We start from the raw sequence: 57,671 nt of genomic DNA, 5'->3' as shown, positions 1-57,671 counted from the left end.
TTCGAGTCCCCGGTTTACAACGGCGACGTGCTGTTCTTCAGCGCCACGGACAAGGACGAGCTCTACGGGCACCTGTGGCGCCCCTACGTCCGGGGCTCCATCGAAGTGCACGACGTGCACGCCACCCACCACGAGATGAACATGCCGGCGCCGGTGGCCGAGGTCTTCGACGTGATCTGCCGCAAGCTGGCGGGGGAGTGACCATGGATCAGGACCGTGCCGTGCTGCTGTGCGTCCCGTTCGCGGGCGCCGGCCCGTCGTTCTTCCACCCGTGGCGGGCGCTGGCCGGCGACCGGTGGCGGGTGACGGCGGTCGAGCTCCCCGGCCGCGAGAAGCGGTTGCTGGAGGAGCCGTATCGGAACGTCGTGCAGGCCGCCGAGGACTCGGTCGACGCCGTCGCCGAGGACGTCGGCGGGGCACCGCGGGTCGTGCTGTTCGGGCACAGCCTCGGCGCGGTGCTCGCCTACGAGCTGGTGCACCTGCTCACCGTGCGCGGCGTTCCCGTCGAGCGGCTGGTCGTGAGCGGGTCACCGGGGCCGTGGACCCAGCGCGAGCGGCGCGCGTCCGGGCTTCCGGACGAGGAGTTCCTGGAGAGGGTCGAGGAGTTCGCCGGTTTCCGGCACGAGGCCCTCTACCACCCGGAGATGCGGGACCTGATCCTGCCGGTGCTCCAGGCCGACTGCGAGATGCACGAGAACTACGTCCCCAGCACCGACGAGCCGGTGACCGTGCCGATCTGCTCCCTGCGCGGCGCCTCGGACGGCCTGGTGAGCGCCGATCAGGCCCAGGAGTGGGTCAAGGCGACGACCGAGGGGTTCACCTACGTCGAGCTGCCCGGCGACCACATGTACCTGGTCGATTCGGCGCGAGAGGTCCTGGAGGTGATCGAGGCGGCGTCCGTGTCTGGTCCCTGATGACAGTTCTCTCCTGAGTAAAAGGTGGATGGTGGTGCAGGCGTGACAAGTACGGCTATCGCGGCCTCCGGGTTGCGGAAAGCGTTCGGAGACAAGGCCGTGCTCGACGGCATCGATTTCGAGGTGGCCTCCGGATCGGTGTTCTCCATGCTCGGCCCGAACGGGGCGGGCAAGACGACGACGGTGAACATCCTGGCGACGCTGATGAAGGCGGACGCCGGGACGGTCAGCGTCGCCGGGTTCGACGTGGTGACCCAGACTAAGAAGGTGCGCTCGGCCATCGGCGTGACCGGCCAGTTCGCCGCCGTGGACGAGCTGCTGACCGGCCGCGAGAACCTGCGGATGATGGCCGATCTGAAGCGGACCCCCGGCGCGGCCCGGGTCGTGGACGGGCTGCTGGAGCGGTTCGACCTGACCGAGGCCGCGGCCAAGCTGGTCTCGACCTACTCCGGCGGCATGCGCCGCAAGCTGGACCTGGCCATGACCCTGGTCGGCGACCCGGAGATCGTCTTCCTGGACGAGCCCACCACCGGCCTGGATCCGCGCAGCCGCCGCACGATGTGGGAGATCGTCCGCGAGCTGGTGGCCGGCGGCACCACCATCTTCCTCACCACGCAGTACCTGGAGGAGGCCGACCACCTCGCCGACCACGTCGCGGTCCTCGACCAGGGCCGCCTGGTCGCCCAGGGCACCCCGGCGGAGCTCAAGCGCCAGGTCGGCGGCACCCACGTCCGCCTCCGCTTCGCCACCCCCGCCGACCTCGACTCGGCCGCGCGCCTGTGGCCCGGCGCCACCCGCGACGAGGAGGAGCTGGCCCTGCGGGTGCCCAGCGACGGCCGTTCGCGGTCCCTGCGCGAGCTGCTCGACCGGCTCGACGAGGCCGGCCTCGACGCCGAGGAGTTCTCGGTCCACACCCCGGACCTGGACGACGTCTTCTTCGCCCTGACCGGGCACGCCGGCACGGAGGTCCTCGCATCATGAGCGCAGTCGCGAAAACGTTCGGCGATTCGGCGATCATGCTCCGCCGCAACTTCAAACACACGGCCCGCAACCCGGTCACGGTGTTCAACGCGATCCTGTTCCCGGTCGTGATGATGCTGATGTTCGTCTACATATTCGGCGGGGCCTTCAAAGTCTCCGGCGCCTACGTGGACTACGCGGTCCCCGGCCTGACGGTGATGGCCATCCACTACGGCATGGCGCCGACCGCCGCGGCGGTGAACGGCGACATGACGACCGGCGTCATCAACCGCTTCAAGGCCATGGACGTGGCCCGCGGCGCGGTCCTGGCAGGGCACGTGGTCGCCACCACGGTCCGCAGCCTGGTCGCCGACGCGGCCATCATCGGCGTCGGCTTCGCCATCGGCTTCCGCCCCCACGCCGACGCCCTCCAGTGGCTCGCCGCGATCGGCGTCATGACCCTGCTCGCCTTCGCGGTCACCTGGCTCACGGTGGCCGTCGGCCTCGCGGCCAAGACCGCGGAGAGCGCGGGCCTGGCCACCGTGCCGCTCATCATGCTGCCCTTCCTGAGCAGCGCGTTCGTGCCGGCCGCCACGATGAAGACCGGCGTGAAGCAGTTCGCGGAGTACCAGCCGTTCACGCCGATCATCGAGTCGATCCGCGGGTTCCTGACGGGGCATCCGTCGGCGAGCCATACGACGTCGGCGATCGCGTGGTGCGTGGGGTTCGTCGTGGTGGGCTACGTGTGGTCGATCTCGACGTTCAACAAGCGGGCTTGAGGTTCTGGAGCACGGCTGAGCCGCCGCGGTGATGGGATCACCGGGGCGGCTCGGTGTTGTCTCTGGTTCGGGGTGGGTTTTACGGCTTGATACGCCTTCGGCCATCATCCGCAGCTCCACGCTGCCGCCAGCCGCCAACGCACCCGGACACCACGGCCGAAGGTCGTATCAAGCCTTCAAGATCCACAGGTCGGCCGCCTCCACCGCCACCCTTCACCTTCACCGCCGCAACTCCAACGTGCAGCACTTCACACTGCCCCCCGACTTCAACATCTCCGTCAGCTCCACCCCGACCGGCTGGTACCCGCGCTCCCGCAGCTGCGCAGCCAGCCCGGTAGCCGCCTGCGGCAGCACCACGTTCACCCCATCCGACAACGCGTTCAGCCCGAACGCCGCGGCGTCAGCCTCCCCCGCGAGAATCGCGTCCGGAAACCGCTCCGCCAACTCCGCCCGGCTCCGCTGGGAGAACGCCCGCGGGTTGTACATGATCTCGCCGACGTCAAGCACCGCGAGCGCCGTGTCCAAGTGGTAGAACCGCGGGTCGACCAGCTCCAGGCTGACGACCGGATACCCGAAGAACTCCGCGACCTCCTCATGCGCCCGCAGGTCGCTGCGGAAGCCGCTGCCGGCCAGGATCTCGTGGCCGGTGAACAGGAAGTCGCCCTCGCCTTCGTTGATGAACTCGGCCTGCCGCACCGTGGACCATCCGCCGGTCGTGAACCACGCCTGGAAGGCCTCGGACTCGTCGACGCGCTGAGGGTGGCGGAACCTGGCCACCAGCACCTTGTTGTCGATGACGATGGCGCCGTTGGCGGCGAAGACCATGTCCGGCAGTCCCGGTTCGGGCTCGATCAGGTGGACGTCATGGCCGAGGGCGGCGAAGGTCTCGAACAGCAGCTTCCACTGGGACAGCGCCGTCTGGGTCGAGGTGGGCCGGTCGGGGTGCATCCAGGGGTTGATCGAGTAGGTGACGTCGAAGTACGTGGGGCGGCACATCAGGTAGCTGCGGGGTGTCGTGGACATGGTCATCAGCCCTTCTGGTCCTCGGGGAGCCGGGCCATCAGATCGGCGACCGCGCGCCGGCGCGTGCACTCCTGGGCGCCGAAGGAGCGGCGGACCCGGTCGCGGACGTCGGCGGGCTGCTCCTGGCTGAGCTTGAACATGCCCTCGGCGGCGGTGACGGTGACGCGGAACGCGCCGACGCCGGCGACGATCTCGCGGAAATAGCCGACCGACTCCGTCTGGTCCCAGCCGGCGCCGAAGCGGGCCTCGAACATGCGGGCCGTCGCGCGGACCACGGCCAGGGTCTCCTCGCCGGCCTCCAGCGTCTGCACCGTCCCGCGGACGTGGACCGAAGTGAAGTTCCACGTGGGTGCGGCCGGTGTCATCTCGTAGACCGTCGGCGAGACATATGCGTGCGGGCCGGTGAATGCCAGAAGGATGAGATCACCTGTGCGCAGTGATTTCCAGTGGGGATTCGCACGGTTCATGTGTCCGAGCAGGACGGTGCCCGGGGCGAGGTCGCCGAGTGTCTCGCCGGTGGCCGGATCGGGAATCACGGGCAGATGGGTGGCGAACGGCCCGGCCTCGTCGGTGCCGTTGGTCACCGCCAACGCCAGCGGATTGTCGCGGACCAGGTCGGCCATCCATGTGCCGCTTGGTTCGGCGTAATGGCTGGGAACATACACCTGAAATCACACCCCTCGGTGAAAAAGAATCCTGGTGGGATCCAGGAGTGGAGGTTAGCCACAGTCTCAGGGATATAGCCATGCATATCCGCGGCGGGGGAGACTCGTGGCGGCCGAGCGATGGTTTTGTCTCGCCGGCGGGACAGCGGAAAGGACATGAGGTGACTGAGCCGCAAGCCGCTCCTGTTAGCGCGCCGACGTCGCTTGTGCAAGAGGTCGCGGCCCTGTGGTCCGAACACCTTGACGGGTGCGAGGTCGGGGCCGACGACGACTTCTTCGGGCTCGGCGGCAACTCGCTGATCGGGATCAAGGTCATCGAGCGGATCTCCGAGGTCTACGGTGTCGAGCTGTCGGTGCGCTCCTTCTACCTGGCCCAGACGCCGGCCCGGGTCGCGGAGCTGATCGAGCGCGACAGGGCGCAGCGGTGAGGCTGGCCCCGGGCCCGGCGCGCGCCGTCGACCTCGATCGCGTCGACCTGTTCGACCTCGACCTCTACACCTCGGGCGACCCGCACCCGATCTGGGACGTGATGCGGGCCGAGGCGCCGCTGCACCACCAGGTCCTGCCCGACGGCCGCGAGTTCTGGTCGGTGACGCGCTACGACGACGTCTGCCGCGTCCTCGGCGACCACCGGGAGTTCACCTCCGAGCGCGGCACCGTGGTCACCCACCTCGGCGAGGACGACGTCGCCGCGGGCACGCTGATGACCTCCACCGACCCGCCGCGGCACACGCAGGTCCGCCGGGCGATCGGCACCAGACTCACGCCGCGCGCGGTGGCGTCCTGGGAGGAGACGATCCGGCGGTCCATCGTGCGCTTCCTGGAGCCCGCCCTCGACGGCGGTACCTGGGACCTCGCCGAGAAGGCCCTGCGGCTGCCGATGATCGTGGCCGGCCCGCTCATGGGGATCCCCGAACGGGACTGGGACGAACTCGTCCAGCTCACCGCCATGGTCACCGCCCCCTCCGACCCGCACTTCCAGCACGGCAGCCGGGAGGCGACACTGGCCATCTCGCACCACGAACTCGTCACCTACGTCCGCGACTGGGTCAAGGGCCGGCGTGCGGCCGGTGGCGACGGCACCGCAGACGGCAGCCTCCTCGACCACCTGATGTCCGTCCGCGCCGGGGACGCTCCGCTCACCGACGAGGAGATCGCCCTCGACGGCTACAGCCTGCTGCTCGGCGCCAACGTGACGACCCCGCACACCGTCTCCGGCACCGTTCTCACCCTCATCGAGCAGCCCGACCAGTTCGCCAAGGCCCAGGCCGATCCGACCCTGATGCCCTCCCTGGCGGAGGAAGCGCTGCGCTGGACCTCGGCGGCCTGCAACTTCATGCGCTACGCGACCGGCGACATCGAGATCGGCGGCGGCACCATCCCGGCCGGCGGCGCCACCGTGGCCTGGATCGGCTCGGCCAACCGGGACGCGACCCAGTTCCCCGACCCGCACCGGTTCGACGTCACCCGACGCGAGAACCGCCACGTCGCCTTCGGCTTCGGCCCGCACTACTGCATCGGCGCGCCGCTGGCCCGCATGACCCTGCGGATCTTCTTCACCGAGCTGCTCCAGCGCTTCGAGTCGATCGAGCTGGACGGCGAGCCGCAGCACCTGCGGTCCTACTTCATCGCCGGCATGACCCACCTGCCCGTCGTCGCCCGGAGGCGGAAGACACTATGACACCCGGTTCCGCCACGACCGCCCCAGGCACCGCCGCGTCCTCGCCGTGGCTGGTCCGGCCGTTGTCCACGGACCGCCCGGCACGCCTGTTCTGCTTCCCCTTCTCAGGCAGCGGCGCTTCGGCGTTCAGTGCCTGGCCCGCCGCGATCGGCGATGTCGAGGTCTGCCCGGTGCAGTTCCCCGGCCGCGAGAACCGCCTGGCCGAAGCCCACTACGGCACCTACGAGGACCTCGCCGCCGCTCTGGCCGAAGCCCTGGAACCGCACCTGGACCGGCCCTACGCCTTCTTCGGGCACTGCGCCGGCGCCCTGCCCGCCTACGAGGCCGCGGTCCTGCTCGCCGAGCGCGGACTGCCCCGGCCGGACCGCTTCTTCGTGTCCGGCCAGCCGGCCCCGCACGACGACGCCGGCGACCGGATGCTCACCATGTCCGAGCCCGAACTGCGCGGCGAGCTGGAGGCGTTCATCCGCGGCCGCGGGATCGAGCCCCGGCGGGACATGGTCGACGTCGGCCTGCACGTCCTGCTCCAGGACCAGGCCGCCGCTCGCGCCTACCGCCGCGCCGAGCCGGCCCCGCTGGGCTGCCCGATCGTCGTCCTGCACTGGCGCGACGACCCCGAAGTGAGCCTGGACCGGCTGCAGGGCTGGCGCCGCTACGCGGATTCGGTCGACTTCCAGGTCGTCGACGGCGGTCACTACGACTTCATGGCAGCGCCCGCAACGCTGCTGGGGGTGTTGGGGTTCGCATGAGTGGGGCCCTGGATGTCGCCGTCATCGGAATGTCGTGCCGCTTCCCCGGCGTCGCCGGCGTGGAAGAGTTCTGGCAGCTGCTGCGCGACGGCCGGACGACCGTCGGCCGGTTCCCCGAGCACCGGGAGGCGGGCGGCTGGAACCCCGCGCTCCATCCGGACGCCGCCACCCTGACCACGGGCTCGTTCTTCGAGTCCGTCGACGGGTTCGACGCCCGTTTCTTCGAGATCTCGCCCGCCGAGGCGGCCGCGATGGATCCCGTGCAGCGTCTGGGCCTGGAACTGGCCTGGGAAGCGGTCGAGGACGCCCGCCTGCCGGCCTCGGTGCTCGCCGGCCGTGCCGTCGACGTCCTGGTCGGCGCCGGGTCCTCCGGCTACGACATGCTGCGCAGGCTGTCCGGCAGCGACCGGGACGACCACTATGCGGCCCTCGGCTCGAGCGGGACGCTGATCGCCAACCGGATATCAGGCCTGTTCGATCTGCGCGGCATGAGCTTCTGTGCCGACTCCGGCCAGTCCTCCTCCCTGGTGGCCCTGGCCCTCGGCTGCGACCGGATCCGCGCCGGAGCAGCCGACATGGCGCTGGTCGGCGGCGTGCAGCTCATCGTCGATCCGGGGTCGGGCCTGGGCTTGGCGAACCTGGGCGCGCTCTCGCCCGACGGCCGCTGCTTCACCTTCGACGGGCGGGCCAGCGGATTCGTCCGCGGGGAAGGCGGCGGCTTCGTCCTGTTGAAGCGGCTCGACCACGCCGTCGCCGACGGCGACCACGTCTATACGACGATCCGCGGCTGGGCCGTCGGCAGCGGAGGCGCGTCCTCCCGGATGCCGGACCCCAGCTCCGAGGCGCAGGCGGCGACCCTGCTGTCCGCCCTGGAACGCGCGGGCGTCCCGTTCGAGGGGATCGACTACATCGAGGCCCACGGCACCGGGACCCGGCTCGGTGATCCGGCCGAGATCTCCGGCCTGCGCCGGGTGTTCCGCGAGACCGGCCGCAGCCGCCGCCTGACGGTCGGCTCGGTGAAGACGAACGTCGGGCATCTGGAACCGGCCGCGGGCATCGTCGGCCTGGTGAAGGCGGCCCTGTGTGTGGACCGTGCCGAGCTGGTGCCCAGCGTGAACTTCGAGTCTCCGAACCCTGCCATCCCCGGTTTCGAGACGGACTTCGAGGTCCCCGTGGCCGTGCGGCCGTGGCCGGGCACACCCGAGCGGCCCCGGCGGGCCGGGGTGGCGTCGTTCGGGATGGGCGGCACCAACGCGCACGTGATCCTCGAACAGGCACCGGACAAGCCCGCCGACCCCGGTTCCCCGGACACCATGCTGCCGTGGGTGTTGTCGGCGCGCTCGGAGGCGGCGCTGCGGGACCAGGCCGCGCGACTGCGGGACCTGGTCGCGGGGGACGGGTCGCCGTCCTGCGCCGACATCGCGTACTCGCTGGTGACGACCAGGTCGTCTTTCGAACACCGGGCTGTCGTGCTGAACGGCGACCGTGCCGAGCTGCTGGCCGGCCTGGACGCGGTCGCGGCCGGCGGACAGTCGGCCCTGGCCGTGCGGGGCACCGGCACGGGCCCGGCCGGACCGATCGTCTTCGTGTTCCCCGGCCAGGGATCGCAATGGGTCGGCATGGGACGGCGGCTCTATGCGGAATCAGAGGTCTTCGCGCGCGGGGTCGACGAGTGCGCGGACGCCTTGGCACCGTGGACGGACTGGTCCCTCGTGGACGTGGTGACCGGCGCGCCGACGGCCGCCTCGCTGGACCGGGTGGACGTGGTCCAGCCGGCCCTGTTCGCGGTGATGGTGTCCCTGGCCCGGGTCTGGCAGGCGCTGGGCGTGGTCCCCGACATCGTGGTGGGGCACTCGCAGGGCGAGATCGCCGCCGCGTGCGTGGCGGGCGCCCTCAGCCTCCAAGACGCGGCGCGCGTCGTCGCCGGACGCAGCCGGGCGCTGACCGAGCTGGCCGGCTCGGGCGGGATGAGCTCGGTGTCGGCGGACCCCGCTTGGGTCCGCGACCGCCTGGAGGCGTGGTCCGGGCGGCTGTCCGCGGCCGCGGTCAACGGCCCGGCGTCGGTGGTGGTCTCAGGGGACGACGAGGCCTTGGAGGAGTTCGCCGCGCAGGCGGAGCCGGACGGGGTCCGGGTCCGGCGGATCAAGGTGGACTACGCCTCGCACTCCCACCACGTCGAACGTATTCGTGAGCAGGTGCTCGCCATCGCCTCGGACGTCGTGCCCAGGGAGAGCGCTGTGGAGTTCCACAGCACCGTCACCGGCGCAGCGCTCGACACCCGCACGCTCGACGGCTCCTACTGGTACGACAATCTGCGCTCGACGGTGCGGTTCGGCGAGGTCATGGAACACCTGATGCGCGAGCGCGGCGGTGTGTTCGTGGAGGTGAGCCCACATCCGGTGCTTGCGGTCGCGATGGCGGAAACCGCCGACGCCCTGGCCTCCGAGCCCGTCATCGCGGACACCCTTCACCGGGACGACGGCAGCGCGCACGAGGTGCTGGCGTCCCTGGCCGAACTGCACGTCCGCGGCGTACCCGTGGACTGGGCAGCGGTGCTCCCCTCGGAACGGACCCGCCGGATCGCCCTGCCGACGTATCCGTTCCAACGACAGCGGTATTGGCTGACGGCACCCGACGACAGCGCTGCCGAAACCGGCCTCGCGGGCCCGGTGAAGCCGGCTTCGGAGTCGTCGGCCGTCGAGTTGGTGTGTGCCGAAGCGGCGGAGGTCCTGGCCAGGAAGGACAAGAGCCTGACCGCCGCCGACCTCGTGGCCCGGTCCACCGACACCTTCAAGGACCTGGGCTTCGACTCCTCGATGGCGGTGTTGCTCCGTAACCGCCTCACCAAAACGGTCGGAGTGCGGCTGTCGGCCACCGTCGCGTTCTCCTATCCCACTCCGCACACGCTCGGCCGCCACATCTTCTCCCTCCTCGAACCGGAGGCTCCCGAGCCCGTGCTGGAAGACCGCAGCGACGACGAAATCTATGCACTGATCGACCGCGGATACGTGTAGGAGGCCCTGGTGGAGGATGCCGACAAGCTCCGGTCATATCTGCGGCGCGCGGTCAGCGACGCGCAGGCGCTGCGCGAGCGGGTCCGCGAGCTGGAGGAGTCCACCCGCGAACCCGTCGCGGTCGTGGGCGTCGGCTGCCGTTTTCCCGGAGGCGCGACCTCCCCGGAACGACTGTGGGACCTGGTCTCCGGTGGCGTCGACGCCATCGGCGGGTTCCCGGTGGACCGCGGCTGGGACGTGGAGGGCCTCTACGACCCGGATCCCGATGCGCGCGGCAAGACGAGCACCCGGTCCGGCGGGTTCCTGCCGGATCTCGCCGATTTCGACGCGGCGTTCTTCGGGATCAGCCCGCGCGAGGCGCTCGCGATGGACCCGCAGCAGCGCCTGATGCTGGAGACGTCGTGGGAGGCGCTGGAGCGCGCGGGCATCGACCCGGCCGGGCTGCGCGGCACCCCGACCGGCGTGTTCACCGGCGTCTACGGGGTCGACTACGGCCCCCGGCTGGGCCTCGGCGGCGCGGACGGCCCGGACGTGGAGGGCTTCGGCATCGTCGGGACCTACACCAGCGTGGCCTCGGGGCGGGTGGCCTATGTGCTGGGCCTGGAGGGCCCGGCGGTGTCGGTGGACACCGCGTGTTCGTCGTCGCTGGTCGCCGTGCACCAGGCCGTGCGGTCCCTGCGGTCCGGGGAGTGCACGCTGGCCCTGGCCGGCGGCGTGTCGGCGATTCCGTCGCCGGGGCTGTTCGTGGAGGTCGCCCGCCAGCGGGGCCTGGCCGCCGACGGCCGGTGCAAGGCGTTCGCCGAGGCCGCCGACGGCACCGGCTGGGGCGAAGGCGCCGGGGTCCTGGTCCTGGAACGGCTGGCGGACGCGCGGCGCAACGGCCGGCGGATCTGGGCGGTGATCCGGGGTTCGGCGATCAACCAGGACGGCGCGTCGAACGGGCTGACCGCCCCCAACGGCCGAGCGCAGGAGCGCGTCATCCGGGCCGCGGTGGCCGACGCGGGCCTGGTGCTCGGCGACGTGGACGCGGTGGAGGCGCACGGCACCGGAACGGTGCTCGGCGACCCCATCGAAGCCGACGCGCTGCTGGCGACCTACGGGCAGGGCCGGGATCCGGACAGCCCGCTGTGGCTGGGGTCGCTGAAGTCGAACATCGGCCACACCCAGGCCGCGGCCGGGGTCGGCGGCATCATCAAGATGGTCATGGCCATGCGGCACGGGACGCTGCCCCGGACCCTGCACGCGGACCGGCCGACGAAGCACGTCGACTGGTCCTCGGGCGCGGTCGAGCTGCTGACCGAGGCCCGGCCCTGGCCGGTCGCGCCGGGCCGCCCGCGCCGCGCCGGCGTGTCGTCGTTCGGGGTCAGCGGCACCAACGCGCACCTCATCCTCGAACAGGCCCCTGAGGAGCCGGCGACCGCGGTGGGCGCCGAGACCGGTGCCGCCGCCGAGACCGTGCCGTTGCCGCCAGTGCCGCCAGTGCCGCCGGTGCCGCCAGTGCCGCCGGTGCCCTGGGTGGTGTCCGGCCGGACCCCGGAAGCGGCGCGAGCCCAGGCAGTACGGCTGCGGGACGCCGTGGCCGCCGACCCGGACCTGGCGGTCGCCGACGTGGGCCACGCCCTGATCGCGACCCGCTCGCTGTTCGAACACCGACGCGTCGTGGTCGGCTCGGAGCGGGAGGAACTGCTCGCGGGCCTGGACGCCCTCACCTCAGAGGACGACTTCCTCATCGGCGCGGTTCCCGGTGTCGTCTCCGGGACCGCCGGTCCGGTCGGCAAGACGGTGTTCGTGTTCCCCGGCCAGGGCTGGCAGTGGGTGGGCATGGGCCGGGAGCTGTGGGAGACCTGCCCGGAGTTCGCCGACGAGATGCGCGCGTGTGCGGACGACTTGGCGCCGTGGGTGTCCTGGTCCCTGATCGACACCGTGTGCGGCGGACCGGAGGCGGCCGATCTGGACCGCATCGACGTCGTCCAACCCGTGCTGTTCGCGATGATGGTGTCGCTCGCACAGGTGTGGCGCTCGCTGGGGGTGACCCCTGACGCGGTGGTCGGACACTCCCAGGGCGAGATCGCAGCGGCCTGCGTCGCCGGCGCCCTGACGCGGGCCGACGCGGCCAAGATCGTGGCCCTGCGCTCGCGGCTGCTGGCCACCGCCGCCCCGGACGGCGGCATGGCCGGGATCGTGATGTCCGAACAGCGGGTCCGGGAGCTGATGGAACAGCTGGGCTCCGAGGCCGCGATCGCCGCGGTCAACGGCCCGAGCTCGACGACGGTCTCCGGGTCGGCGGTCGCGGTCAAGGAGCTGGTCACGGCCTGTGAGCTCGAGGGTGTCCGCGCGCGCCTGATCCCCGCGTCCATCCCTGGACACTCGCCGCTCATGGACCAGTTCCGGGAACCGCTGCGGGAGGCGCTGGGGACGATCACTCCTGCGTCCGCTCCCGTCGCGTTCTTCTCGACGGTGACCGGCGGGCTGCTCGACACCGCGCGGCTGGACGCCGATTACTGGTTCCGCAACCTCCGCGAGCCGGTCCGGTTCCAGGACACGCTGCGCAGCCTGCTCGACGCGGGACACGGCGCCTTCGTGGAGGTCAGCCCGCACCCGCTGCTCATGTTCACCGTCCAGGAGATGCTCGACACGACGCCGGGCGCGGCCGGGGTCGCGGTCGGATCGCTGCGGCGCGGCGACGGCTCGCTGGCGCGGATGTATCGATCGGCGGCTGAGGCCTTCGTGGCGGGCGTCGCGGTGGACTGGGACAGGGTGTTCCCGGGCCGTCGGCACGGCCGCTGGGCCGAGCTGCCCACTTACGCCTTCCAACGGCAGCGGTTCTGGCTGGACACGCCGTCCGACAACACCGTGCGCGACGCGCCGTCGCACCACGATTCGCTGTTCCGAGTGGACTGGGTCCCCTTGGAGGTCTCCTCCGCGCCGACGGCGGACGAAGGCGAAGCCGTCGTCTTCGACCTCGAAGGACTCGCCGGGCCGGAACAGGCCCTGCCTCCGGTGCTGCGGCGGGTCCAGGAATGGCTCGCGGACGGACGAGTGTCCGGCCAGCGCCTGGTGATCGTGACGCCGGAGCCCGCGGTGTGGGGCTTCGTCCGCAGCGCCCAGACCGAGAACCCGGGCCGGTTCGTGCTCGTGGACACGGACGACCACCCCGCCTCGCGCGCCCGCCTCCAGGCCGCCGTCGCGTCCGGGGAGCCCCAGCTCAGGATCCGGGCCGGGGCCGTGACGATCCCGCAGCTGGCCCGGGTCGCCGGTCCGCGTCCCGGCCGCCGGTCCGGCCTCGGAACCGGAACCGTGCTGATCACCGGCGGCACCGGTGCGCTGGGAGCGTTGCTGGCGCGCCATCTCGTGCGACGGCACGGCGTGCGCCGCCTGGTGCTGACCGGCCGCCGCGGCCCCGCGGCCCCGGCGGCGGCCGCGCTGCTGGAGGAGCTGACCGGGGCCGGAGCACACGTCGAGATCGTGGCCTGTGACGTCACGAAACGGGAACCCGTCGCCGAACTGCTCGGCGCGGTGCCCCCCGAGTATCCGCTGACCGCGGTGATCCACTGCGCCGCCGCCCTCGACGACGGGGTCGTCGAGGCGCTGACCGAGGACCGTCTGGAGCGGGTGCTGGCGCCGAAGGTGCACGGCGCCCGGCACCTGCACGAGCTGACCAAGGACCTGGACCTGACCGCGTTCGTGCTCTTCTCCTCGGTCGCCGGCGTGCTCGGGACCGCCGGACAGGCCAACTACGCCGCGGCCAACGCGTTCCTCGACGGGCTGGCGCAGGCTCGCCACGCCGAGGGGCTGCCCGCGCAATCGCTGTGCTGGGGCTTCTGGGCCGAGCGCGGCGAGCTGGTCGCCGGACTCGCTGAGGCGGATCTCCAGCGCCTGCGGCGGCAGGGCATCGCGGCGCTGGCGTCGCGGGAGGGCCTGGCGCTGTTCGACGCGGCGATCACGCTGAACGAGCCGGTCCTGATGCCCGCGCGGTTGAGCCTGTCCGATGTCGGGCCCGCGCGCTCGCCGCTCCTTCGAGCCCTGATCGGATCATCTGCCACTGCCACTGCCACTGCCACTGCCACCGCAACCGGCAACGGGTTCGCGGACCGTGTCAGATCGCTGCCGCCCGCCGACGCCGAGGCCGCGTTGCTCGACGCCGTCCGGGCCCAGACCGCGCACGTCCTCGGCCACGCCGACGGAGCGGCCGTCGACCCCGCCGTGGCCTTCCTGCATCTGGGCATCGACTCGCTGATGGCGCTCGAGCTGCGCAACAAGCTGGCCGAGGCCACCGGTCTGAAGCTGCCCGCCACGCTCGTGTTCGACCACCCGACTCCGGGCGCTGTCGCCCGGTTCCTGAACGACGGTCTCGGCTCCGCCTCCAACCCCGACCCGGAGGACGGGCCGTCGTCTCCGGCCGCCCTGCTCGTCAAGGAGGTCGAAGACCTGGACGCCCGGCTGCGGGACGCCTCCGGCGTCCTCACCGACGAGGACAAGCATGCCCTCTTCGCGCTTCTGGGCCGTCTGCAGAACCGGATCCGCCCCATGGCGGGTGACGGCGCACCGGCCGGGATCGTCGACCAGATCAGCTCGGCGTCCGCCGGGGAGCTGTTCGCGCTGTTGGACAAAGAGCTCGGCTAGGGGAGAGAGCGATGACCATCGACGACAAGGCCGAAGTCCTCGGCTACCTCAAGCGGACCTCGATCGAGCTGATCGAGACACGCCGGCGCCTGGAGGAGTTGTCCGAGGCCGCCACCGAGCCGATCGCGGTGGTCGGCATCGGCTGCCGCTACCCGGGGGGCGCGACGTCGCCGGAGGCGCTGTGGGACCTCGTCGCCTCGGGCGGGGACGCGGTGGCGGACTTCCCGCAGGACCGCTACTGGGACCTGGACGGCATGTACGACCCGGACCCGGACCGCCCGAACAGCTGTTACACCCGCTCCGGCGGGTTCCTGCCCGACGCGGGGGACTTCGACGCCGAGTTCTTCGGGATCAACCCGCGCGAGGCGCTCGCCGCCGACCCGCAGCACCGGCTGCTGCTGGAGACCTCGTGGGAGGCCCTGGAGCGCGCCGGGATCAACCCCCACACGCTGCACGGCAGCGCCACCGGCGTCTTCGCGGGCATCGCCTACTTCGGCTACGGGAACTTCTTCGGCACGCCCGAAGTGATCTCCGGCTACGGACAGACCGGCTCCCTGCTGAGCGTGGCCTCGGGCCGGGTGGCGTATGCGCTGGGCCTTTCGGGCCCGGCGGTGTCCACCGACACGGCGTGTTCGTCGTCGCTGGTCGCCGTCCACCAAGCGGTGCAGTCGCTGCGCCAGGGCGAATGCTCGCTGGCCCTGGCGGGCGGCGTCACGGTCATGGCGACGGCGCAGGTGCTCCGCGAGACCTCGCGGCAGCGGGGCCTGGCCCCCGACGGCCGGTGCAAGGCGTTCGCCGACGCGGCGGACGGCACCGGCTTCTCCGAAGGCGTCGGCGTGCTGGTGTTGGAGCGCCTGTCCGACGCTCTGCGCGGCGACAGGCGGATCTGGGCGGTCATCCGCGGTTCGGCGATCAACCAGGACGGGGCGTCCAACGGGCTGACCGCGCCCAACGGCCTGGCGCAGCAGCGGGTGATCCGCGCGGCGCTCGCGAACGCCCGGGTGCGCGCCGGCGACGTGGACGTGGTGGAGGCACATGGCACCGGCACGACGCTGGGCGACCCGATCGAGGCCGAGGCGCTGCTGGCGACCTACGGCCGGGAGCGCGATCCGGACAGCCCGCTGTGGCTGGGGTCGCTGAAGTCGAACATCGGCCACACCCAGGCCGCGGCCGGGGTCGGCGGCATCATCAAGATGGTCATGGCGCTGCGGAACGAGGTCATGCCGCGGACGCTGCATGTCGATCGCCCCACGAAGCACGTGGACTGGTCCTCCGGCGCGGTGGAACTGCTGACCGAGGCCCGGTCGTGGAAGACCGCGCCCGGACGTCCTCGTCGCGCCGCCGTTTCGGCGTTCGGGGCGAGCGGCACCAACGCTCACCTGATCCTCGAACAGGCCCCTGAGCCGGAACCCGCACCCGAGGACCAGACGGTGCCCGGCGTCGCGGGCGGCTGGGTTCCGTGGGTTCTGTCGGCACGCTCGGAAGCGGCGCTCCGCGAACAGGCGGAGCGGCTCCGTACCTTCGCCGAAGCCGACCCGGCCTTGGACGTCGCCGCCGCCGGCTGGTCCCTGCTGTCGAGCAGGTCGTCCTTCGATCACCGCGCGGTGGTGCTGGGCCCGGACCGGGACTCGCTGCTGAGCGGCCTGCTGTCGCTGCGCGACGGTGAGGAGTCCACCGGGGTCGTGCGCGGCGTCGTCGCGGAGCTCGGCAGCGCGGTCTTCATGTTCCCGGGCCAGGGAACGCAGTGGGCCGGCAAAGCGCGGGAGCTGTATGACGCGTTCCCCGTCTTCGCCGCCGCCCTCGACGAGATCTGCGAACACTTCGCCGCCCATCTCCGCTTCGACCTCGAGGCCCTGCTCCTCGCCGCCGAACCGGCGGACCACCTGGCCGGCCGCACCGATGTCGCCCAACCGGCGCTGTTCGCGCTGGAGGTCGCCTCGTACCGCCTGCTGGAGCAGCTGTGCGGGACGCCGAAACGCCTGATCGGCCACTCCGTCGGCGAGATCGCCGCCGCCCACGTCGCCGGAGCCCTCGGCCTGGCCGACGCGACCCGGCTGGTGGCCGCCCGCGGACGCGTCATGCAGACCGTCGGCGAACCGGGCGCCATGCTCGCGGTCCGTGCTTCGGAAGCCGATGTCAGCGCTCTGCTCGCCGCCGCCGGACGAGTCGGCCTCGCCGCGGTCAACGGCCCCGAGTCGGTGGTGGTCTCCGGTCTGCGCCGGGACGTGCTTGCGCTCCGTGACCAGCTCCTGGCCGCCGGCACGTCGGCGAAGACGCTCGAAGTCGACCACGCCTTCCACTCGCCCCTCATGGATCCGGTCCTGGACGAGTTCGAGGAGGCCGTCGGCACCCTGACCGCCGGACGCGTGACCATCCCGGTCATCTCCACCCGGACGGGCCGCGAGGCCACGCTGGAGGAACTGACGTCCCCAGCACACTGGGCACGCCACGTCCGCGAACCCGTCCGCTTCTTCGACGCCGTCGAGCACGCCCGCGCCGCCGGTGCCGGGATCTTCCTCGAAGTGGGCCCGGGCGCGACGCTGACGGGCCTCACCAAGGAAGCGTTCGCGAGCGTCGGGGCGGCCGACGCCGTGGTCCTGTCCGCGTCCCGGAAGGACCGCGGCCCGGCGGCGCTCGTCAGCGCCCTCGCCGAGCTGCACGTCCGAGGCGGAAAGGTCGACTGGTCCGCGCTGTTCGACAACCGGCGGCGGATAGACCTGCCCACGTATGCGTTCCAGCGGCAGCGCTACTGGCTGGACTTCCAGTCCGGAGCAGGAGCCGCGGACATGGCCTCCGCGGGATTGTCGGCCGCGGAACACCCGCTGCTGGGCGCCGTGGTGGACCATCCCGGCGGCGGCGAAACGGTGTTCACCGGCCTGTGGTCGTTGCGGAAGCAGGACTGGCTGGCCGACCACGCCGTCTTCGGCGCGGCCGTCATACCGGCCACCGCCTACCTGGACCTGGCTCTGTGGGTGGGCGAGCACGTCGGCTGTGAGACGGTCGACGAACTCTCCCTCGAAGTCCCCCTCGCCCTCTCCGGCGACATGCAGGTCCAGGTCGTCGTCGGCGCGCCGGACGAGACAGGGCGCCGCCCCCTGGACGTCTACTCGCGGCCCGGCGACGACGCCTGGACCCGCCATGCGACGGGCACTCTCGCGCCGCGAGCGGGACTGACGGTCGAGCCGAGCCGGGCAGAGTGGCCCCCGTCCGGGGCCGAACAGGTCGACATCACCGAGCTCTACGACATCTTCGCGGACGCGGGCTTCGTCTACGGCCCGGCTTTCCTCGGGCTGCAAGAGGTATGGCGGTACGGCGACGACGTCTTCGCGCTGGCCACCCTGCCGCCGACCGCGGACGACGGCGGGTTCGCGCTGCATCCGGCGCTGCTGGACGCGGCCCTGCACGCGGTGGTCGCCGCCGGCGTCCTCGACGTGAAGGACGGCCGGGCCTGGATGCCCTTCTCCTGGTCCGGAGCCGAACTGGCCGGGGACTGCGGTCCCACCATCCGGGTCCGGATCAGCCCGGCCGGTGAAGACGCCGTGGCCGTGGCGGTCACCGACGACCACGGCCGCGCGATCGCCCGCATCGAGGCGCTGACCTTCCGGCCCGCGAGCGCCGAGCCCGGGCGGAAGCGGTCGCTGTTCGAACTCGAATGGCGACCGGTCGAGCCGTCCGGAACCTCCGGCGGAACGTGGGCGGTGGCCGGGGCGATGGACGATGTCCTCTCCGAACCGCCTCGCCACGTCGTCCTGCGGCTGGACGACGTCATCGAAGCCGACGCCGAGCCACCCGCCCTGATCAGCGCCACGGACAAGCTCGTGCTGGGCTGGGTCCAGCGCTTCCTCGCCGAGGAGGCGCTCGCCGGCTCCACGCTCGTGGTCTGCACCCGCCTGGCCGTCGACACCGGTGCCGGGACGTCCGTCGAAAGCCTCCCGGGCGCCTCCGTCTGGGGCCTGATCCGCTCCGCCCAGACCGAACACCCCGGCCGGTTCCGCCTCATCGACCTCGACGACGCCTCCGCTCCCCGCCTCGCCGACGCCCTCGCTGTGGACGCGCCCCAGCTGGCCATGCGAGAAGGCACCTGTCTGGCGCCCGTGATGGCTCCCGCAGCCCCGGTCCAGCATCAGATCGAGCCGCCGGCCGCCGGCGCGCATCGCCTGGGCATCCCGGACAAGGGCACGCTGGAGAACCTCACCTGGGTCCCGAGCCCCGAGGCGGAGGCGCCGCTGACCAGCGGGCAGGTCCGCATCGCCGTGCACGCCGCCGGGCTCAACTTCCGCGACGTCACGATCGCCCTGGGCCTGGTCGACCGCACGGCCATCGACGCCGAGATCGGCAGCGAGGGCGCCGGCGTCGTGCTGGAGGTCGCGGACGACGTCACCGGCCTGGCCCCCGGGGACCGCGTGACCGGCATCTTCTCCGGTGCCTTCGGCCCGGTGGCCGTGGCGGACCACCGCCTGCTCATGCCCATCCCCGACGCGTGGAGCTACGCCGAAGCCGCCTCCATGCCCGGCGTCTTCCTCACCGCCTACTATGCGCTCTTCCACATCACCAAGCTCGCCAAGGGACAGCGGATCCTCATCCACGCCGCGGCCGGCGGCGTCGGGATGGCCGCCGTGCAGCTCGCACAGCACGTCGGCGCCGAGGTCTACGGCACCGCCAGCCCCGGCAAGTGGCCGGTTCTGCGCGACCTGGGCCTGGACGACGCGCACCTGGCCTCCTCGCGGGACCTGGACTTCGCCGGCAAGTTCCGGGCCTCCACGGACGGCCACGGCGTGGACGTCGTCCTGAACTCCCTCGCGCACGACTTCGTCGACGCCTCGCTGAGCCTGCTGACCGGCGGCGGTGCCTTCGTGGAGATGGGCAAGACGGACATCCGCGATCCCGCCGAGGTCGCGGCCGCGCACGCCGGCGTCGTCTACGAGGCCTTCGACCTCTACGAGGCGGGCCCGGAACTGATCCACGAGATGTTCCGGACCGTCATGGAGCTGTTCGCCGACGGCCACCTGCACCTGAACCCGGTCTCCGTCCGCCACGTCCGCGACGCCCGTAAGGCGTTCCGCGAGATGAGTCAGGGCCGCCACGTCGGCAAGATCGTCTTCGAACTCGGCGACGCGTTCGGCGGCGGGACAGTACTGGTCACCGGTGGGACCGGGGGAGTGGGCTCGCTCGTGGCGCGGCATCTGGTCACCGAACGCGGCGTGCGCTCCCTGGTGCTCGCGAGCCGCCGGGGCATGGCGGCCGACGGTGCCGCCGAACTGGTGGCGGATCTGGAGCGGGCCGGCGCGCGGGTGACCGTCGCCGCCTGCGACGTGGCCGACCGGGAGTCCGTCGCGGATCTGCTCGACGACCTGCCGCCCGGATTCCCGCTGACCGCCGTCGTGCACGCGGCCGGCACGCTCGCCGACGGCACCGTCGAGTCGCTGACCCCTGAGAGCTTCGACCGGGTGCTGGAGGCCAAGGTCGGCGGCGCGGTCGTCCTGCACGAGCTGACCCGCGGCCGGCCCCTGTCGGCGTTCGTGCTGTTCTCCGCGCTGGCCGGCACGCTCGGCACCGGAGGACAGGCGAACTACGCCGCGGCGAACGGCTTCCTCGACGGCCTCGCGGCCCGGCGCCGGGCCGCGGGCCTGGTCGGCACCTCGCTGTGCTGGGGCTGGTGGGAGCAGCGCAGCGGGATGACCTCGAACCTCGACGAGACCGACTTCGCGCGGGTCCGGCGCCTCGGCGTCGAGGCGATGCCGAACGCCGAGGCGCTGGCCCTGTTCGACGCGGCGTGCGCGCTCGACAAGCCGGTTCTCGTCCCCGCGCGCCTGGACCTGTCCGCGCTGCGGAACCGAGCCGCGGAGGACGTGCCGCTGCTGCTGCGCGACCTCGTCCACGGCGGCCGTCCGGCCCGGGGCCGAGCGGCGACGGCCGGTCGCGGCGGCGCCGCGGGACTGCTCGCGCGGGTGGCCGCCCTGCCGGACGCGGAAGCGGAGACGGCCGTGGTGGACTGGGTCCGCGACCAGGTCGCCATCGTGCTCGGCCATCCGTCCGGCGCCGCGGTCGACGCCGACCAGCCGTTCACGAACCTCGGGTTCGACTCGCTGACCTCCGTCGAACTCGGCAACCGGCTGGCCTCGGCGACCGGCCTGCGCCTGCCGTCCACGCTCGTGTTCAGCTATCCCACGCCGCGCCGGCTGGGCGGGCACGTCCTCGGCCTGCTGCGCCCGGCCCCGGACCCGGCCGCCGCCGAGGACGCGCGGATCCGTGAGGTGCTGCGCACCGTCCCCATCGACCGGCTCCGGGCCGCGGGCGTCCTGGACCTGGTCCTGGCCTGCGCCGAGGCGGCCACCCCGGCGGCCGGCGGACCGATGCCGCAGGCGGCCGGCTCCGACACCGCCGAACTCGCGGACCTGGACTTGGAAGCACTCGTCGACCTGGCTCTGGATGAGGGAAGTAAGTGACATGACCGACTCGGCAGAGCGTCCCGCCGACGGCGGCGAACGGGTCCAGCGCGCACTGCGTTCGCTGCTGGAGGAGCGCGACCGCCTCCGGCGCGAGAACGAGGCGCTCAGAGCCGCCCGCGGCGAACCGATCGCCGTGGTGGCCATGGCGTGCCGCTACCCGGGAGGCGTCACCTCGCCCGAGGATCTGTGGAACGTGGTCCGGGACGGCGTCGACGTGGTGGGCGAGTTCCCCGCCGACCGCGGGTGGCCGGACCTCTTCGACCCCGACCCCGACGCCGTCGGCCGGTCGTATGTGCGTCAGGGCTCGTTCCTGACCGACGTGGCCGGCTTCGACGACCGCTTCTTCGGCATCAGCCCGCGCGAAGCGCTGGCGGTCGACCCCCAGCAGCGGCTGCTTCTGGAGACGGCGTGGGAGGCCTTCGAACGCGCCGGCATCGTGCCCGCCACCGTGCGCGGGACCGATGTCGGGGTCTTCGCCGGGGTCTGCTCGTCCGAGTACGGGTCGCGGTTCCTGGAAGGCGGCCGCCACGAGTTCGAGGGCTACCTGCTGCACGGCAGCGCGCCGAGCGTCGCCTCCGGCCGGGTGGCCTACGAGCTGGGCCTGACCGGCCCGGCGGTGTCCGTGGACACGGCCTGCTCCTCCTCGCTGGTGGCGCTGCACCTGGCGGTCCAGGCGCTGCGTTCGGGGGAGTGCTCGCTGGCGCTGGCCGGCGGCGTGTCGGTGATGGCGACCCCGGCGATCTTCCTGGAGTTCTCCCGCCAGCGCGGCCTGGCGGCCGACGGCCGCTGCAAGTCGTTCGCCGACACCGCCGACGGGACCGGCTGGGCCGAGGGCGTGGGACTGCTGCTGCTGGAGCGGCTGTCCGACGCCCGCCGCAACGGCCACCCGGTCCTGGCCGTGGTCCGCGGCTCGGCGGTGAACCAGGACGGGGCGAGCAACGGGCTGACCGCCCCCAACGGCCTGGCCCAGGAGCAGGTGATCCGGCGCGCGCTGGCGAACGCCGGCCTCGCCGCCTCCGGCGTGGACGCGGTCGAGGCGCACGGCACCGGCACCGCGCTCGGCGACCCCATCGAGGCCGGTGCCCTGCTGGCGACCTACGGCCGGGACCGGTCGCGAGACCGGCCGCTGTGGCTGGGATCGGTGAAGTCGAACATCGGTCACTCCCAGGCCGCCGCCGGGGTCGCCGGGGTGATGAAGATGGTGATGGCCCTGCGGCACGGGTTCCTGCCGAAGACGCTGCACGTGGACACCCCGTCGAAGCACGTCGACTGGTCGTCCGGAACGGTTGAGCTGCTGCTCGAAGGGCGCGAGTGGACGCGGACGGACGGCCCGCGGCGGGCCGGGGTCTCGTCGTTCGGGGTCAGCGGGACCAACGCGCACGTGATCCTGGAAGAGGACCGGCCGCGGGAGCACGCCGAGCAGGACCAGCGGGGAGATGAGTCCGGACCGGTCTCAGCGGTCCTGGGCGGCCTGGTGCCGTGGGCGGTGTCCGGCAAGACTGCGACCGCCCTGGGACGGCAGGCCGAGACACTGCGCGCCTTCGCCGCCGCTGATCCCGGCCTCGACATCGCCGACACCGGATGGTCGCTGGTCGCGACCCGGTCGGGGTTCGACCATCGAGCCGTGGTGTGGGGCCGTGACCGCGACGAACTCACCGACGGACTGCTCGCCCTGAGCTCCGGCACCGAGTCGCCCCGCCTGGTGCGCGGCGTGGCCGGCGACCTCGGCGGCGTGGTCTTCATGTTCCCCGGGCAGGGGTCGCAGTGGGTCGGCATGGGCCGGCAGCTGTACGACACGTTCCCGGTGTTCGCCGAGAGCCTCGACGCGTGCGGCGCCGCGCTCGCCGAGTTCGTCGACTGGTCGCTGCTCGCCGTGATCCGCGGCGAGACGGGCGCGCCGAGCCTGGACCGTGTGGACGTGGTCCAGCCGGCCCTGTTCGCTGTGATGGTGTCCACCGCCGCCCTGTGGCGCTCGTGGGGCGTGGAACCGGCGGCGGTGATCGGGCACAGCCAGGGTGAGATAGCAGCGGCCCACGTCTGCGGCGCGCTGTCGCTGCGTGACGCCGCGAAGGCCGTGGCGCTGCGCAGCAAGGCCCTGGAAGAGCTGATCGGCCACGGCAGCATGGCGTCGATCGTGGAGTCCGCGGACTTCGTGGCCGAGCGCCTGGGACCGTGGAACGACCGGGTGACCGTCGCCGTCGTCAACGGGCCCCGCTCCGTGGTGGTCTCCGGCGATCCGGACGCACTCGACGACCTGGTCGAGAAGCTGACGGCCGAAGGCGTCCAGGCCCGGAGGATCTCCGTCGAGTACGCCTCGCACTCGCCCCAGGTGGCTCGGATCCGGGACCAGGTGATCGCGGCGCTGTCCGGCCTGAGCCCGTCCACGTCGGCCCTGCCCTTCTACTCCACCCTTCACGGCGAGAAGACCGACACCGCACAGCTCGACGCCACGTACTGGTACGACAACCTGCGCGAGAAGGTCCTCTTCGAATCGTCCCTGCGCCGCCTGGCCGACGACGGCTTCCGGGTGTTCATCGAGATGAGCCCGCACCCGGTGCTCACCGTGCCGGTCCAGGAGATCGTCGAAGACCTCGAAGACGCCCTGGTGCTGGCGTCGGCGCGGCGGGACCGGGGCGAGGTCGAATCCGTGGTCGGCTCCCTGGCCCAGTTCCACGTCCGGGGCGGAACCGTGGACTGGAGCGCCGTGTTCGGGCCGCGTCGACGGGTGGAGCTGCCGACGTACGCGTTCCAGCGGCAGCGGTACTGGCTGGAGTCCACGCCCAGGGCGGTGACGTCCGAGCCGGGCGCACCGGAGTCCGCTGCCCCCGCCGAGGCCGCTGACAGCGAAGACCTCGTCGCGTTGTCGGACGTGGTCCCCAAGCTCTCCCGGGCCGAGGCGGAGGCGCTCGTACTGGAACAGGTCCTTGCGAAGGCCGCAGTAGTGCTCGGCCACTCCAGCAGCGCAGACATCGAACCCGACCAGGAGTTCAAGGACATCGGCTTCGACTCCCTGCTGTCGGTGGAGCTGAGCAAGCGCCTGTCCACGGCCACCGGGCTGCGGCTGAAGGCGAACACGGTGCTGCGCTATCCGACGCCGAGGCTGGTCGCCGATCACATCATGGCCGCGCTGGCGGGCCCGTCCGGCGCGGCCGGCCCGTCCCGCCCGGACGGTCGTCCCGCCGGCGGGACACGCAAGTCCTGACGCGGCCCGGTCCGCCCGGGCCCGTCACCGCATTGATCCAGTGATCCGCCTCCCCGAGGGTGGACTGCGAATGCCTCCGTTTCAGGGCCCGTACTGAGGGGTTGGTCCGTATGCGTTCGTTCGGCGCGTCATCCGCGCACAAGGGGATCTGGCTGGCACAGGCGATGGCCCCCGACATGCTGAACCACGCGCTGACCATGTGGGATGTGGAAGGCGCGCTGGACCCGGCGATCATGGAGTCCTGCTTCCGGCACGTCCTCACCGAGGCGGAGGTGCTGCGCGTCAACTTCGTCGACGACGGCGGCGGACTGCGCCTCGTGCCGTGGGACCTGGTGGACTGGCAGCCGTTCTTCCTGGACCTCAGCAACGAGCCGGACCCGGAGCAGGCGGCCCGCGACGCCCTGGCCGAGATGCTGAAGCAGCCGTTCGACCTGGAACTGGACCTGCTGCTGCGGCTGGGGCTGGTCAAACTGGCCGCGGACCGCTCCCTCGTGGTCATCGCCTACCACCACCTGGTGTCCGACGGACACGGCGCCGGCGGCCTGCTGTCACGCCGTCTGGCCGAGGTCTACACCGCGATGGCCCGCGGCACACAGGTCCCCGACCTCCCGCAGCCCTGGGACGCCGAGTCCTTCGCCGCCGAGGCGGTGCGGTACCGCGCCTCCGAGCAGTTCGCCGAGGACACCGATTTCTGGCGCGACTACCTCGCCGACGCACCCGCGCCCGCGCAGGTGCCCCGCGTCGCGCTGTCGGAAGCGGCGCGCGCCGCCCTCGACGAACCGACCGGCAGCCAGGACCGGTGGGGCCGGCTGTCCGAATGTCTGGGCATGGTGAGCCGGACGCTGCCGATCCCCCGCGACGAGGCGGACGTCTGGGCCGAGACCGCGAAGTCCCTGGACGTGTGGATGTCCTCGCTGGTGACGGCCGCCGCGGCGGTGTACCTCCGGCACCGGTGCGACCGGCCCGAGCTGCTGATGTCGCTGGCGGTGGGCAACCGCGTCGGACCGGCGGGCAAGTCACCGGGCCTGGCGGTGAACGTGGCACCGATCCGCGTGCGCGTGCCGCTCGGCGCGACCTTCGCCGAGGTCGCCGACACGGTGGTGGACCAGACCTATGAGATCTTCGGCCATACCGCCTGCCACTACTCCGAGATCCAGCGCGCCGGCGGCACCACCCTGACCGGCCGCGGCAGTTTCGGCGCCGTGATCAACGTCGGCGAGTTCATGGAGCACCTGCACTTCGGCGGCCACCCGGCCCGCTACCTCGGCGCGACGACCGGCGTCTTCGACGAACTGTCCCTCGGCGTCTACACCGACGGCAGCCCGGACAGCGACCTCTACCTGCGGCTCGACGCCCCGGCGACGCTGTACTCCAGCGCGGAGCTGCGCTTCATCGGCGAGGACCTGCTCGCGTACATCCGGGCCCTGGTGGCCGACCCGCAACGACCGGTCGGCGCGGTGTCCGCGGCGAGCGGCGCCGCGGCGGCGGCGGCGCCGGCGGACGGTGACACGACGACGGTGACGGAGCGCTTCGCGCGGCGGGTTCGGGAGACGCCGGACGCTGTCGCCGTGGTGGCGGACGGCTTCGAGGTGTCCTACCGGGAGCTGGACGAGCGATCGAACCTCGTGGCCGAGGTACTTCGGCGCCGAGGTATCGGGGAGGTGGCTCGCCCGGACCTCGATGAGCCGCCAACCATCGGCCCCAAGGTACCTCGGAGCCGAGGTACCTCGATGGAGAGGGTTGTGGTGGTGGCCCTGCCCCGATCTGTCGACATGGTCGTGGCACTCCTCGGCGTGGTGAAGGCCGGAGCCGCCTACCTGGCGACCGACCCGGCCGCGCTGTCGACGGCGGCTCCCGCGGCGTCCCCGGTCAGTCTGCTGCTCAGCGACGCGGCGACCATCGAAGGGCTCGGAGCCGATCCGGGCGTCCCGACGCTCGCGCTCGACGCCGTCGCGTCCGACACGCCCGGCAGCGCCGCTCCGGCTCCTCCCCATCGAGCCGGCCTTCTGGCCGAGGTGGCCGCCTCGACCGGCGCGGTGGCCGTGACACACCGCAGCCTCGGCCGGTTCGGCACAGACCGCCACACCGTGCTGTGGCATTCGCCGTCCACCTTCGACGCGCTCGCCCTCGAAGTGTGGACGCCGCTGCTCAACGGCGGCCGGATCGTCGTGGCCCCACCGGGCCGGCTGGACGCCTCGGCCTTGGCCGGGGCGGTGGCCGCGCACGAGATCTCCGCGGTGTTCCTGCCCGCGGGCTTGTTCTCGGCGATCGCGGCGGACCTCCCCGAGGCCCTCGCCGGGCTGCGTGAGGTCTGGACCGGCGGCGACCGGGTGTCCGTGGCCGCGCGGCGCCGCGTGCGTGAAGCCTGCCCGGAGCTGACGATCGTCACCGGTCACGGTTCCGTGGAGACGGCCGGTTTCGCAGTCTGCGACCGGCTGGCCCCCGGGGAGCCGGTGCGCGACTCCGGTGCGCTCGGCCGGCCCATGGAGGACACAGCGCTCTACGTCCTCGGGCCCGGACTGACCCCGGTCCCGCCCGGCGTGGCCGGAGAGCTGTACGTCGCCGGGCCCGGCCTGGCCCGCGGCTACATCGGCCGGCCTCGGCAGACCGCTGAGAAGTTCGTCCCCTGTCCCTTCGGCCCGCCCGGTGCGGTGATGTTCCGGACCGGTGACCGTGTCCGCTGGAACACCGACGGCGGCCTCGACCACCTCGGCCGCGCCGACGCCCGGGCCCAGATCCGCGACGCCCGTGTCGAGTCGGCCGAGATCGAGGAGGTGCTGTCCGGGCATCCGGACGTGGCGCAGGCGGTGGTGGCCGTCAAGGACGACGGCTCCGGACAGCAGCGGCTGGCGGCCTACGTGGTCCCGGCGAGCGGTCGGGAGGTCGCGGAGGAGGAGCTGCGCCGCTTCGCCGCGGGACGGTTGCCGGAGTTCATGGTGCCCTCGGTGTTCATGGTGCTGGAACGGCTGTCCACGGCACCCGACGGCCGGGTCGACCGCGCGGCGCTGCCGGCGCCGGGGTTCGACGACGGGCGCTACCGGGCACCGCGCAACCGCACCGAGCGGGTGCTCGCCGAGGCGTTCGCCGACGTCCTCGAAGTGAGCCGGGTGGGCATCGACGACGACTTCTTCGACCTCGGGGGCAACTCGGTACGGGCGATCAAGCTGGTCGGCCTGATCCGGGCGGAGCTGAATCAGGAGGTTTCCATCCGCACCCTGTTCGCGGCGCGCACCGTCATCGGGCTGTCGGACCAGTGGGACGAACTGGCCGCCTCGAATCGGCCGGCACTGCGCCGGCGCACTCAGGACGGCGAAGTCCTCTGATGTGCGCGCAGCGTGTTCCGCCGAGGCATCCGCGTCCCGCCGGCGGGACGCGGAGAACCATTGAAAGGCCTTTGCCGGCAACGGAAGAATGTCCACGCCGAATAGGCGGACGACGCGTCACCGGCCTTCGCCGTTGGGAGAATTCGCTATGAACAACCGTGAACTCGAGACCTACGACGTGGTCGGCGTCGGGTTCGGCCCGTCCAACCTGTCGCTCGCCATCGCCCTCGACGAGTACCGGGCACTGGGGGCGGAGCAGGAGGTCAGCCGCCTGTTCCTGGAACGCCAGTCGGCGTTCGGCTGGCACCGCAACATGCTGCTGCCGTCGGCGACCATGCAGATATCCTTCCTCAAGGACCTGGTCACCTTCCGCAATCCGGCGTCGAGTTTCAGCTTCATCGCCTTTCTGCACGCCTCAGGACGGCTTCCGCAGTTCGTCAACAACCAGGATTTCTTCCCGACCCGCCAGGAGTTCCACCAGTACCTGGAATGGGCGCAGGCGCGGGTCGCCGACCGGGTCTCGTACGGGTCGCGGGTGACCGCGGTCCGGCTGCCCGAGGGCGCCGACCCGGAGCAGGCCGACCGGCTGCTGGTGGAGGTCGCGGACCCGGCCGGCCGCGGGGACCGCGTCATCCAGGCCCGGAACGTGGTGATCTCCACCGGGCTGGCGCCGAGCATGCCCGAGGGCACCACGAGCGACGAGCGGGTCTGGCACAGCTCCGAGTTCCTGGACAAGTTCCGGCGCGCCGACCCCCGGGAGCTGAACCGGGTGGCCGTGGTCGGCGCCGGCCAGAGCGCCGCCGAGATCATCAGGTTCCTGTACGACGAACTCCCGCACGCCCAGGTCTACGGGATCATCCCGTCCTACGGATACTCCATCGCCGACGACACCCCGTTCGCCAACCAGGTCTTCGACCCGGGCGCGGTCGACGACTACTACTACGGCACCGAACAGGCCCGCGAGGCGTTCTGGCGCTACCACCGCAACACCAACTACTCGGTCGTGGACGGCGACGTGATCCGCGACCTTTACCGCCGGTGCTACGACGACGAGGTGCACGGCGTCCGCCGTATGGAGTTCCTCAACCTGACGCGCGTGGCGGGCGTGAAGCGCGCCGGCGCCGAGACCAGGGTGCTGCTCCAGGCCGGCCCGGACGCCGAGGTGCGCGAGCTCGACGTCGACGCGCTCGTCTGCGCGACCGGCTACCAGGCGATGGAGCCCACCGGCCTGCTCGGCGACCTCGAGCGGCACTGCGTCCGCGACGGGGCGGGCCGCTACCGCGTCGAGCGGGACTACCGCCTGGTCACCAACCCCGACCTGCGGTGCGGCATCTACCTGCAGGGCGGGACCGAGCACAGCCACGGGCTGTCCTCGTCGCTGCTGTCCAACATCGCCGTCCGCAGCGGCGAGATCGCCGACTCGATCATCGCCCGGCGGGCCGAGCACGGCGCCGACCACGCGGTCCTCGCCGAAGTCGGAGGGGACCTCCGCTGAAAGAACTCTGGCTGCGCCCTTATCGCGATGACGAAGGGTGCAAGACGAAACTGATCTGCTTCCCCCACGCCGGCGGCTGGGCGAGCGCGTACCGCACCTGGTCCCGCGGGCTGCCGCCGGAGATCGGCGTGCTCGCCGTGCGGTACCCGGGCCGGGAGGAGCGGCTCGCCGAACCGTTCCCGACCGGGCTGGAAGCGCTGGCCGACGACGTCGCCGCGGCGCTCGCCGACCTGGCACGGACCAACCGGCTGGTGCTGTTCGGCCACAGCATGGGCGCCTCGGTGGCCCACGAAGTGGCACTGCGCCTCCAGGAGCAGGGAAACCCGCCGGCCGCGTTGTGCGTGTCCGGCCGGCGTCCACCGCAGACGCTCCCCATGTGGGGCCGGAAGTACTCCGGCACCGATGAGGAGGTCCTCGCGGACGTCCTGCGCCTCGACGACAGCCGGGCGGAGATCTTCGCCGACCCCGGGATGCGGGAGATCGTGCTCCCCGCGATCCGCGAGGACTACCGCATGGTGGACGAGTACCGCGGCGGCCCCCGGCCCCTGCTCGACGCCCCGGTGTTCGGCTACACCGGGGACGCCGATACCGAGGTGACCGCGGAGCTGATGCGCGAGTGGGCGGACCTGACGCGGATGGGCTTCCGGCTCCGGGTGCTTCCCGGCGGGCACTTCTACCTCCGGGCCGAGGAGGACGCGCTGCTGGCAGATCTTTGCGACGTCCTGAGCGGCATCTGAAGGGGAGGCGTGGCGCGATGGGTGAAGAGGCTGATATCGACGCCGAGGTCCTGATCGCGGGCGCGGGCCCGACCGGTCTGATGCTCGCCTGCGAGCTGCGGCTGGCGGGGGTCGACGTGATCGTGGCCGAGCGCTTGGCGGAGCGGACCGGCGAGTCGCGGGCCGGCGGCCTGCACGCACGCACTCTCGAGGTCCTCGACCAGCGCGGGATCCTGGACCGCTTCCTCGCGGTCGGCGAGTTGCAGGCGGTGGGCCACTTCTCAGGGCTCTGGCTCGATTTCGAGTCCTTCGAGTCCCGGCGGCGCTACCCGCTGAACCTCCCGCAGTCCGCCGTCGAACGCATCCTGGAGGAGTGGGCCGCCGAGCTCGGCGTGCGGGTCCTGTGGTCCTCCGAGGTGACCAGCGTCAGCCAGGACTCCGCCCGCGTCACGGCCGAGCTGGGCGCTGGCGGAGACGCGGCCCCCAGGAAGCTGTCCGCCCGCTACCTCGTGGGCTGCGACGGCGGGCGGAGCGTGGTCCGCAAGGTGGCGGGCGTCGGCTTCCCCGGCACCCCGGCGACGATGACCGCGCTCCTCGGCGACGTCGAACTTCCCGGCCTGACCGAGGACTACATCTTCATGCGGCGCGTCCCGGACGGCCACTTCTCGGTGATCGCCCTGGAGCCGGGCTGGTACCGGGTGATCACCTCCGAGTACGACCACGTCTCGGACCGCGACGCGGTCGTGACCTTCGAGCAGTTGCGGGAGTCGCTGATCCGGCTGGCCGGTACCGACTGGGGCATCCGCAACCCCCGCTGGATCTCGCAGTTCGCCGACGCCGCCCGCCAGGCCGACCGCTACCGCGCCGGGCGGGTGCTGCTCGCGGGCGACGCGGCCCACATCCACTACCCGGCCGGCGGCCAGGGCCTGAACACGGGGGTGCAGGACGCGGTCAACCTCGGCTGGAAGCTCGCCTCCGTGGTCCGCGGCCGGGCGCCGGAGAGCTTGCTGGACACCTATCACGCCGAGCGCCACCCGGTCGCGGCGCGCCTGCTCCAGAACACGCAGGCCCAGGCCGCGCTGGCGCGCCCGGGCGTGCAGACCGACGCTCTGCGCGAGGTGTTCGCCGAGCTCATCACCTTCGACGACGTCAACCGCCACCTGGGCGGCATGATCAGCGGCCTGGACATCCGCTACCCGGCCGAGGGCCGCCACCCGCTGGCCGGCCGGCGCGTCCCGGACGCCGACCTCAAGACGCCGGACGGGGCGACCCGCGTGTACGAACTGCTCCACACCGCACGCCCGATCCTGCTCGACCTGCGTGGCAACGCGGGCCTGGCGGCGCTGGCCGCGCGCTGGGGCGACCGCATGGACGTGGTGGAGGCCCGGAGCGAGGACGAGCACTGGGCCGTGCCGTCCGTCGGCGAGATCCCCACGCCGGCCGCGGTGCTGATCCGCCCCGACGGCCATGTCGCGTGGGCGGCGGCCGCCAGCGGGGCGCCGGACTTCTCCGCGTTGCGGGCCGCGCTCACGGCGTGGCTCGGCCCGGTGCGCTGACTGTTCCGGTGACCGGTCGCCACCGATCCGGTCCACGCCGTCCGACGGTTGTGATGCCGCGGTACGCAACCACCTTGACTCAGAACTCTGATGATGTTTGACTCGGCACACGCTCCCCACACGACACGTCACTGATGGTAGTCGTCGCGTGGGGTTTCACTTTGGGCCGGGGGGTCTCATGCAGAGTGATCGAGGGGTGCGTTCCCATGGCTGACCGGATCTCCGCCGATCCGGCGGCCATCGACGCCTTCGCCGACCGGCTCACCACGTTGCGGGCCGGCTTCAACGACGACACCAGCTGCCGGAACCTGCCGGCGGGATGGCTGGCGCCGTCCGCCGGGAACGCCCTGGCGGACTTCGAACTCAAGTGGTCGTTCGGTGAGGCGTCCATCGACTCCTACTTCAATGCTCTGATCACGATGTGCCGGACGTCGGCGGACCGGCTGCGGACCGTGGACGCAGACCTGGCCGAGCAGGCCCGCGGCGCTCACCACTCCTTCGGTGGCCGACCGGAGCTTTGACGACCTAACGGGGGAGAACGACAATGGCACCGAGACCGAGGTTCGACATGGACCCGGGCGATTCCACTCGCCCTACCGCTGTTCAGTGGCTGGCAGTCGGACTCGACAGCGACCCGACTCCCGGCGACGTCGGCGGCATCCGCATCCTGTCCAGTCGCCTCGGGGGCCGCGCCGACGACGCGACCTCCAGCCGCACCCAGGTGACCAACCTGTTGTCCGACCCGAGCGCGATGACCTGGCTGGGCGCCTCCGGCGAGGCGTTCTGGACCGCTTGCGAACCGTTCCCGGACCAACTCGGCCTGATGAACAGTTCCTATGCTGATGCCGCCCACGCACTGGACGTCTACCGGCAGGCCATCGACTCGCTGCAGCAGGCGACGGCCGCCGCTCTGAGCAGCGCCTCCGGGGCATGGAGCCAGCTGGGCGTCGACCCGGCCGCCGCGGTCTCCCACGGCTACGACAGCAACGCCTTCCAGGCCAAGGTGGCGGACATCATCAGCAAAGGCGGGCACGAGGACGCCCACCCGGACGCCTACCCCACCATCTCCCGGGCACGCCACGACATCGACGTCGCCACCACCGCCTTCGAGAGCGCCACCCGCACCTGCACGTCGGCCCTGGAGGCCGCGGCGCAGACGGCGGCCCGAGCAGTCAAGCTCAACACCATGACGTTCACCGAGCGGTTCACCGCATCCGGCGGCCGCCTGGACGACCTGGTTTTCGTTCAGCACGACGGACCGGACCTCGACGCAGCCGCGACGGCGTCACGGGACGCGGACATTCTGGCCAAGGCGCTGCAGAATCCCGACGATCCCTGGTCGAAGTTCGCCATCCAGCTGGTCGGCCAGCACCTGAGTGATCACCAGGGCGACCAGGCGTACCTGCAGACGTTCTTCGGCGCGGGCGGCTCGGCCTCGATCGCGGGCGTCCTGAAGCTGTATGCGCCGAAGCGGGGAAACCTGTCGGAGAAGGCGGACCTGGACAACTTTCCGGGCAAGGACATCATCGCGAACTACGCCTCGGGCGTGGCGGCAGCCAGCTCGTTCGCCGACAGCGGGCTCGTCCACCTGCCGGCCGACGTGTGGAATCCGCTGTTCGACGGCGACATGATGCCCGGCGCGCTTCTGTTCGCGTTCGGACCGGCGGGCTCGGCGTGGGGACACACGCTGCTGGCGTCCGCGGGCACCGGGGTCCTGCAGGGCGGCTACGACCGCCAGGCCAACCAGGCGATCTGGACGTTCGAGGGCAGCATCCTGACCCGGATCAGCGAGAACGCGGACGCGTGCCGCGATCTGCTGGTCCCCCAGGACGGCTCCGCGGAGGCCGCCGCCAGGGTGGACGCCAACATGCAGAAGCTTCTGGACCAGGACTGGTGGTATCCGGAAATGGCGAAGGACGGTGTGTCCGCGGCGATCATCCACAACGCGACCACCGATCTCGCCGGGCACCCCGACGAGTCCGCCGCGGCGACGCGTGTGCTCTTCCGGAACCTCGACGGCAACGGCCTTCCCCCCAACCTGGCGATGGCGGTGTCCCAAGCTTCCGCAGCGCATCTGGACAGCCTGATGGCGAGCGCCGACGGCGCGGTGAAGCTGGCGGGCTCCTCCAATCCCCATTTCGTGCCGCTGGACCTCAAGAGCCTCGACAACGTCCTGAAGAGCTTCGCCGCAGACCCGTACGCCGCGGGCAATCTTCGAGGGGCGATCGGGGCGGGGGTGCTGTCCTCCGCACAGGGCGGAGTCGGCTTTGTCGACAGCGCGGTTCAGGGATCTCAGCAGTGGACTGACTTCCGGCACTACGGATTCGTGCTGGGCCGCCTCGACCTGCTGGACAAGCAGGCCGGGGTCGACGCCGCCGCCGCGACCGACAGTGCGCACACCAACTATCAGTCATGGGCTACCGCGGCCGTCGGTGCCTTGGGGTCGGTCGGCCCGATTTCGTATCAGGCCGCCATGGCCGGGTCCGGGCCAGTCCTGTCACCGTTCTTCGAGAAGATGTGGCCCACCCACGCCGCCGACGACGCCTTGAGCTCAGCCTCGTTCGCCCTGTCAGCCGGCGAGGCCAAGCTGAACGTCCCGATCGTCCAGGGACTGATCAACGCGGGCGCGCTGCAGCCACCGCCGGGCGCGACCTGGTTCCACGGCGGTCTGGTGGACATCTCAAGCTCCCCTCTCGCGGCCAACGACTTCGGCGAGTGGTACGCGAAGAACGAAGGCGCGAGCCCTGCGAGGATCGATGATCTCCAGTACCGGATCGCCGCACTCAAGGCTGGCGGCGGTGATCCCGCGCAGATCGTCTCGCTGCAGGACCAGGTCGAGAACATCAAGGCCCAGATCGCCGCCCATGCCATGAATGATCCGCTCTCCGATGGATACGATCACGCTGTGAAGGGCCTGGCGCTGAGCAAATGATGACGACGAAAATCCGGTTCCGGCGAGGAATCGCCCTCGTCTCGTTCGGGGCGGCGTTCTTCCTGTCCGGATGCTCGGACGACAAGCCGGGGGCCTTCGTCCCGCCCGCCCCGGGCAGTGCGGTTCAGGTCGGCGTTCCGCCGTCCGGGGAAAAGCTGTACGTCGACCACTCGACCGGTTATAGCGACTTCGGAACCATTGAGCTGCCCGACGGGACGATCCTCGGCCACCGAGGCGACCCGCCTTGCCTGTCAACGCTACGTCCCGCCGCCAAGCCACAGACCGTCCGGTGCCTGACGGTGAAGCCTGACAAGCAGGTGCCCGTCGGCTTCGCTCGGACTCCCGATGGCAAGGTCTACTTCGGCTGGGGGACCGTGCTCTACGCCGGCACGCCACCCCGTCTGGACGACTTCAAGGGCGTCTCGGGACCCGGCTATCCCGTGCTGACCGACAACACGCCGATCGGCGCGCGTTCGGATGGCACGGTGATCGTCATCGGCCAGAAGAACGTCTGGGAGTTCCGTCAGGGTGCGTTGACGTCTGTCTACCAGCTCAAGGATCTTCACTGGCCACGTCCAGACGCCCAGCCCGAATACGTCGGCACCGGGACAGCCGGCTTCGTCGATCCCCAGGACACGATCTGGATCGCTCCGGACCGAGGAGACCCTCAGACCCACGGACTCGAACTGTCCCTCCTGGAAGACGTCGTCGGCATCACCAAGACCGGCACCCCGGTCTGGCCCAAGCTCCCGCAGCAGATCCCCGGCGTCCCCGGCGACCTGGCCAAGCTTGAGGTCGTCGGTATGATCTCCGACGGCCACGGCGGCTTCTTCTTCCGTGTGGAGCAGTACCGCACGACGCCCCAGTACGTGATCCACGTGACAGCCGACGGTGCCGGGACGCTGGTGGCCGCCAGCGACGTCGACCCCGATGACCAGGCGGCACGCAACGTGAAGATGAGTGGTCCGACCGACGCCCTGCACATCCCGCTGTACCTGCCCAAAGGCATGGTGCTGCGCCCGGGTGCGCTGATCCTCGGTGGTGCCGCCAACTACGCCGTCGCCGTCGGGCTTCCTCAGAACTGAGACGCCGAGTTGTACATCTTGGGGTGCTACGGTGCCGCATCACAGGTGGAATCCTGAGATATGGGAGGGAAACCCGAGATGAACAAAGCGGAACTGGCTGTCGAGGTGGCGGAGCAACTCCAGAAGTCCGGGACCGATGGGGACGCCCGGGCGTACGTGGACGCGGTCTTCGACGTCATCATGCGGCGGGTGGCCGCGGGGGAGCGGGTACAGGTCCTGGGCTTCGGCACCTTCGACGGGGTCCATCGGGCCGCACGGGTCGGGCGGAATCCGCGGACCGGGGCGGCGATCCAGATCGCGGCCGGGGTGTCGCCGCGGTTCCAGCCCGGGCAGACCTTCCGCGCTCAGGTGGCCGAGGCGGCGGACACCGATGGGGCTGCTGCCTCTCCTGCGTCTCCGGACGTGGCCAAGGAGGACGGCGGCGTCGGTGCCGTGAAGAAGGCCAAGGAGACGAAAGCCAAGGAGAAGAAGGGCAAGGCCGCGGAGAAGAAGCCCGCTAAGCCCGCCAAGCCCGCCAAGGTCGCCAAGGTCGCCAAGGTCGCCAAGCCGGTCAAGTCTGCCACGACTGCCAAGCCGGCCAAGACGAGCCCGGCCAAGGCCACGGTCGGCAAGGCTCTGAAGCCCGGGAAGGCAGCCCAGACCGCCAAGCCTGCCAAGACCGCCAAGCCTGCCAAGACCACCAAGGCGACCAAGATCGCTAAGTCCGCTAAGAGCGGCAAGGCCGGCAAGAAGTAGAACGGCCGCCCCTCGAACGGCGCTCGCCGTCTGCCGCGCCGGAACAGTCACTCCCATCACACGTTGAGGGTTTGCGACGTGCTCGGCCGGTCCTCTGTGTCGACTGCCAGGGGCTCGGCTTCAACCTCCTGATGTTCACGCAGCCTTCGCTTACTCCGTCATTGATGTCGCAGGGCCCTGCTTCTAGCATCACCGTTGCTGCTTCCCGCATGTCCGCTCCCTCCCGTGTCAGGAGAGATTCCATGCGTATGTCCCGCAAGGCCCTGTCCCTGTCGGCCGCCGCTGTCGCCGCCGCCGCGACCGCCGTCGCCGTCCCGATCGCCTCGGCGGGCACCTCACCGGTCGTGCCGGCGGCCGCCGGGGTGGTGCCGACTCCCGCGCACGTCGTGGTCGTCGTCGAGGAGAACCATTCGTACAGCGACATCATCGGCAGTTCCAGTACGCCGTACATCAACTCGCTGGCGTCGCAGGGTGCGCTGATGACCGGCTCGTTCGCGGTCACGCACCCGAGTGAGCCGAACTACATGGCGCTGTTCGGTGGCAGCACCTTCGGGCTGACCTCGGACAAGTGCCCGGTCAGTGAGGGCAATGCCGCCAACCTGGGGTCGGAGCTGCTCGCGGCCGGCAAGACGTTCAAGGGGTACTCCGAGGGCCTGCCCAGTGTCGGGTCGACGACCTGCTCCTCCGGCAAGTACGCGCGCAAGCACTCGCCGTGGGTGAACTTCAGCAACGTGCCGGGCACCGACTCGGTGCCGTTCTCGCAGTTCCCGTCCAGCAGCGGCTACGCCTCGCTGCCGACGCTGTCGTTCGTCATCCCGAACCTCGACGACGACATGCACGACGGCTCGGTCGCCACCGGCGACACCTGGCTGAAGAACAACCTGAACGCCTACGCGCAGTGGGCCAAGACCAACAACAGCCTGCTGGTCGTCACCTGGGACGAGGACGACTACACCGAGAGCAACCAGATCCCGACCATCTTCGTCGGCGCGGGCGTGAAGACCGGTCAGTACAGCGAGACCGTCAACCACTACAACGTGCTGGCCACGCTGGAGAAGATGTACGGGCTCGCCCCCGTCGGCAACAGCGCCACCGCCGCCCCGATCACCGACATCTGGAGCTGAACGCCGATGGCGGCTCTGATCTGACGTCGTACTGAACCCGTCCCCCCGGCCGCACCGACGGCGAGCCCGAGCGAGAGGAACACCCCCGCGATGCGCCTTGCCCCCCAGCAGTGGCAATGGCAGGCGCGTCTTCTGGCGGTGCCGATCGCGGCGCTCGCGGCCGCGACCGCCGGCGCCGCGGAGTCCCCCTCCGCGGCGCCCGGCGGTTCCATCAGCGTCCGCGGCTCGGGCTGCGCCAGTCCGCTTCACACCGCCGAAGCGGGGCCGGTCGCCTTCACCGTCACCGACGACACCCGCGTCTTCGCCACCGTCTACCTCGTGGACGCCGCCGACACCCGCGTCTACGCCGAGATTCCATGGCTGACCCCCGGCCACACCCTGCCGCTGGCCACGACCCTCGCCGCCGGACGCTACGCCGTCCGCTGCGTCCTGTCCGACGGCACGATCCACACCACGGCGGCGTTCTCCGTCACCGGCGACACCGCCGACGCCGTGGCGGGCTACAAACCGCTGCCGGACCTCGATCTCACCGCGCCGGTGAACGCCTACCGCGCCTGGGTGGAGGCGGCCCTGCCGAGCTTGCTGGCGTCCGTCCAGACCCTGGACGCCGACGTGGCCCGTGGTGACCTCGCCGCGGCGAGGTCCGACTGGCTGCCCGCGCACCTGGCCTACGAGCGCCTCGGCGCCGCCTACGACTCCTTCGGCGACTTCGACGACCAGATCGACGCCACCGCCGCCGGCCTGCCGGGCGGCACGGCCGACAAGGACTGGGCCGGTCTGCACGCCATCGAGTACGGCCTCTGGCACGGCGCCTCGGCTCCGGACCTGCATGACCAGACCCGGGCGCTGGTCGCGGCCGTCCAGGGTCTGACAGCCGACTTCCCGAGCCAGGAGATCGACCCCGGCGATCTCCCGCTGCGTGCTCACGAGATCTTGGAGAACACCCTGCAGTTCCAGATCACCGGCTCCGCCGACGCCGGCAGCGGCACCAGCCTCGCGACCGCCTATGCGAACGCGGAGGGCACCAGGGAAGTCCTTTCCGTGCTGGCGCCCCTGGTCGACGCCCGCGCCCCCGGCCTGACCGCCCGCCTGGACACCGAGCTCGGCGCCTTCCAAGCCGACCTGACGGCCACACGCGACCCGGCCGGCGCTTGGACGGCGGCGGCCGCTGTCACCGCGGATCAGCGCCGCCGTCTCGACGCGGACCTCGGAGGTCTGCTCGAAGACCTCGCCACCGTTCCGAACCTGCTGGCGCCGAGGACTGCCGCGTGAACGGCGTCGGGCGCAGGTCGTTCCTGCGCGGGGCGGCAGCCGGGGCGGCCGGCGCGGTGGGAGCGGCGGCCGTCGCCGGTGTGGCCGCTGCCGCCGTCGCCGCAGACGACGGCCCGGGCCCTTCCGGACGCCTTATAGCCTTCGAAGGCGACCACCAGGCCGGAATCCTCACCCCGCCGCAGGCCGCCTCCTCCTTCGTGGCCTTCGACGTCACCGCGCGCAACCCCGCCGGGCTCAGCGCGCTGCTCCGCACCCTGACCGACCGCATCAGGTTCCTGACCTCCGGCGGTGTCCCGGCCGCGACCGATGTCGCCTCGCCGCCCACCGACAGCGCGACGCTCGGTGCGAGCGTTCCCAGCGACGGCCTGACCGTCACGGTCAGCGTCGGTGCTTCTCTGTTCGACGACCGCTATGGTCTGGCGCCGCGCAAGCCCGCCCGCCTGACCCCGATGCCGGTCTTCCCCGACGACCACGTCGAAGGGTCGAAGGAACTGCACGGCGACCTGATGCTCCAGATCTGCGCCGACTCCCGCGACACCGTGATGCACGCGCTCCGCGACATCACCCGCCACACCCGGGCCGGGATGCAGCCCGTGTGGAAGGTCGACGGCTTCCACACCGCGCCCCGCCCCGCCGGCACGCCCCGCAACCAGCTCGGCTTCAAGGACGGCATCGCCAACCCCGACGTCACCGACCCCCGCGTCACCGGCGACCTGATCTGGACCCGCGGTACCGGCCCCGAGCCGGCCTGGACCGCCGGCGGCTCCTATCAGGTCGTCCGCATCATCAGGATGCTGATCGAATTCTGGGACCGCGTCTCGCTCCACGAGCAGGAGGACATGATCGGCCGCCGCCGCGACAGCGGAGCGCCCCTCGACGGCGCTTCCGAGCACGACAGGCCGGACTACGAGGCCGATCCCCAGGGCCATGCCGTTCCCATGGACGCCCACATCCGCCTGGCCAACCCCCGCACCCCCGCCACGGCCGGCCAGCAGATCCTCCGGCGCGGCTACAACTACGAGCGCGGCCTCGACCTGAACGGCGACCTGGACGTCGGCCTCATCTTCTGCTGCTACCAGCAGGACGTCGTCCGCCAGTTCCAGGCCGTACAGGAACGCCTGGCGGGCGAGCCGCTCGTCGACTACATCCAGCCGACCGGGGGCGGGTACTTCTTCGCGCTGCCGGGCGTGCGGGGTGGGGGCGACTTCCTGGGGTCGGGGCTGCTGGCCGGGCGGTGAGCCTCACTGTCGTCGGCTGAACTGCTGATCCCAGTGTTCGATCTTCCGCCTCGCCAGCGGCTCGAGTCCGGGATGCCGCGCCGCGACCTGGGCCATCAGCGCCACCAGATCGTCGCGGTTGTCCGCGGGGAACGCGTCGGTGCGGGCCAGGGAGATCTCGGCGCGCCGCGGGTCCGGCCCGATGAGCCACTCGTGGGCGACCGCGGCGAGCGCGAAGACCTCCGTCTCGTCCAGGGACCACGACAGCCTGTCGAGGATGTCGGAGATCGCCTCGGCGGGCAGGTTGGGCGCGGAATGCTCGACCATGTAGTTCATCACGTCTGCGATGTCCATCCCGCGACCCTAACCGTGGCTGTGCTCTCCCCATCGACCATGGCCGTCCCCTGAGACCGCTCTTGACGCCGGGGCACCCGCGCCGAAGGATCGCCTCTGTGACCGAAGTCACTGAATCAGAGCCCAGAGTCGGCCGGGACGACCCGGGTGTCTTCGAAGACCGCCACCGCCTGCCGGCCGCGGATGCGGAGAAGCGCGTCCGGGAGGCGTTGCCGCAGGTCCGCGACTGCGTCGTGGTCGCGGCTCGGCGGGGCGAGCGCGTCCAGGCCGACGTCCTGCTGATGCTCCACGCCGACGCCGACCCGATCGCCGACTACGAGCCGGGGGTGCGCGCCGCGCTGGACGCGTCCGAAGCCGAGACGATCCGCCGGGTCTTCGTGGTCGGGGTGGACAGAGATTTCCCCTACGGCGTCGCCGAGGACCGCGACGCGCTCGCACGGTGGCATCTCGCCGAGCTGATCGGCGCGCGGCTGCCCGGCCTGGGGCCCGGCGCGGATCCGGTGCCGGTGCCCGATGAGCGGGTCCGGGTCGCGTTCGCCGGGGAAGGCTCCGGGAGCGCCGAGCTCGTCTGGGGCCAGCGGGAGATCTGGCAGGCCATGACGCGGCAGGGCAACTGGCTGCCGTTGGGCGGCTGGAAGCGGCTGGATCCCGGCACCACCGTCGAGGATGTCGCCGATGAACTCGCCTACCTCCACAGCCGCTTCCCCTCCATGAGGACCCGCCTGCGCTTCGACGCCTCGGCGCGGCCGCGACAGGAGCTGGCGGCCGACGGCTGGACCGAGCTGGAGGTCTTCGACGCCCCCGACGGTGACGACGTCGCCGACCAACTGGCCGCCGCCGTCGACGCCCACTACCAGCGTGCTCCCTACGACCTGCGCACCGAGTGGCCGGTGCGGATGGCCGTGGTGCGCCAGGGCGGCGCGGCGACGCGGATGGTCGTCGTCATGCACCACCTGGCGCTGGACGGCGGGGGAGCGGAGATCATGATCCGCGACGTCGCGGTCCGGGCCACCGAGCCGCCGGCCGGGCTGCAGCCGTTGCAGCTCGCCGAGTGGCAGAACTCGCCGGCGGGGCGCAAGCACACCGACCGCGCCATGCGCCACTTCGGCGAGATCCTGCGCAGCATGCCGGTGCCGACGTTCCCGCCGTCGGAGGACCCGCGGCGGCCGCCGTGGTGGAGTGCCGAGTTCGAGTCGTCGGCGCTTCGGATGGCACTGGCGACGCTCGTCGACCGGACAGGCGCCGACCCGGCACGGGTGATGGTGGCCGTGTACGGGATCGCGCTGGCCCGGGTCACCGGGGTGAATCCGGTGCTGATGCGGCCGGTGATCGGCAACCGGTTCCGGCGTCAGCTCGCCGACGTGGTGTGCCATGCCTCCCAGGCCGGGATCGTGCTCCTCGACGTGTCCGGCGGCACGGTCGAGGACGTGATCGAGCGCACCGGCCCGGCGTCCATGAACGCGCTCAAGCACGGCTACTACGACCCCGAGCAGCTCGACGAGTTGGCGCGGGCCGTCGGGCGGGAGCGGGGTGTCGTGCTCGACATCGCGTCTTTCATCAACGACCGCCGGGCTCCAGCTGTGCCGGAAACGATCCCGGCGTGGACTGCCGACGACTACGCCGAGGCTCGTGCCAGGTCGGGGTTCCGGTGGTCCGGCGAGCGCAACGATCCTGTCGAGCGGATGTTCATACACATTGATGACGCAGGTCCGGACGCGGTTCTGCTCTCCCTCGAAGCCGACACCCGCGCCCTGGCTCCTGGCCAGATCGAGCGGCTGGCTCATGGGATCGAGGAGGTGGCGGTCAACGCCGCGTTGCGGCCCGGGCTTGAGACCGGGGTAGTCTCCCGCGCATGACGAACACGCGCTTGGGCATCATGTACGACCGCGCCTGGGACCCGGCAGGCCTGCCGGAGTTCGCCAGGCGGGTCGAGGCCGTCGGCGCCGACGATCTGTGGGTCGTGGAGGACCTCGGCTGGAACGGCGGGCTCACCGCCGCCGCCGTCGCGCTGGGCGCCACCGATCGTCTGCGGGTCGGGCTCGGCATCGCTCCGGCGCCCTACCGGAACCCTGCGCTGTTCGCGATGGAGGTCGCCACGCTCGCCCGCGTGTTCCCCGGCCGTTTCGTCCCGGGGCTCGGCCACGGCGTCGCCGCGTGGCTGGAGCAGATCGGCGCGAAGCCGCGTTCGTCGATGGCGCTGTTGGAGGAGACGCTCACCGTGGTCGGCGCGCTGCTTCGCGGGGAGAGCGTGACGATGGCGGGCCGGGAGGTGCGCTTGGAGGACGTGCGGCTGGTCCATCCGCCGGAGGTCGTTCCGCCGCTGTTCGCCGCTGCTGTGCGCACGAAGACCCTGGAGCTGGCCGGCCGCTGTGCGCAGGGGACGGTGATCGCCGAGGGGCACGGGCCCAAGGACGTGGAGGTGGCTCGCGCGGCCGCCGAGCGGGGCGGCGCAGGGCCTGAGCACGATGTGGCGGTGTTCGTGTTCTGCCACCTCGGTGCTGATGAGAAGGGGCGGGCGGCTCTGGCCGAGGCGGTCGCCGAGCAGGGCGGTTGGCTGGGGCGCGACGGTGACGAGGTGTTCGCCGTCACCGGTTCGGCGGAAAGCGCCGCCGAGCAGGTTCGAGCTCTGGCGGGCGCGGGCGCGTCGACCGTGGTGCTCCGTGTGTATGGGGACGAGCCGGTGGAGCAGCTTGCTGCGGTTGTCGGGGCGCTGAGGGCTTAGCTGCGGGGCGATGAGCGCTGATGCCACCCGCCCCTCACAACCACCCGCGCCGCCCCGCCTGCAACCCCGCCTGGAACCGCGTCGTGGCCCCCAGCCTGCCCTGCAGCGCCGACACCCGCCGCACCACCGTCCGCCGGTTCACGCCGACCCGCCGTGCGATCGCGTCGTCCGTGGCGCCGGTGGCCAGCAGCGTGAGGATGAGCCGGTCGCGCTCGTCCAGCGGCGCGTCGGCGTCGGACGAGACCGGCACCGCCAGCCGCCACAGGGCCTCGAACAGGTGGATCAGCGCGTCCAGCAGGGCCGAGGGCCGGACCAGCAGCACCGTCGCGTCGGCCGGCAGCGGCACGGCGGCCAGGTCGTCGTCTGCGAGGACCAGCTTCATCGGCGGGTCGGCCAGCGTGCGGGCCTGCTCGCCGCGCTCCACCATGCGCACCAGATTCGGTCCGGCGACCGGGTCGTCGCACGCCGCCCGGGAGTAGACCACGCGGTAGGCGATGCCCTCGGCCATCCGCGCGGCCTGCAACACCTCCTGCGCCGCGTAGTTCTCGGCGGTGCCGTGGTAGGGCGGCATGTCGATGATCCGCAGTTCGCGGCGGGCGGCGCGCTGCATCCGCTCGACCGCCTCCTGGCCGGCGGCGATGCCGTCGACGGCCTCGACCGCCGGGTAGGCGGGCCAGCGCGACGCGGCGCCGTCGCCGCGTCCGAGGAACGCGGCGTCCGCCCGCCGGGCCGCCCGGAACAGCCGGTCCAGCTCCTCGCCGGTGTCGCGCAGCGCGTCGACGCTGTCCGCGTTGCGGCGCAGCGCGTCCTCCAAGGCGCGGTAGATCTGCCCGCGATCGAGCCGGGAGTCGAACACGTCCGGCACTTGGCCCCCCACTATGCGCCGTCGAACACGATGTCCAAGAGCCTAGTGCGGGTGGTGGCTCATGTGCGCCACGGCGCACATGAGGCCGGTCACCTTCCTCGACTATCGCAGCCCTTTGCTATGAGATGGCGGACGTCCCCGCAAGACAGAGAACTTAGGAGCCACCTCGTGAAACGGACCCTCGCCGTCTCCGTCGCGGCGCTGACGCTGGCCGTCGGCGCCGTCGCCGGTTCGGTCGCCGCGCCGGCCGCCGCGCGCGCCGACGCCGGCCCGCCGCCGCTGACCGACGGCTACGGCCTGACCCAGATCCCGACCGAGGCCCAGTACACCCGCACCAACACCGCCTTCGACTTCGTCATCACCGTGTCCACGCCCCAGGTCGCCGGGCAGCCGGAGCTGGACAACGGCGGCCACCACATCCGGATCGTGCTGCCTTCCGACTACTACAGCAACCCGGACAAGCGGTATCCGGTCCTGTACCTGCTGAACGGCTCCAGCCCCGGCGCGGATCCGGCGGACTACTGGGGCTTCCCGCAGATCAACAGCACCTCCGGCATGATCTTCGTGATGCCGGACGGCGGCCCGCGCGGCTGGTACGCGAACTGGCTCAACCAGAACAGCGCCGCCGGGGCGCAGAACTGGGAGAACTTCCACATCGACCAGGTGATCCCGTTCATCGACGCCAACCTGCGCACCCGCGCGGACAAGGCGCACCGCGGCATCGCCGGCATCTCCATGGGCGGCTTCGGCGCCATCCGCTACGCCGAGCGCCACCCCGACCTCTTCTCGCAGGTCGCCAGCATGTCCGGGGACCTGGACCTGACCCGGGACTCGATGGACCTGCGCGAGGCCGCGGTGGCCTCCCTGACCAACGTCCCGGTCAGCTTCGCGCCGAGCCCGACGGTGGGCAGCGACGACCTGTTCGGCACGCCGTATCCGATCTCGATCAACTACCCCTACAGCGACGTCCTCTGGAACGACGCCAGCCCCGGAACCCACGCCGCGAACCTGAACGGCATCGGGGTCTCGGTCTACGTCGGCAACGGCGGCGGCGGCGCGGTGCCGCCGGTCAGCGACCCGACGCCGTGGGCCAACCGCTTCCTGGAGTGGTGGGTCCACAGCTCGGCGCAGCACTTCAAGGCGGCGCTCGACGCCGCCGGGGTCCCGTCGCACTACGTGGACTACGGCGACGGCACCGGCACCGCGTGGGCCGACTGCTACGGCGGGCACAACGGGATGTGCTGGCTGCACGACATGGACGACCTGATGCCGCGGATGCAGCAGGCGCTCGGCGCGGTCTGACGGTGACGGGGACGGCGCCGTCAACGCACGGCGCCGTCCCCGTGTTCGACGACGGACCCGTCCCGCACCTCCCAGACGCGGCCGTACCCGACACGCTCGGCGAAGTAGGCGTCGTGCGTGACCATCAGGACCGTGCCGGTGAACTCGCGCAGCGCCTGCTCGACGACGTCGAGCGAGTCGAAGTCCAGGTAGTTCGTCGGTTCGTCGAGCAGCAGCACGCGCGCCGGGCTGTTGACGATCACCGCCAGCAGCAACCGCCTGAGCTCTCCCGCGCTCAGGTCGCGCAGCGGCGTCGACCAGTCGTCGGGGCCGAACAGGTAGGCGCCGAGCAGCTGTTCGGCGTCCTCGGGATAGACCGGGACCTGGGAGCGGAAGTACGCGAACACGGTCTGGGCCGTGCGCAGCAGATCGTGGGTCTGCGGCAGCACGGCCACGGTCGAGCCCGGGGACGCCAGCACGCTGCCCTCGTCCGGCTCCGTCTGCCCGGCGAGGATCCGCAGCAGCGTCGTCTTCCCGGCTCCGTTCCGGCCGGACACCAGGATCCAGTCGCCGCCGCGCACCTCGACGTCCACCCGGTCCAGGACCGGGCGCCCACCGAACGCCGCGCTGACCGCCTTCGCCGCGAGCACGACGTCGTCGGACGTCGCCTTGTCGGGGAACGCCAGCGCCAGCGCCGGCCGGGTCTGCGGCTCGGCGATCCACGTCATCGACTGGATCTGCCGCTCCAGACGCTTCTCGCGGGCCTTGGCCTTCTTGGCCACCTTCTTCGCGATGCGCCGCCAGTGGTCGTTCCGGGTGGCCAGCTCCGTGCTCAGCGAGTGCGACTTCGTATCCTCGATGTCCGCCTCCAGGCGCCGCCGGTACTTCTCCTGCGCCTCGTAGTCGAGCAGCAGGCTCGCCCAGCGGCGCGCCTTCTCCGCGCGGTAGGCGGTGTATCCGCCCTCGTAGGTCTGGAGCTCGGTGTCGACGCCGTCGAGTTCGAAGATCCGGGTCGCGACCCGGTCCAGGAACGCCCGGTCGTGGGTGACCATCAGGATCCCGCCGGAGAAGTCGGCCAGGTAGGAGGCGAGCCATTCCACGCCGGCGGCGTCGAGGTGGTTGGTCGGCTCGTCCAGCACCAGGATGTCCGGGCGGCGCAGCAGCAGCCGGCCGAGCATCAGCCGTGCCTGCTCTCCGCCGCTGACCCGCGCCAGCGGCGTGTCGGCGGGCAGGTGCGCGATGTCCAGGCGGTCGCGGACCTCGGCCAGGCGGCTCTCGGCGAGCCAGCCCTGCAGCGCGGTCCAGCGGTCCTGGACCTCGCCGTATTCGGCGAGCAGTTCGTCGGTGCCGCCGGGGTCGTCGGTCCTGTCGGGTCTATCGGGTCTATCGGGCCTGTCGCGGCTTCTGGCCGGCCTGTCGGGGCTGTCCGGGCTGTCGGTGCCGTCGGCCAGCCGGGAGGCCAGGGCCTCCATGCGCCGGCCGAGCTCGTGGACCTCGCCGAGCCCCTCGGCCAGGAAGTCGCCGACGAGCGCGTCCGGATCCGGCACCTGCTGGGCGAAGAACCCGAGCTCGGCGTGCGGGGCCGACGTCACCCGGCCGGAACTGGGGGACTCCTGCCCGGTCAGACAGCGGAGCAGCGTGGACTTGCCGACGCCGTTCGGCCCGACCAGGCCGATCCGGTCCCCGGCGCCGACGACGAACGCGACGTCGCGGAACAGCGGCTCGGCGTCGTAGGACTTGGAAAGATTCTCGACTTTGAGGAATGCGGCAGGCATAAAGGGCTCCTTCGCCATGCGCCGGAAAAACGGCCAGTGGTCAGCGAAGTGCCGAGGAGGAAGCGACTTCCTAGCTCGGCGAACCCTTGCTCAGCATCAATACCTGCTTCGATCCGGACCGCGGAATCGGTCCTCGCGCCACCGATCATACGGAACCCGACCGGTGGCGCAAACGGACTTTCAACCGCGGCGCGCAAGTGCGGCGTGTCGCGGACGCTGTCAGCTCGGCGGACCGTCAGGTCGGCAGATCGCCCGCGAGCACCCGCTCCCGCGCGGCCGAGAACAGGTCGGGAAGCAGCACCCGGGGGCGCTCGTTGTCGCGGCTGATGCCCAGCGAAGCCAGGAAGTCAGCCCTCCAGGTCTCGATCGGCCTGGTGCCCTTGCCGCCGGCGGCCTTCATCCACGGCCCGGACGGTGTGGCTGCCGATGCCGATCAGGTCGGCCGGCCGCTGTCAGCGCTCGGCGTCGAGGATGGGGTCGAGCGCCTTCAACGCCAGGTGCCACGGGAATCGGTCCGCGTTGTCGGTCCGCGGCGGATGCGGCTCGATCATGCCGGGCCCGACCAGGACGTGGACCCCGGCGGCGCGCAGCTCGTCCAGCGAGCGCTGATAGACCCGGTTGGCGGCGAAGGCGCTGTTGACGTTCGGCAACAGCGCGATCGGGACACCGGCGCCGCCGAACTCGGCGAGCAGCCCGAGGGCGTAGCAGTCGGCGGCGCCCGCGGCCCACTTGTTGACGGTGTTGTAGGAGGCGGGCGCGACGATGATCGCGTCGGGAGTAGGAAGCGAACCGCCTTCGGCAGGATTACGCCAGCGAGAGCGGACAGGATGACCGCAGGCATTCTCGACGGCGGTGAGGTCGAGGAAGTCTTCGGCGGTGGGGGTCGGGATGACGTAGGTGTCCCAGCCCCGGACTCGGGCGGCTTCAATGAGGACGGTCACGCGATCGGCGGGGCCGGCTGCGCAGACGATGATGTAGAGGACTGGCGCGTGGGTGTCGGTCACGCGAAGAGATCTAGCGGGTCGGCTCGCGCTGCGCCACTCGCGTTCAGGGCGCGGTCACCACGATCCCTCCGCACGGATGCCCCTCGCGCAGACGGCGGATCGAGGTGCCCGTCGGTAGCGGATGAGCGCGGTCGATCATCGGCCTGAGCTCGCCGGGTTCGATGAGCTCGGTGAGCGCGGCCAGATCGGCAGCGCGGGTCAGCGCGAGGAGGTTGCGCAGCTTCTGACTGACGAAGGGCGAGGTCGAGACGGCGCGTATGACGAGCGTGCCGTGGTGCGTGAGGGCTTTGCGGAGGTGGGACAACGGGCGGTTGCCGGCTATGTCGAGAATGACGTTGTAACGGGCGGGTCTGGTCGGGGCCCGGGACGTCCTGCTGGACGTAGTGGATGACGTGGGCCACGCCGACTCGACGAGCTGGCGCACCTTCTTGAGCATCGGCTCGCCGAACCGCTTGGTCTCGCGCTTGCGCGACGGGCGTAGCAGCGTGATACCGAGCGCGGCCAGGTTGTTCTCGAATGCTGCGCCGGCGAAGCCCTTGTCGGCGATCAGCAGGATCGTTCCGCGTTCGGCGATCAGGTCGGCGTCGACCTCCAGCATTGCCGCCAGGACCTCCCGCTCGCCCATCTTGGCGTTGGCCAGCGCCCACAGGATCGGCATGCCGGTCGGGGTGCAGACCAGGTACAGGCGCAGCCCCCAGAGTTACCGGGAATGTGATGCGCAAGTAGCCGTAGGAGGCCCATCCGGCCAGGTTGGAGCGTTTCACGCTGGGCCGGGACATGGCGCACGGCACCGGGGTGGAGTCCACGATCCAGTGGTTGTCGAACCAGAAGTCGCTGTCCCGGGCCAGGTCCCGGATGATCCGCTTGACCAGCGGCAGCGCCGAGCGGGTCGGCAGGTACGGGAACAGCCCGGTCGGGTGCTTGCGCGCGTACCGCATCCACCGGCATTCCGAGCGGTGGCCGAGCAGCGCTTGAGCCACGGCCAGGCACAGTAGTTCGGAGGCGCTGAGCTTGGGCGGACGGCCGAAGCACTTGATACCTCCGTACTCATCGTCGATCTTCACGTACAGTGCCGTAACGAGGGTCTCCGGGTTTTTCTCCACAAGTCAGATCATGGAGACCCTCACCTCATGCCCGGGCTGCTTTGGACAACTCGTCGAGCCGCTCAGCAGGTTGGCATGCCTCCGTGCGGACTGTTGACCACCAGCGGCAGAGATCCTTCAGCAAGGTAGAAGTGCCTGGGGAAGTAGTCGATGTGGAGGTGGCCGCCATCCTCAGTCGACGCCATGTCACGAAGATTTTCCGCGAACACAGTGCGGCTCGCGACGTCACCGCTGATCATGAGGATCTGCCGCTCGGAGTCTAGACGAAGAAGCACCCCAGGACCGGAGGACGCCCTGACCTCGACACCTGCCAGATCGTGGCTATCGGGAGAGGGCGTCGAGCTGAGCAATCCCACGCCCATTTCCACCGCGTCGGCCAAGGCATTCAGCTCTTCCGTCGAGGCGGTGAGATCAACTTCGCTGTACTCGGGGCCAGAAGCCAGTCGCATGTGCAGCACTCCTTCAATATCGAACCCCACGGTCAGCGGTAACGACACGATGATACGAAGCACTTCGGAGCAACTCGTCTACGCGTGCGAACTCAGCGAAGGTGCCGACTCCGGACCCGAGGACGGCGTCTCCCACCTTGAACCCGTCGACCTCCGCGCCGACCTCCTCGACCCACCCCGCCAGATCCCGTCCCGGCACCGGCGGCACGTACCACGACCTCGTCGGCCTTGGGGCGTGGTCGGTCCATGTCTTGGAGTGAGAGGACGTCGGTCGTGCCGTAGCGGCGTTGCAGGACAGCTTTCATTTCGTCGCCACCAAAGTAAGGGCTCTGAAGTCCTCTTCTGGCCAGGTAGGGCTGGCCGGGTGGTTCCGAAATAGAGGCGCAGGGCTACAGCCAACCCCGCTGGGCGGCTTTCAGACCGGCCTCAAAGCGGCTACTGGCGTCCAGCCGCTCCATGAGACCGGCCATCTGGCGACTGACGGTGCGGAGGCCGAGGCCGAGCCGCTTTGCTGCGGCCTCGTCGGTCATGCCTTGGGCGAGGAGAAGCAGAATCTCTCGTTCCGAGGCGGACAGGCCGCTGTCCACATCGCGCGCCCGGTCCGCGGCGAGAGGCACCGCCGAGGCCCAGGCCTGCTCATAGACCGCGAGTAACGAGGCGACGATTGCCTGCTCGCTCGTGCACAGTGCCCCGGCTTTGGTGTTCGCGGGGTCGATGGGGACCAGCACAGTCTGTCGATCGACGATGATCATGCGTGGAGGCAGCAGCGGTGCGGTGCGCACCTGCCCACCCAGGTCGGTCAGCCACCGCGCGTAGTCGTAGGTGGGGGCGTCATTGCGCACGCTGTCCTGATATAGGGTCTGAACGTCCAGGCCGCGTTCCAAGGCAGCGAGATCGAGCGGCCGTGAGTCCTCCAGGCTGGCTGCGGACTGAGCTCCGCCGGGCATCACAGATAAGCACTCGCTCTGTGCTTCTTTGGCGAGTATCTCGAGCTTGGCTCCGATCGCGTCGAGGCCGATCAAGCGCTCGGTGCCGCTGTCAGGGCTCCCGGACGACGCGCGGCCGTATTCGGCGACCGCCGCGGCTGCGGCCGCCTTCTTCGCTGCCAACTCCTGGGTCTTGCGGGCCAGTTCGGCCTCTTGGCGGCGCATCATAAGGTCCAGGGCGACCTCTGGTTTGATCGCGCGGAAGGCGCCGGGAAGGTCCCGGGACGGGCGGACGAACGCCAACTCTGCCAACTCGTCCAGTCCAGCCCGGACAGCTCGTTCGTCCTGTTCGGTCGCGGTGATCAGCGCCTCGAGGTCGGCACTGCTGTCCGCGAGCATCGCGGTGTAGACGGCCTCTGCCGTCGACGACAGGCCAAGCACGCTCAGTACCAATGTCCCACCCCGTTCAAGCCCGCGGATGATCGCGCACCCGTTCGATGCACACGATGCCAGCGTGGTCATCTTCGGCGCAACACACTTGGCGGTCGTGACCAGCCAGTGGCGTGATCCTGCCGGGCGTGTTCGTGCCACGGCCACGCCATTCCCCCCGGCCCGGACGCCCGGCAGCATTCATAGTGCAGCGGGAAACGCCGGAAACGAAAAGCCTGAAGCATCCGGTACCACTCCCGATCTCCCTGGACACGAATGTGGGTACCGCCATGTCGAAAATCGGTTTCTTCACCGCCGCCGCCGGGCTCGCCATCGTCTCGGCCGCGACGATCTCGGCGCCGACGACGTTGATGGCAGGTTTCGGCTGGGACTCCCCGGCGCCCACCGCCGCGACCGTTGTCGCGGCGTCGCCCGCGGGATTCGGCTGGGACGGTTCCGCGCCCACCACCACCTTGGCCGCCGCGCCGGTTGCCGCGGTAGCTGACGGCTTCGGTTGGGACTGATCGGCCATGTACATGGTCCACCTGGCCTTGACCAGCCTAAGTACACCGGCTCCCGTGCAGGGTGACGCCGAACAGGTCGAAGACCGGATCTGGGCCCGTGCGGCCGCCGACCTCGGTATCCAGCATGTGCATGCCCGAGCCGGACGGTGCCGCATCGATCTGGCGGTCTTCCTCGCAGGGGCCGCACCGCCGGAATCCTCGAATGGTGCAAGTCCGGTCCAGAACATTCTCGCACTCTTACCGGAATGGACCCTTACGGCGCCTGACGAGGGCTACGAGGCGTAGGTCCCAATGCCTCTCGGCTGGATGCAGGCATATCTGTTCGTGCTCTGAAACAAATCTCATCGAATCAGTTTCGAAGGAGTGCTTGTGAATACTCGGACGCAACGGCTTCGACGCCTCTGGCGGGCCACGTGCGTACCCTTGGCCGTCAGTCTGTGCGCTACTGTGCTCACCGCGCCGACGGTTCTGCTGACAGCCGCGACGGCCGCAGCCGACGCAACGCCTTCGCCCCAGCAGGTCACGGTCGACAACGTTCAGTTGACCATCGCCACCAAAGACTTCCCCTCTGCCTCGCTTACCGCATCGCAGCCAGGGGACGCGCTGCAGGGTGCCGACGCGACCGTGAACGCTCCGACCTTCGCGCGCTTCTCGATCGTCGGGGTGCCCTTCGGTTATGGCGATGCCGACGAGGACCCCGCACTGGGCGACGCCGCGACGGGGCAGGCCGAGACGTGGCAGCAGACCCTCTCCGCCGACTGGGCCTCCCAGGGCGCCACCGTCGGCACCGGACCGGTCGCGAACCTGTTCGGTCAGCAGGTTGCCGGCACCCTGATCCAGCCCACGATCCCAGCAGACGGCATTACCCCGCGCCAAGTCGACATGGTGCAGTGGGTCGTGGAGGCCGGTGGGCGTCTGTGGATCGTCAAGGATATGCAGGACCACACCGCCGACACCGCTGCGTTCGCTACCGACCTCACCGTCACCTCCCCGAACGTGGATGTCGCCACCTCGATCGGCACCGGTGCCGGAACCGGCGCCGTCACGTCGCCGAACCAGACCTATGCCGTCGGCAACGCCATGAGCATGGCGGTGTCTGGAAACGGCACTACTTCCGGCGAGACCTCCAGCCTCCCGGCACTGCCGAGGCCGAGTTGGTGGAAGGGCTCGGGGCCTTGCGACTCCGGCAACAGCACCAGCAAGTACCCGAACTTCGCGCTGCACAACAGCCACGGCGTCGTTCCCAGCTTCCGCGGCCTGGTCGCATGCGGACCGACGCGTAGCGACAGAGCCAACGTCCACGACGGCGAACCCACGGTCTCCATAGGCGGCTTCGGCGAGTACGAGTGGGAGTGCGTTGAGCTCTCCCAGCGCTACCTCTACCTCGCCGGGTACACCAGCGGTGGCTATGGATCGATGGGCAACACGGTCGTCGACCATTATCCGGGCACCAAGATGAAGAAAATCGCGAACAACGCCGTGGCTGGAGTGGTGCCCGTCGCCGGCGATGTGGTCAGCATGAACCACTCCAACTATGCCGGTCACACCGCCGTCGTCATCGGCAGTAACGTCGACTCCTCCGGCAACGGCGTCATCACCGTCCTGCAGAACAACTGGGACGATACCGGTGTCGGTACGATGAAGGTCACAGGTTGGAAGGTGCACAGCGAGAATGACTGGGGCGGCACCGACGTCAACTGGCTGCACGACCCCAACAACACGGGGACCAGCGGTCCGCCCCCGGCAACTCCCGGCGTCACCCTCGGTGGGGTCACTGACGGTCAGCAGAACGTCACTGGTACCGTGACCCTCACGGCGAATCCAAGCATGGCCGTAGACGGCGTCTACTATCACATCGTCAACCAGAGTACTGGGTACGACACCGTCTCGCCCGAGATCTTCGGCGGAGCGCCGTATTCGTACTCTGTTAACACTCTCAATCTGCCGAACGGTACTTACAGGGCTTACGCGACGGCGCCGCTGAGCGGTCATCCCACGGGAATATCCCGGCAGAGCGCATTCACCGTCAACAACAACCCGATCCCCGCTCCGCCTCAGCTCACGGTACCTTCGGGGCGCAGCTTCGGAACCGTGGACTTGTCCGCAACCTCAAGTGGCGCGACCCAGATCACCTACTTCGTAGACGGAGCGAACATCGGAAACTCGCCGTCGGGCGGAACGCTGAACTGGAACACCGTCAACGTCACCGATGGGCCGCATGCGATCACCGCAGTCGCACGTAACGGCGCTGGTTCCTCAACCCTGTCGACGGCGAAGAGCGTCATCATCGACAACAACCGGTCTCACAGTTCGTCACCGGCGGCCGCACAGTCCAACGGGACGGTCGATGTGCTGTTCGCCGGAGCAGACGGTACTCCGAACCACACGTTCTTCCTGCCGGGCGGACAATGGACGGTCCCGGCAAGCATGGGGCCGGCGGGCTCAGGGATGGCGTCGCAGGTGTCGACCGTGACCTCCAGCGCAGGCGTCGTGGACGCCTTCTGGAAGGGCGTCGACGGGAACCTGTGGCATGTCTTCTACTACCCACCCACCGCGAGTTGGAGCCAGCCCCAGATCATCCCCGGTATGGGGACGCTGGGTGGCGCGCCCTTCGCGGTCGCCGACACGACGGGCAGGATCGACGTGTTCTGGAAGGGCGCCGACGCCGTAGCGCACCTGTGGCACACGTCGTATGACGGGAACTGGGCCTCCAGCCCGGATGATCTCACCCCGAACGTCGACGCGACCAGCGACCTGGCCTCGGACCCCGCGCCGGTCGTGACGGCTCCAGGTACCGTCGACGTGTTCTGGAAGGGCGGCAACGGTACGCTGTGGCACGTCTTCGACCTGGCCGGCAGGCCCTGGGCCAGCCCGAACGCCATTCCGAACATGGGGACGCTCGGCGGCGCGCCGAAGGCCGTCGGCCAGATCGACGGAACGGTCGACGTGTTCTGGAAGGGCGGCGACGCCATCGCTCATCTGTGGCACGCCGCCTACCACGGGAGCTGGTCGACTCAGCCGGATGACCTCACTCCGAGCGCCGACGCGGCTGGCGACCTGGGCTCGGACCCGGTGCCCGTGTCGTCGGCCCCCGGCACCGTCGACGTGTTCTGGCAGGGTGGCAACGGTACGCTCTGGCACGTCTTCGATCTGGCCGGGAACCCTTGGGCCAACCCGACCGCGATTCCGAACATCGGAACGATCGGCGGGACTCCCTTCGCGGCCGCTCAGCCGAACGGCACCATCGACGTGTTCTGGAAGGCCACCGGCTCCACCCCCGGTATGTGGCACACCTGGTGGAACCCCGGCGGCACTTGGGGCAGTGTGCCGGCACAGTCCCTCGGCGGTGCGATGGCGACGAACTTCTAGGCCGAGTAGCCCAGCCAGGTGATCAGGCCCGGCTCCAGCGGTGGACCCGTTGGAGCCGGGCCCGTGTGCTACTTGGAGCTTTGTGAGCTCATCTCAAGATTCTTGAGCAGCAGTGGCCGATCCACGTTCCCGTGCCAGCGGTAGTTGTGCGAACGACGTTCAGGGGCACCAAGGATCATCGATGACCGTGTTTAGCGGGTCAGGGCCTGCATTTGGATCTCTCGTCGGCGCAGAGCACAGCCGTGCTCGTCGGCGGGGCCCAGGACGCAGGTCCGTGACGTCCCGCACTTTGTCGTCGAGTGGCGGGTCGGTGGAGACCTCGAAGTTCTCATAAGGTGCGGCTTGCCGGATCACCCAGACCCGCAGCACATCGCGAAATCAGGGCCACGTCACGGACCACCGAAACCGCCGCCATCTGGCCGTGGCCACGCCAACCTCCCAATCAGCTCACTAGCCCGTAGCACCCCCCGTCTCCCGCGCCCGCTCCGCCGCGAGCCGCACCAGCGGCGACCGCTGAAACGCCCGCGCGACCTCTACCAGCCACCTCGACTCAGCGCCCGCGTCCGTCCCCGGTGCCTGGTCGGTGACCGGGTCGCTGGTCGTCGGCTCGAACTGGCGATCGTGGCGGAGGTTCTCCACCGCGACCGCCAGTGCTGCCGCCTCCAGCTCCGCTGTCGAGTGGCCGTGCACGTCGACTCCGGCCGCTGCGAGCCACTCCGTGAAGTGCGGCTGCCGGTGCTGGCGCAGCGCCAGGCGTGCGTCGTGGATCTCGATGGCGCGGCGGTAGGCGAGGAACTCGATGTCTGCTGCCGCACCGGGACGGGGGCGGTCGTCGGGGGCGAGGGCGATTTCGGGGAGGGCGCGGTGGAGAGCCGACCACAGTGGGCCGAGCGCCCGGTAGCGCCGGTACGCGCGCCACCAGCGGCGTGGGGCTGTCAGCGCTCTGCCCCAGCCGCGGACCGTGGCGCCGGCGAGGAGGAGGATCGCGCAGCTCACGCCGAACAGGTTGGAGATCGAGTCGTCGCTGCCGCCCTGGAAGCCGTGGCGGGCCACGCTCAGGATGTCGTCCAGCGTCCACATGGTCCAGACGCCGCCGAGTGCGATCGCCGCCACCACGAGTTGGACGCCGATCCGTAGTTGGCGGGAGTGGCCGTGGCGTGCTTGGGGGAGGAGGGCGGCGGCTAGAACTGCGAGGCAGAACAGGGTGTAGCCGACGAACAGGAAGGAGCGCGCGACCAGTGCCCAGCGGCCTGGCATGTCGACGCTCAGTGTCCCGTCGGCCGTGGCCTCCGGGCGGGCCAAGGCGAACAGGGCGCCCATCACCAGCTGCACCACGATCGCGGGGACCAGCCAAGACCGGGGTGACGGGGATGAGTGAGCTGACTGAGTCGAGTCGTTCAGGGAAGTCGCCGAGGTGGCCGGAGCATCCCCGCTCACCGGCTGGAGTGCGGAGGCCACCCCGACCAGGCAGCTCACCGCCGCCGTTCGCAGCGAGTCGCCCAGGCCCACCACGCCCGCCTCGCCGACCCCCACGTCCGTCAGCAGTCGCAGGCTCGCGGGCGCGAGAATCACCAGTGAGCAGGCCTCGAAGAGCCCGAAGCCGTAGACCACCCAGCGGAACGGGTCCGGGGCCGTCCTTCGGCCCGAGCTGAACCGGTACCCGACGAAGCCCAACAGCACCGCCGTACCCGCATACGCTCCCAGGTCCGAAGCCAGCGCCATCAGGAGCGGCCGACGCCGAACAGGACGCCGACGCGCGTGGTGTCGTCGCCTGCGTTCGGGTCCGGTGTTGACGCCGCGTCGGCCACTGCGCGCGCTGCGGAGGAGGCCTGGGCCGCGGCCTTGCAGCGGATCAGGGATGCCAGGAGCTCTGCTTCGCGCTCTTGTGGCGCGTTGTAGGCGGTGCGGCCCAGGACTCGCTGCACCAGGCTGGAGGGCAGGGTTGGGAACAGGCCGCTCGCTGAGCCCGTCTGCATGGGGGCTGCCTGGTCGTGGCCGCACAGGAGGTGGGCGGCCTCGTGAAGGATGATGTGCTCGCGGTGCAGGGCCGCGGTGTCGGCGAAGTACACGATCACGTCCGTGTGCTCCATGGTCACCAGGAGGCCGCAGGGGACGCGGGGGCGGGAGCTGACCGGGACCAGCTCGATCGGGCGGCCGCGGTCGGCGGCGAGGCGGGCGACGAACGCCTCGGCGGTGAAGGGTTGGGGTAGGTCCAGGCGCTCGACGGTGTCCCGGCAGCGCCGCAGCAGTGTGCGCCGGCCTGGTGCGATACGCATGGGACCCCCCAACTTCCCCGCCGGACCGTTCGGCGACTGCTGACGGTTACGGTCCGCCCCTCGCGGTGTTCGACTTGCCCTCGCGCCGGGCGAGGACGTCGATCATATCGCTGATGGTGTCGATCGACTCCGGGGACAGATTCACCGCGCGCAGGGCCACGCTGCGGACGCCGGCATCGCGGAGGGCGCCGAGCAGTTCCAGGTCGCGGGTGATGGCTGCGGCCTGTTCGTCATCGAAGAAGTAGGTGGCCGGGACCTCGAAGAAGCGGGCCAGGGCCTCGACGTGCCGGAGCGTCGGGTTGGCCCGGCGCCCGGTCCGCAGCTGCCACAGGTAGGTCGCCGAGAAGGTCTCGCCCGTGGCCTCCCGGCACGCGCGGGCCACGTCCTCATTGCTGTAAGGCTCGCCGTCGGGGCGCCGCACGACCCGGAACAGGGTGTCGATCCGCTCGGCGAGGGCCGGGCGCGCCGATGCGGATGATTCCTCCGTCACCGCGTGCCTCCCTCCACACACCGTCGGGCGTCGCAGACTGCCCGCATCCGTCACCAGTAGTTTCCCATATGAGAGCGGTCCGGTATCGGCGCGGCCCGCTATTGGTCGGTCAGGGACTTGCTTCGCTTGCCGGTATTTGTGCCTTTAATGCTGATGGTTCGAGAGTTAATACGGACGGCACGGCCTCCGGGAAGCTGACGCGCAGCAGTCCGTAGCCGACCCCGGCCAGACCGTGCAGGAAGCCGGGCGTCGGCACCGCGCCGGGCGTGCCGTTGAAGGCGGCGCCGCTGGCGACCGGGTCGGGGAGGCGTGCGACGCGGCGTTCGAGCGTGGCGCGCGCCTGGGAGTTGCCTGAGCTGCCGGAGGTCCCGGAGCTGCCGGAGCCGCCGTAGGCCAGGATCGCCAGCGCTTCGAGCACGCCGAACTCGCCGTGGCAGACGGTCAGGTCGGTGAGCGGCGGGCTGCTGGCCAGGCGGGCCAGCCAGATCGTCAGGTCCGCGGCGTCCAGGGCGCCCGCGGCGGCGCGGCTGGCCAGGCCGTGGCACCAGCTGTCGTTGAACAGGTCCGGGTGGGTGGGCGCGGGCGGGTCG

General features: G+C 70.9%; 43 protein-coding genes and 1 pseudogene (1 of these 44 running past the window's edge). 28 read left to right on the top strand and 16 right to left on the bottom strand.

The genetic code is table 11. The annotated features are described in order from the left end of the window. The 4 genes in view from ABD466_RS26910 to ABD466_RS26895 are tightly spaced (at most 42 nt apart) and all read left to right on the top strand, a layout consistent with a single transcriptional unit that may run on beyond the window. A protein-coding gene (locus tag ABD466_RS26910; protein WP_344659968.1) for an amino acid adenylation domain-containing protein crosses the window boundary here: on the top strand, nucleotides 1-201 show its end. The gene continues 3,624 nt to the left of window position 1, outside the view; 201 of the gene's 3,825 nt are visible here — the last part of the coding sequence; its start codon lies off the left edge, out of view; its stop codon occupies nucleotides 199-201. Nucleotides 202-203: 2 nt separating this feature from the next. Further along, nucleotides 204-914, top strand: coding sequence for a thioesterase II family protein (locus ABD466_RS26905; protein WP_344659967.1), 711 nt, complete (start codon nucleotides 204-206; stop codon nucleotides 912-914). Nucleotides 915-956: 42 nt separating this feature from the next. Further along, complete coding sequence (locus tag ABD466_RS26900) at nucleotides 957-1,895, top strand: ATP-binding cassette domain-containing protein (RefSeq protein WP_344659966.1); 939 nt, start codon at nucleotides 957-959, stop codon at nucleotides 1,893-1,895. Continuing rightward, entirely contained in the window at nucleotides 1,892-2,653 is a 762-nt protein-coding gene (locus tag ABD466_RS26895) for an ABC transporter permease (RefSeq protein WP_344659965.1), read from the top strand. The genes ABD466_RS26900 and ABD466_RS26895 overlap by 4 nt, the downstream gene beginning before the upstream one ends. 219 nt (nucleotides 2,654-2,872) lie before the next feature. On the opposite strand, the gene ddaH is transcribed toward ABD466_RS26895, so the two are convergent. After that, nucleotides 2,873-3,682 (bottom strand): dimethylargininase, encoded by an 810-nt coding sequence (gene ddaH / locus ABD466_RS26890; protein ID WP_344659964.1) that lies wholly within the window; start codon nucleotides 3,680-3,682, stop codon nucleotides 2,873-2,875. After that, nucleotides 3,682-4,341 (bottom strand): FMN-binding negative transcriptional regulator, encoded by a 660-nt coding sequence (locus tag ABD466_RS26885; RefSeq protein ID WP_344659963.1) that lies wholly within the window; start codon nucleotides 4,339-4,341, stop codon nucleotides 3,682-3,684. The genes ddaH and ABD466_RS26885 overlap by 1 nt, the downstream gene beginning before the upstream one ends. A gap of 161 nt (nucleotides 4,342-4,502) precedes the next feature. Between ABD466_RS26885 and ABD466_RS26880 the strand changes: the two genes are divergently transcribed. The 18 genes from ABD466_RS26880 (at nucleotide 4,503) to efeB (ending at nucleotide 39,535) form a co-directional block, all read left to right on the top strand. Beyond that, on the top strand, nucleotides 4,503-4,769 hold the full coding sequence (locus tag ABD466_RS26880) for a phosphopantetheine-binding protein (protein ID WP_344659962.1): 267 nt from the start codon (nucleotides 4,503-4,505) through the stop codon (nucleotides 4,767-4,769). Continuing rightward, nucleotides 4,766-6,022, top strand: coding sequence for a cytochrome P450 (locus tag ABD466_RS26875; RefSeq protein ID WP_344659961.1), 1,257 nt, complete (start codon nucleotides 4,766-4,768; stop codon nucleotides 6,020-6,022). Before ABD466_RS26880 ends, ABD466_RS26875 begins: the two co-directional genes overlap by 4 nt. Beyond that, nucleotides 6,019-6,771, top strand: a complete 753-nt coding sequence (locus ABD466_RS26870) for a thioesterase II family protein (RefSeq protein ID WP_344659960.1) — start codon at nucleotides 6,019-6,021, stop codon at nucleotides 6,769-6,771. Before ABD466_RS26875 ends, ABD466_RS26870 begins: the two co-directional genes overlap by 4 nt. Further along, a complete protein-coding gene (locus tag ABD466_RS26865; protein WP_344659959.1) occupies nucleotides 6,768-9,785 on the top strand; it encodes a type I polyketide synthase in 3,018 nt (1,005 codons plus the stop codon). Before ABD466_RS26870 ends, ABD466_RS26865 begins: the two co-directional genes overlap by 4 nt. Before the next feature lie 9 nt (nucleotides 9,786-9,794). Further along, nucleotides 9,795-14,408, top strand: a complete 4,614-nt coding sequence (locus ABD466_RS26860; RefSeq protein WP_344659958.1) for an SDR family NAD(P)-dependent oxidoreductase — start codon at nucleotides 9,795-9,797, stop codon at nucleotides 14,406-14,408. Nucleotides 14,409-14,419: 11 nt separating this feature from the next. Beyond that, nucleotides 14,420-20,854: a type I polyketide synthase gene (locus ABD466_RS26855; RefSeq protein ID WP_344659957.1), complete on the top strand. Its 6,435-nt coding sequence runs from the start codon at nucleotides 14,420-14,422 to the stop codon at nucleotides 20,852-20,854. Nucleotide 20,855: 1 nt separating this feature from the next. After that, nucleotides 20,856-24,059, top strand: a complete 3,204-nt coding sequence (locus tag ABD466_RS26850; protein ID WP_344659956.1) for a type I polyketide synthase — start codon at nucleotides 20,856-20,858, stop codon at nucleotides 24,057-24,059. A gap of 110 nt (nucleotides 24,060-24,169) precedes the next feature. Next, complete coding sequence (locus ABD466_RS26845; RefSeq protein WP_344659955.1) at nucleotides 24,170-27,382, top strand: AMP-binding protein; 3,213 nt, start codon at nucleotides 24,170-24,172, stop codon at nucleotides 27,380-27,382. A 148-nt stretch (nucleotides 27,383-27,530) separates the two neighbouring features. After that, nucleotides 27,531-28,877, top strand: coding sequence for a lysine N(6)-hydroxylase/L-ornithine N(5)-oxygenase family protein (locus tag ABD466_RS26840; protein WP_344659954.1), 1,347 nt, complete (start codon nucleotides 27,531-27,533; stop codon nucleotides 28,875-28,877). Continuing rightward, nucleotides 28,874-29,614 (top strand): thioesterase II family protein, encoded by a 741-nt coding sequence (locus ABD466_RS26835; protein ID WP_344660004.1) that lies wholly within the window; start codon nucleotides 28,874-28,876, stop codon nucleotides 29,612-29,614. Before ABD466_RS26840 ends, ABD466_RS26835 begins: the two co-directional genes overlap by 4 nt. A 17-nt stretch (nucleotides 29,615-29,631) precedes the next feature. After that, nucleotides 29,632-31,149: an FAD-dependent monooxygenase gene (locus ABD466_RS26830; RefSeq protein ID WP_344659953.1), complete on the top strand. Its 1,518-nt coding sequence runs from the start codon at nucleotides 29,632-29,634 to the stop codon at nucleotides 31,147-31,149. A gap of 206 nt (nucleotides 31,150-31,355) precedes the next feature. After that, complete coding sequence (locus ABD466_RS26825; protein WP_344659952.1) at nucleotides 31,356-31,670, top strand: hypothetical protein; 315 nt, start codon at nucleotides 31,356-31,358, stop codon at nucleotides 31,668-31,670. A 23-nt stretch (nucleotides 31,671-31,693) separates the two neighbouring features. Beyond that, entirely contained in the window at nucleotides 31,694-34,081 is a 2,388-nt protein-coding gene (locus ABD466_RS26820) for a hypothetical protein (protein WP_344659951.1), read from the top strand. After that, entirely contained in the window at nucleotides 34,081-35,166 is a 1,086-nt protein-coding gene (locus tag ABD466_RS26815; RefSeq protein ID WP_344659950.1) for a hypothetical protein, read from the top strand. Before ABD466_RS26820 ends, ABD466_RS26815 begins: the two co-directional genes overlap by 1 nt. 78 nt (nucleotides 35,167-35,244) lie before the next feature. Then, entirely contained in the window at nucleotides 35,245-35,901 is a 657-nt protein-coding gene (locus ABD466_RS26810) for an HU family DNA-binding protein (RefSeq protein ID WP_344659949.1), read from the top strand. 242 nt (nucleotides 35,902-36,143) lie between these two features. Further along, nucleotides 36,144-37,025, top strand: a complete 882-nt coding sequence (locus ABD466_RS26805) for an alkaline phosphatase family protein (RefSeq protein ID WP_344659948.1) — start codon at nucleotides 36,144-36,146, stop codon at nucleotides 37,023-37,025. Nucleotides 37,026-37,115: 90 nt separating this feature from the next. Further along, complete coding sequence (locus ABD466_RS26800) at nucleotides 37,116-38,297, top strand: EfeM/EfeO family lipoprotein (protein WP_344659947.1); 1,182 nt, start codon at nucleotides 37,116-37,118, stop codon at nucleotides 38,295-38,297. Continuing rightward, complete coding sequence (gene efeB / locus ABD466_RS26795; RefSeq protein WP_344659946.1) at nucleotides 38,294-39,535, top strand: iron uptake transporter deferrochelatase/peroxidase subunit; 1,242 nt, start codon at nucleotides 38,294-38,296, stop codon at nucleotides 39,533-39,535. Before ABD466_RS26800 ends, efeB begins: the two co-directional genes overlap by 4 nt. A 3-nt stretch (nucleotides 39,536-39,538) precedes the next feature. On the opposite strand, the gene ABD466_RS26790 is transcribed toward efeB, so the two are convergent. Next, nucleotides 39,539-39,868 carry a hypothetical protein gene (locus tag ABD466_RS26790; protein ID WP_344659945.1) on the bottom strand — a complete coding sequence of 110 codons (330 nt, stop codon included), beginning with the start codon at nucleotides 39,866-39,868 and terminating at the stop codon, nucleotides 39,539-39,541. Between the two features lie 98 nt (nucleotides 39,869-39,966). On the opposite strand from ABD466_RS26790, the gene ABD466_RS26785 reads away from it, so the two are divergent. Together ABD466_RS26785 and ABD466_RS26780 are read left to right on the top strand one after the other, a co-directional pair. Next, on the top strand, nucleotides 39,967-41,724 hold the full coding sequence (locus tag ABD466_RS26785) for a condensation domain-containing protein (RefSeq protein ID WP_344659944.1): 1,758 nt from the start codon (nucleotides 39,967-39,969) through the stop codon (nucleotides 41,722-41,724). Beyond that, a complete protein-coding gene (locus ABD466_RS26780) occupies nucleotides 41,721-42,590 on the top strand; it encodes an LLM class flavin-dependent oxidoreductase (RefSeq protein WP_344659943.1) in 870 nt (289 codons plus the stop codon). Before ABD466_RS26785 ends, ABD466_RS26780 begins: the two co-directional genes overlap by 4 nt. 34 nt (nucleotides 42,591-42,624) lie before the next feature. Here the strand turns inward: ABD466_RS26780 and ABD466_RS26775 are convergent, their stop codons facing one another. Beyond that, nucleotides 42,625-43,455: a helix-turn-helix domain-containing protein gene (locus ABD466_RS26775; RefSeq protein ID WP_344659942.1), complete on the bottom strand. Its 831-nt coding sequence runs from the start codon at nucleotides 43,453-43,455 to the stop codon at nucleotides 42,625-42,627. A 168-nt stretch (nucleotides 43,456-43,623) separates the two neighbouring features. Between ABD466_RS26775 and ABD466_RS26770 the strand changes: the two genes are divergently transcribed. Next, complete coding sequence (locus ABD466_RS26770; protein ID WP_344659941.1) at nucleotides 43,624-44,757, top strand: alpha/beta hydrolase; 1,134 nt, start codon at nucleotides 43,624-43,626, stop codon at nucleotides 44,755-44,757. Between the two features lie 20 nt (nucleotides 44,758-44,777). Here ABD466_RS26770 and abc-f read toward each other — a convergent pair whose 3' ends face one another. From abc-f to ABD466_RS26730, 8 genes and pseudogenes are all read right to left on the bottom strand, one after another. Continuing rightward, entirely contained in the window at nucleotides 44,778-46,511 is a 1,734-nt protein-coding gene (abc-f, locus tag ABD466_RS26765) for a ribosomal protection-like ABC-F family protein (RefSeq protein ID WP_344659940.1), read from the bottom strand. Nucleotides 46,512-46,746: 235 nt separating this feature from the next. Then, nucleotides 46,747-46,911: a hypothetical protein gene (locus ABD466_RS26760; RefSeq protein ID WP_344659939.1), complete on the bottom strand. Its 165-nt coding sequence runs from the start codon at nucleotides 46,909-46,911 to the stop codon at nucleotides 46,747-46,749. Nucleotides 46,912-46,963: 52 nt separating this feature from the next. Then, nucleotides 46,964-47,515 carry a flavoprotein gene (locus tag ABD466_RS26755; protein ID WP_344659938.1) on the bottom strand — a complete coding sequence of 184 codons (552 nt, stop codon included), beginning with the start codon at nucleotides 47,513-47,515 and terminating at the stop codon, nucleotides 46,964-46,966. Between the two features lie 43 nt (nucleotides 47,516-47,558). Next, the gene (locus tag ABD466_RS44490) at nucleotides 47,559-47,939 is read right to left on the bottom strand and encodes a zinc-binding dehydrogenase (protein ID WP_425558748.1); all 381 of its coding nucleotides are present in this window, start codon (nucleotides 47,937-47,939) and stop codon (nucleotides 47,559-47,561) included. Then, nucleotides 47,919-48,618, bottom strand: a pseudogene (locus ABD466_RS44485) (transposase); the annotation flags it as partial. The gene ABD466_RS44490 and the pseudogene ABD466_RS44485, both read right to left, overlap by 21 nt. Nucleotides 48,619-48,680: 62 nt before the next feature. Further along, entirely contained in the window at nucleotides 48,681-49,130 is a 450-nt protein-coding gene (locus ABD466_RS26740; RefSeq protein WP_344659935.1) for an Imm32 family immunity protein, read from the bottom strand. Then, nucleotides 49,081-49,266 carry an alcohol dehydrogenase catalytic domain-containing protein gene (locus ABD466_RS26735; protein ID WP_344660003.1) on the bottom strand — a complete coding sequence of 62 codons (186 nt, stop codon included), beginning with the start codon at nucleotides 49,264-49,266 and terminating at the stop codon, nucleotides 49,081-49,083. Before ABD466_RS26735 ends, ABD466_RS26740 begins: the two co-directional genes overlap by 50 nt. A gap of 190 nt (nucleotides 49,267-49,456) precedes the next feature. Next, a complete protein-coding gene (locus ABD466_RS26730; RefSeq protein WP_344659934.1) occupies nucleotides 49,457-50,515 on the bottom strand; it encodes a LuxR C-terminal-related transcriptional regulator in 1,059 nt (352 codons plus the stop codon). Nucleotides 50,516-50,628: 113 nt separating this feature from the next. Here ABD466_RS26730 and ABD466_RS26725 point away from each other — a divergent pair, with 113 nt between their 5' ends. From ABD466_RS26725 to ABD466_RS26715, 3 genes are all read left to right on the top strand, one after another. Beyond that, nucleotides 50,629-50,946 carry a hypothetical protein gene (locus tag ABD466_RS26725; protein WP_344659933.1) on the top strand — a complete coding sequence of 106 codons (318 nt, stop codon included), beginning with the start codon at nucleotides 50,629-50,631 and terminating at the stop codon, nucleotides 50,944-50,946. A gap of 54 nt (nucleotides 50,947-51,000) precedes the next feature. Next, nucleotides 51,001-51,231: a hypothetical protein gene (locus tag ABD466_RS26720; RefSeq protein ID WP_344659932.1), complete on the top strand. Its 231-nt coding sequence runs from the start codon at nucleotides 51,001-51,003 to the stop codon at nucleotides 51,229-51,231. Nucleotides 51,232-51,570: 339 nt separating this feature from the next. After that, nucleotides 51,571-54,315, top strand: a complete 2,745-nt coding sequence (locus ABD466_RS26715; protein WP_344659931.1) for a DUF8189 domain-containing protein — start codon at nucleotides 51,571-51,573, stop codon at nucleotides 54,313-54,315. Between the two features lie 450 nt (nucleotides 54,316-54,765). Here ABD466_RS26715 and ABD466_RS26710 read toward each other — a convergent pair whose 3' ends face one another. The 4 genes from ABD466_RS26710 to ABD466_RS26695 form a co-directional block, all read right to left on the bottom strand. Next, nucleotides 54,766-56,037: an MAB_1171c family putative transporter gene (locus ABD466_RS26710; RefSeq protein WP_344659930.1), complete on the bottom strand. Its 1,272-nt coding sequence runs from the start codon at nucleotides 56,035-56,037 to the stop codon at nucleotides 54,766-54,768. Further along, nucleotides 56,037-56,591: a ParH-like protein gene (locus tag ABD466_RS26705; protein WP_344659929.1), complete on the bottom strand. Its 555-nt coding sequence runs from the start codon at nucleotides 56,589-56,591 to the stop codon at nucleotides 56,037-56,039. Before ABD466_RS26705 ends, ABD466_RS26710 begins: the two co-directional genes overlap by 1 nt. A 46-nt stretch (nucleotides 56,592-56,637) precedes the next feature. Next, the gene (locus ABD466_RS26700; protein ID WP_344659928.1) at nucleotides 56,638-57,081 is read right to left on the bottom strand and encodes an XRE family transcriptional regulator; all 444 of its coding nucleotides are present in this window, start codon (nucleotides 57,079-57,081) and stop codon (nucleotides 56,638-56,640) included. A gap of 109 nt (nucleotides 57,082-57,190) precedes the next feature. Continuing rightward, nucleotides 57,191-57,671 (bottom strand): lanthionine synthetase LanC family protein (locus ABD466_RS26695; protein WP_344659927.1); only part of this gene is annotated, 481 nt, incomplete at its 5' end.

Origin of the sequence: Catenulispora subtropica (assembly GCF_039531675.1) — a bacterium.
GTDB lineage: Bacteria > Actinomycetota > Actinomycetes > Streptomycetales > Catenulisporaceae > Catenulispora > Catenulispora subtropica.
Note: the sequence above shows the minus strand (reverse complement) of the source record. Positions and strands in the feature narration are given on the sequence as shown.

Excerpts from the sequence above, each read along its gene's own strand:
- ABD466_RS26905 (WP_344659967.1), top strand. The coding sequence starts at position 204 with ATGGATCAGGACCGTGCCGTGCTGCTGTGCGTCCCGTTCGCGGGCGCC.
- ABD466_RS26895 (WP_344659965.1), top strand. The coding sequence starts at position 1,892 with ATGAGCGCAGTCGCGAAAACGTTCGGCGATTCGGCGATCATGCTCCGC.
- ddaH (WP_344659964.1), bottom strand. The coding sequence starts at position 3,682 with ATGACCATGTCCACGACACCCCGCAGCTACCTGATGTGCCGCCCCACG.
- ABD466_RS26870 (WP_344659960.1), top strand. The coding sequence starts at position 6,019 with ATGACACCCGGTTCCGCCACGACCGCCCCAGGCACCGCCGCGTCCTCG.
- ABD466_RS26865 (WP_344659959.1), top strand. The coding sequence starts at position 6,768 with ATGAGTGGGGCCCTGGATGTCGCCGTCATCGGAATGTCGTGCCGCTTC.
- ABD466_RS26855 (WP_344659957.1), top strand. The coding sequence starts at position 14,420 with ATGACCATCGACGACAAGGCCGAAGTCCTCGGCTACCTCAAGCGGACC.
- ABD466_RS26850 (WP_344659956.1), top strand. The coding sequence starts at position 20,856 with ATGACCGACTCGGCAGAGCGTCCCGCCGACGGCGGCGAACGGGTCCAG.
- ABD466_RS26845 (WP_344659955.1), top strand. The coding sequence starts at position 24,170 with ATGCGTTCGTTCGGCGCGTCATCCGCGCACAAGGGGATCTGGCTGGCA.
- ABD466_RS26840 (WP_344659954.1), top strand. The coding sequence starts at position 27,531 with ATGAACAACCGTGAACTCGAGACCTACGACGTGGTCGGCGTCGGGTTC.
- ABD466_RS26830 (WP_344659953.1), top strand. The coding sequence starts at position 29,632 with ATGGGTGAAGAGGCTGATATCGACGCCGAGGTCCTGATCGCGGGCGCG.
- ABD466_RS26825 (WP_344659952.1), top strand. The coding sequence starts at position 31,356 with ATGGCTGACCGGATCTCCGCCGATCCGGCGGCCATCGACGCCTTCGCC.
- ABD466_RS26820 (WP_344659951.1), top strand. The coding sequence starts at position 31,694 with ATGGCACCGAGACCGAGGTTCGACATGGACCCGGGCGATTCCACTCGC.
- ABD466_RS26815 (WP_344659950.1), top strand. The coding sequence starts at position 34,081 with ATGACGACGAAAATCCGGTTCCGGCGAGGAATCGCCCTCGTCTCGTTC.
- ABD466_RS26810 (WP_344659949.1), top strand. The coding sequence starts at position 35,245 with ATGAACAAAGCGGAACTGGCTGTCGAGGTGGCGGAGCAACTCCAGAAG.
- ABD466_RS26805 (WP_344659948.1), top strand. The coding sequence starts at position 36,144 with ATGCGTATGTCCCGCAAGGCCCTGTCCCTGTCGGCCGCCGCTGTCGCC.
- ABD466_RS26800 (WP_344659947.1), top strand. The coding sequence starts at position 37,116 with ATGCGCCTTGCCCCCCAGCAGTGGCAATGGCAGGCGCGTCTTCTGGCG.
- ABD466_RS26790 (WP_344659945.1), bottom strand. The coding sequence starts at position 39,868 with ATGGACATCGCAGACGTGATGAACTACATGGTCGAGCATTCCGCGCCC.
- ABD466_RS26780 (WP_344659943.1), top strand. The coding sequence starts at position 41,721 with ATGACGAACACGCGCTTGGGCATCATGTACGACCGCGCCTGGGACCCG.
- abc-f (WP_344659940.1), bottom strand. The coding sequence starts at position 46,511 with ATGCCTGCCGCATTCCTCAAAGTCGAGAATCTTTCCAAGTCCTACGAC.
- ABD466_RS26760 (WP_344659939.1), bottom strand. The coding sequence starts at position 46,911 with ATGAAGGCCGCCGGCGGCAAGGGCACCAGGCCGATCGAGACCTGGAGG.
- ABD466_RS26730 (WP_344659934.1), bottom strand. The coding sequence starts at position 50,515 with ATGACCACGCTGGCATCGTGTGCATCGAACGGGTGCGCGATCATCCGC.
- ABD466_RS26710 (WP_344659930.1), bottom strand. The coding sequence starts at position 56,037 with ATGGCGCTGGCTTCGGACCTGGGAGCGTATGCGGGTACGGCGGTGCTG.
- ABD466_RS26705 (WP_344659929.1), bottom strand. The coding sequence starts at position 56,591 with ATGCGTATCGCACCAGGCCGGCGCACACTGCTGCGGCGCTGCCGGGAC.